Origin of the sequence: Oceanihabitans sp. 2_MG-2023, from assembly GCF_030547245.1 — a bacterium.
Lineage (GTDB): Bacteria > Bacteroidota > Bacteroidia > Flavobacteriales > Flavobacteriaceae > Oceanihabitans.
Window position 1 is genome coordinate 173,015 of the sequence record NZ_JAUOQT010000001.1, and the last position, 57,671, is coordinate 230,685.

50 protein-coding genes and 1 tRNA gene (2 of these 51 running past the window's edge) are annotated in these 57,671 nt (G+C 31.8%); 17 read left to right on the forward strand and 34 right to left on the reverse strand.

Translation table 11 applies throughout. The features are described 5' to 3' along the window. The 6 genes from speB to Q4512_RS00745 all read right to left on the reverse strand — a co-directional run. On the reverse strand, positions 1–592 hold the 5' portion of the coding sequence (gene speB, locus Q4512_RS00720) for an agmatinase (RefSeq protein WP_303420555.1). The gene continues 350 nt to the left of window position 1, outside the view; 592 of the gene's 942 nt are visible here — the first part of the coding sequence; the start codon lies at positions 590–592; its stop codon lies beyond the left edge, outside the window. Then, positions 582–1,979, reverse strand: coding sequence for an arginine decarboxylase (locus tag Q4512_RS00725; RefSeq protein ID WP_303420556.1), 1,398 nt, complete (start codon positions 1,977–1,979; stop codon positions 582–584). Before Q4512_RS00725 ends, speB begins: the two co-directional genes overlap by 11 nt. Before the next feature lie 422 nt (positions 1,980–2,401). Beyond that, positions 2,402–3,265 carry a pseudouridine synthase gene (locus Q4512_RS00730; protein ID WP_303420558.1) on the reverse strand — a complete coding sequence of 288 codons (864 nt, stop codon included), beginning with the start codon at positions 3,263–3,265 and terminating at the stop codon, positions 2,402–2,404. Between the two features lie 278 nt (positions 3,266–3,543). Then, on the reverse strand, positions 3,544–4,455 hold the full coding sequence (locus Q4512_RS00735) for a geranylgeranylglycerol-phosphate geranylgeranyltransferase (RefSeq protein ID WP_303420560.1): 912 nt from the start codon (positions 4,453–4,455) through the stop codon (positions 3,544–3,546). Between the two features lie 77 nt (positions 4,456–4,532). Beyond that, positions 4,533–5,462 carry a mevalonate kinase gene (locus Q4512_RS00740; RefSeq protein WP_303420562.1) on the reverse strand — a complete coding sequence of 310 codons (930 nt, stop codon included), beginning with the start codon at positions 5,460–5,462 and terminating at the stop codon, positions 4,533–4,535. Between the two features lie 59 nt (positions 5,463–5,521). Beyond that, positions 5,522–6,604, reverse strand: coding sequence for a diphosphomevalonate/mevalonate 3,5-bisphosphate decarboxylase family protein (locus Q4512_RS00745; RefSeq protein ID WP_303421814.1), 1,083 nt, complete (start codon positions 6,602–6,604; stop codon positions 5,522–5,524). Between the two features lie 197 nt (positions 6,605–6,801). On the opposite strand from Q4512_RS00745, the gene Q4512_RS00750 reads away from it, so the two are divergent. Together Q4512_RS00750 and Q4512_RS00755 are read left to right on the forward strand one after the other, a co-directional pair. Then, complete coding sequence (locus Q4512_RS00750; protein ID WP_303420564.1) at positions 6,802–7,335, forward strand: TetR/AcrR family transcriptional regulator; 534 nt, start codon at positions 6,802–6,804, stop codon at positions 7,333–7,335. Next, the gene (locus Q4512_RS00755; protein WP_303420566.1) at positions 7,325–7,555 is read left to right on the forward strand and encodes a hypothetical protein; all 231 of its coding nucleotides are present in this window, start codon (positions 7,325–7,327) and stop codon (positions 7,553–7,555) included. The genes Q4512_RS00750 and Q4512_RS00755 overlap by 11 nt, the downstream gene beginning before the upstream one ends. Here the strand turns inward: Q4512_RS00755 and Q4512_RS00760 are convergent. Together Q4512_RS00760 and Q4512_RS00765 are read right to left on the reverse strand one after the other, a co-directional pair. Next, positions 7,544–8,074, reverse strand: a complete 531-nt coding sequence (locus tag Q4512_RS00760; protein WP_303420568.1) for a DUF1697 domain-containing protein — start codon at positions 8,072–8,074, stop codon at positions 7,544–7,546. The two genes, Q4512_RS00755 and Q4512_RS00760, sit on opposite strands and share 12 nt — an antisense overlap. A gap of 1 nt (position 8,075) precedes the next feature. Further along, a complete protein-coding gene (locus tag Q4512_RS00765; RefSeq protein ID WP_303420571.1) occupies positions 8,076–9,287 on the reverse strand; it encodes an NAD(P)/FAD-dependent oxidoreductase in 1,212 nt (403 codons plus the stop codon). A 136-nt stretch (positions 9,288–9,423) separates the two neighbouring features. Here Q4512_RS00765 and Q4512_RS00770 point away from each other — a divergent pair, with 136 nt between their 5' ends. Next, positions 9,424–10,266 carry a hypothetical protein gene (locus tag Q4512_RS00770; RefSeq protein WP_303420572.1) on the forward strand — a complete coding sequence of 281 codons (843 nt, stop codon included), beginning with the start codon at positions 9,424–9,426 and terminating at the stop codon, positions 10,264–10,266. Between the two features lie 91 nt (positions 10,267–10,357). Beyond that, on the forward strand, positions 10,358–11,554 hold the full coding sequence (locus Q4512_RS00775; RefSeq protein ID WP_303420574.1) for a Pycsar system effector family protein: 1,197 nt from the start codon (positions 10,358–10,360) through the stop codon (positions 11,552–11,554). On the opposite strand, the gene Q4512_RS00780 is transcribed toward Q4512_RS00775, so the two are convergent. The 10 genes from Q4512_RS00780 to Q4512_RS00825 form a co-directional block, all read right to left on the reverse strand. Then, the gene (locus tag Q4512_RS00780; protein ID WP_303420576.1) at positions 11,551–13,923 is read right to left on the reverse strand and encodes a GAF domain-containing protein; all 2,373 of its coding nucleotides are present in this window, start codon (positions 13,921–13,923) and stop codon (positions 11,551–11,553) included. The genes Q4512_RS00775 and Q4512_RS00780 overlap by 4 nt on opposite strands. Before the next feature lie 196 nt (positions 13,924–14,119). Next, on the reverse strand, positions 14,120–14,542 hold the full coding sequence (locus Q4512_RS00785; protein ID WP_303420578.1) for a hypothetical protein: 423 nt from the start codon (positions 14,540–14,542) through the stop codon (positions 14,120–14,122). An 8-nt stretch (positions 14,543–14,550) separates the two neighbouring features. Continuing rightward, the gene (locus Q4512_RS00790) at positions 14,551–15,972 is read right to left on the reverse strand and encodes an alpha-amylase family glycosyl hydrolase (protein ID WP_303420580.1); all 1,422 of its coding nucleotides are present in this window, start codon (positions 15,970–15,972) and stop codon (positions 14,551–14,553) included. An 8-nt stretch (positions 15,973–15,980) separates the two neighbouring features. Then, the gene (locus Q4512_RS00795) at positions 15,981–17,654 is read right to left on the reverse strand and encodes an alpha-amylase family glycosyl hydrolase (RefSeq protein WP_303420582.1); all 1,674 of its coding nucleotides are present in this window, start codon (positions 17,652–17,654) and stop codon (positions 15,981–15,983) included. A gap of 7 nt (positions 17,655–17,661) precedes the next feature. Next, complete coding sequence (locus tag Q4512_RS00800) at positions 17,662–21,138, reverse strand: TIM-barrel domain-containing protein (protein WP_303420585.1); 3,477 nt, start codon at positions 21,136–21,138, stop codon at positions 17,662–17,664. A gap of 49 nt (positions 21,139–21,187) precedes the next feature. Then, complete coding sequence (locus tag Q4512_RS00805) at positions 21,188–23,107, reverse strand: glycoside hydrolase family 13 protein (protein WP_303420587.1); 1,920 nt, start codon at positions 23,105–23,107, stop codon at positions 21,188–21,190. Between the two features lie 19 nt (positions 23,108–23,126). After that, positions 23,127–25,433, reverse strand: coding sequence for a glycoside hydrolase family 65 protein (locus tag Q4512_RS00810; protein WP_303420589.1), 2,307 nt, complete (start codon positions 25,431–25,433; stop codon positions 23,127–23,129). A gap of 129 nt (positions 25,434–25,562) precedes the next feature. Further along, positions 25,563–26,219: a beta-phosphoglucomutase gene (gene pgmB / locus Q4512_RS00815; RefSeq protein WP_303420591.1), complete on the reverse strand. Its 657-nt coding sequence runs from the start codon at positions 26,217–26,219 to the stop codon at positions 25,563–25,565. Between the two features lie 2 nt (positions 26,220–26,221). Then, positions 26,222–27,595: an MFS transporter gene (locus Q4512_RS00820; RefSeq protein ID WP_303420594.1), complete on the reverse strand. Its 1,374-nt coding sequence runs from the start codon at positions 27,593–27,595 to the stop codon at positions 26,222–26,224. 134 nt (positions 27,596–27,729) lie between these two features. After that, positions 27,730–28,770 carry a LacI family DNA-binding transcriptional regulator gene (locus tag Q4512_RS00825; protein WP_303420596.1) on the reverse strand — a complete coding sequence of 347 codons (1,041 nt, stop codon included), beginning with the start codon at positions 28,768–28,770 and terminating at the stop codon, positions 27,730–27,732. A gap of 223 nt (positions 28,771–28,993) precedes the next feature. Here Q4512_RS00825 and Q4512_RS00830 point away from each other — a divergent pair, with 223 nt between their 5' ends. The 4 genes from Q4512_RS00830 (at position 28,994) to Q4512_RS00845 (ending at position 37,814) form a co-directional block, all read left to right on the forward strand. Beyond that, positions 28,994–31,903, forward strand: a complete 2,910-nt coding sequence (locus tag Q4512_RS00830) for a TonB-dependent receptor (RefSeq protein WP_303420598.1) — start codon at positions 28,994–28,996, stop codon at positions 31,901–31,903. A 12-nt stretch (positions 31,904–31,915) separates the two neighbouring features. Beyond that, positions 31,916–33,811 (forward strand): RagB/SusD family nutrient uptake outer membrane protein, encoded by a 1,896-nt coding sequence (locus tag Q4512_RS00835; RefSeq protein ID WP_303420600.1) that lies wholly within the window; start codon positions 31,916–31,918, stop codon positions 33,809–33,811. An 11-nt stretch (positions 33,812–33,822) separates the two neighbouring features. Beyond that, positions 33,823–34,848 (forward strand): SusE domain-containing protein, encoded by a 1,026-nt coding sequence (locus Q4512_RS00840; RefSeq protein ID WP_303420601.1) that lies wholly within the window; start codon positions 33,823–33,825, stop codon positions 34,846–34,848. Between the two features lie 131 nt (positions 34,849–34,979). Continuing rightward, positions 34,980–37,814 (forward strand): alpha-amylase family glycosyl hydrolase, encoded by a 2,835-nt coding sequence (locus Q4512_RS00845; protein ID WP_303420602.1) that lies wholly within the window; start codon positions 34,980–34,982, stop codon positions 37,812–37,814. A gap of 86 nt (positions 37,815–37,900) precedes the next feature. Here the strand turns inward: Q4512_RS00845 and Q4512_RS00850 are convergent, their stop codons facing one another. Both Q4512_RS00850 and Q4512_RS00855 read right to left on the reverse strand, forming a co-directional pair. After that, on the reverse strand, positions 37,901–38,893 hold the full coding sequence (locus Q4512_RS00850; protein WP_303420604.1) for a LacI family DNA-binding transcriptional regulator: 993 nt from the start codon (positions 38,891–38,893) through the stop codon (positions 37,901–37,903). Positions 38,894–39,067: 174 nt separating this feature from the next. Then, positions 39,068–39,149: transfer RNA gene (locus Q4512_RS00855), tRNA-Leu, on the reverse strand. A gap of 114 nt (positions 39,150–39,263) precedes the next feature. On the opposite strand from Q4512_RS00855, the gene Q4512_RS00860 reads away from it, so the two are divergent. Beyond that, entirely contained in the window at positions 39,264–40,652 is a 1,389-nt protein-coding gene (locus tag Q4512_RS00860) for a dipeptidase (protein WP_303420606.1), read from the forward strand. Positions 40,653–40,788: 136 nt separating this feature from the next. Then, positions 40,789–41,658, forward strand: coding sequence for a DMT family transporter (locus tag Q4512_RS00865; protein ID WP_303420609.1), 870 nt, complete (start codon positions 40,789–40,791; stop codon positions 41,656–41,658). Here the strand turns inward: Q4512_RS00865 and Q4512_RS00870 are convergent. After that, positions 41,655–43,028: a M28 family peptidase gene (locus tag Q4512_RS00870; protein WP_303420611.1), complete on the reverse strand. Its 1,374-nt coding sequence runs from the start codon at positions 43,026–43,028 to the stop codon at positions 41,655–41,657. The two genes, Q4512_RS00865 and Q4512_RS00870, sit on opposite strands and share 4 nt — an antisense overlap. Positions 43,029–43,147: 119 nt before the next feature. Between Q4512_RS00870 and Q4512_RS00875 the strand changes: the two genes are divergently transcribed. From Q4512_RS00875 to Q4512_RS00890, 4 genes are all read left to right on the forward strand, one after another. Continuing rightward, positions 43,148–43,513, forward strand: a complete 366-nt coding sequence (locus Q4512_RS00875) for a BlaI/MecI/CopY family transcriptional regulator (RefSeq protein ID WP_303420613.1) — start codon at positions 43,148–43,150, stop codon at positions 43,511–43,513. A gap of 2 nt (positions 43,514–43,515) precedes the next feature. Continuing rightward, positions 43,516–45,564 (forward strand): M56 family metallopeptidase, encoded by a 2,049-nt coding sequence (locus Q4512_RS00880; protein WP_303420615.1) that lies wholly within the window; start codon positions 43,516–43,518, stop codon positions 45,562–45,564. 70 nt (positions 45,565–45,634) lie between these two features. Then, the gene (locus Q4512_RS00885; protein WP_303420617.1) at positions 45,635–45,874 is read left to right on the forward strand and encodes a CopG family transcriptional regulator; all 240 of its coding nucleotides are present in this window, start codon (positions 45,635–45,637) and stop codon (positions 45,872–45,874) included. Positions 45,875–46,368: 494 nt separating this feature from the next. Next, entirely contained in the window at positions 46,369–47,469 is a 1,101-nt protein-coding gene (locus Q4512_RS00890) for a DUF4407 domain-containing protein (RefSeq protein ID WP_303420619.1), read from the forward strand. On the opposite strand, the gene Q4512_RS00895 is transcribed toward Q4512_RS00890, so the two are convergent. The 11 genes from Q4512_RS00895 to Q4512_RS00945 form a co-directional block, all read right to left on the reverse strand. Then, positions 47,464–47,601, reverse strand: a complete 138-nt coding sequence (locus Q4512_RS00895) for a hypothetical protein (protein ID WP_303421816.1) — start codon at positions 47,599–47,601, stop codon at positions 47,464–47,466. The genes Q4512_RS00890 and Q4512_RS00895 overlap by 6 nt on opposite strands. After that, a complete protein-coding gene (locus Q4512_RS00900; RefSeq protein ID WP_303420621.1) occupies positions 47,541–47,726 on the reverse strand; it encodes a DUF1272 domain-containing protein in 186 nt (61 codons plus the stop codon). The genes Q4512_RS00895 and Q4512_RS00900 overlap by 61 nt, the downstream gene beginning before the upstream one ends. A gap of 156 nt (positions 47,727–47,882) precedes the next feature. After that, positions 47,883–48,461 (reverse strand): alkylphosphonate utilization protein, encoded by a 579-nt coding sequence (locus Q4512_RS00905; protein WP_303420623.1) that lies wholly within the window; start codon positions 48,459–48,461, stop codon positions 47,883–47,885. An 87-nt stretch (positions 48,462–48,548) separates the two neighbouring features. Next, positions 48,549–48,827: an STAS domain-containing protein gene (locus Q4512_RS00910; RefSeq protein ID WP_303420624.1), complete on the reverse strand. Its 279-nt coding sequence runs from the start codon at positions 48,825–48,827 to the stop codon at positions 48,549–48,551. Positions 48,828–48,880: 53 nt separating this feature from the next. After that, a complete protein-coding gene (locus tag Q4512_RS00915) occupies positions 48,881–49,159 on the reverse strand; it encodes an STAS domain-containing protein (protein WP_303420626.1) in 279 nt (92 codons plus the stop codon). 138 nt (positions 49,160–49,297) lie between these two features. Then, complete coding sequence (locus tag Q4512_RS00920) at positions 49,298–49,660, reverse strand: MmcQ/YjbR family DNA-binding protein (RefSeq protein ID WP_303420628.1); 363 nt, start codon at positions 49,658–49,660, stop codon at positions 49,298–49,300. 2 nt (positions 49,661–49,662) lie between these two features. Beyond that, complete coding sequence (locus Q4512_RS00925; protein ID WP_303420630.1) at positions 49,663–50,274, reverse strand: DUF4230 domain-containing protein; 612 nt, start codon at positions 50,272–50,274, stop codon at positions 49,663–49,665. 47 nt (positions 50,275–50,321) lie between these two features. Then, positions 50,322–51,074, reverse strand: coding sequence for a cyclase family protein (locus Q4512_RS00930; protein WP_303420632.1), 753 nt, complete (start codon positions 51,072–51,074; stop codon positions 50,322–50,324). Positions 51,075–51,085: 11 nt separating this feature from the next. Further along, positions 51,086–52,234 (reverse strand): radical SAM family heme chaperone HemW, encoded by a 1,149-nt coding sequence (gene hemW, locus Q4512_RS00935; protein ID WP_303420634.1) that lies wholly within the window; start codon positions 52,232–52,234, stop codon positions 51,086–51,088. Between the two features lie 119 nt (positions 52,235–52,353). Next, positions 52,354–52,905, reverse strand: a complete 552-nt coding sequence (gene ruvC, locus Q4512_RS00940; protein WP_303420636.1) for a crossover junction endodeoxyribonuclease RuvC — start codon at positions 52,903–52,905, stop codon at positions 52,354–52,356. After that, a complete protein-coding gene (locus Q4512_RS00945) occupies positions 52,905–53,540 on the reverse strand; it encodes an outer membrane beta-barrel protein (RefSeq protein WP_303420638.1) in 636 nt (211 codons plus the stop codon). Before Q4512_RS00945 ends, ruvC begins: the two co-directional genes overlap by 1 nt. A 38-nt stretch (positions 53,541–53,578) precedes the next feature. Here Q4512_RS00945 and Q4512_RS00950 point away from each other — a divergent pair, with 38 nt between their 5' ends. From Q4512_RS00950 to Q4512_RS00960, 3 genes are read left to right on the forward strand one after another with little or no spacing between them, the layout of a single operon-like run. Further along, complete coding sequence (locus tag Q4512_RS00950; protein WP_303420640.1) at positions 53,579–54,550, forward strand: lysylphosphatidylglycerol synthase domain-containing protein; 972 nt, start codon at positions 53,579–53,581, stop codon at positions 54,548–54,550. Beyond that, on the forward strand, positions 54,547–55,695 hold the full coding sequence (locus tag Q4512_RS00955; RefSeq protein WP_303420642.1) for a glycosyltransferase: 1,149 nt from the start codon (positions 54,547–54,549) through the stop codon (positions 55,693–55,695). Before Q4512_RS00950 ends, Q4512_RS00955 begins: the two co-directional genes overlap by 4 nt. A gap of 49 nt (positions 55,696–55,744) precedes the next feature. Further along, positions 55,745–56,476, forward strand: coding sequence for a Bax inhibitor-1/YccA family protein (locus Q4512_RS00960; RefSeq protein WP_303420644.1), 732 nt, complete (start codon positions 55,745–55,747; stop codon positions 56,474–56,476). 41 nt (positions 56,477–56,517) lie between these two features. Here the strand turns inward: Q4512_RS00960 and Q4512_RS00965 are convergent, their stop codons facing one another. Next, a complete protein-coding gene (locus Q4512_RS00965; RefSeq protein ID WP_303420646.1) occupies positions 56,518–56,934 on the reverse strand; it encodes a hypothetical protein in 417 nt (138 codons plus the stop codon). 103 nt (positions 56,935–57,037) lie between these two features. Then, positions 57,038–57,671, reverse strand: partial view of a T9SS type A sorting domain-containing protein gene (locus Q4512_RS00970; RefSeq protein ID WP_303420648.1) — the 3' portion only. 50 nt of this gene lie beyond the right edge of the window; only the last 634 of its 684 coding nucleotides appear in the window; the start codon falls outside the window, past its right edge — the gene reads right to left on this strand; it ends in the stop codon at positions 57,038–57,040.

The following is a 57,671-nucleotide window of genomic DNA, read 5'->3' on the forward strand; positions in this document are numbered from 1 at the left end:
CTGCTGTATCCATCCAAGTATCATCTACAGCCATTTCATGTGCAAAATAGGTTTTATCCACATCCATAACAGATTTCTCCATGATATCCATTGAACGTATTCCAACTTGGATTAAGTTTGTATTTTGACTAGCTTCATACATAGCACAGGCGTGATTACATGTAGAGCCATCATATTCTTTACGCAAATCTGCATGCGCATCTAATTGTAAAACGGTTAAATTAGGATACATCTCATGAAAAGCACGAACCGTACCAATTGACACCGAATGTTCTCCTCCAAAAATGGTAACAAACTTGTTCTTTTTAATATACTTTTTTGTTGCTTGGTGCACAGCATCAACCATTGTTTCAGGCGAACTGTTTTCTGTAACAGCATCTGCTAAGTATACACCTTGTTGGTACACTTCGGTTTCTGTTTCAATGTCATAAAGCTCCATATTTTCTGAAGCATGTAAAAATGCTTCTGGACCTTTATCTGCTCCTTTTTGCCATGTACTTGTACCATCATAAGGCACAGGTATTAACACGATTTTTGATGTTTCAAGTTTCGAAAATTCTTCCGAAATACCTGCATAAGTTTTAGTTTGCATACCCTAAAATTTTAAGTAAGTCTTCACTTTTTTGTTGTTCACTAAATAGTTTTGTAGAGATATTTCCGTCTGCATCTCTATCTATTAATATATGTTTTGGTGACGGAATTAAACAGTGTTGTAAACCACCAAATCCACCAATGGTTTCTTGGTAAGCTCCTGTGTTAAAAAAGCCTATGTATAATGGTTTATCCTTATTATATCTTGGTAAATAAATAGCATTCATATGTTGTTCACTATTGTAATAATCATCGCTATCACATGTTAAACCACCAAGTAAAACGCGTTCATAACTAGATTCCCAACGGTTTAGTGGCAACATGATAAAACGTTTATTAATTGCCCAAGTGTCTGGTAAAGTTGTAATAAAAGAGGAATTAATCATGTTCCATTTTTCACGGTCATTTTGTTGTTTTTGATATAAAACTTCATAAACAGCACCGCCACTTTCACCAACAGTAAAGCTTCCAAATTCTGTAAAAATATTAGGCACAGCAACTCCTTCTTCTTCGCAAGTAGTTTTAATTTGATTAATTATTTCATCTACCATATAGGCATAATCAAAATCGAATGCTAGGGAGTTTTTTATAGGAAATCCGCCTCCAATATTTAAGCTATCAAGCGTTGGACAAATCTTTTTTAAGCTTGTATATACTTTTAAACATTTTTGTAATTCATTCCAATAGTATGCATTATCTCTAATCCCAGTATTGATAAAAAAGTGTAACATTTTAAGGTCTACTTTTTTGTTCTCTGCAATTTGATTTTTGTAAAATGGCACAATGTTTTTATATCCAATTCCTAATCGAGAAGTATAGAACTCGAATTTTGGTTCTTCTTCGGAAGCAATACGAATTCCAACATTAAAATTACCTTCTATTTCTTCAGAAAGCAAATCAATTTCTTCGTAATTATCTATTATAGGAATGGCATTTTTATGTCCGTCATTTATCAATCTTGCAATATTTGTAACATATTGAGCTCTTTTAAAACCGTTACTAATAACAAAAGTATCGTTCGTTATTTTCCCTTCTTTTTTAAGGCTTTCTACAATATCAATATCAAAAGCAGAAGAAGTTTCAATATGGATATCATTTTGTAAAGCTTCATTTAAAACATGTTTAAAGTGGGAGCTTTTAGTACAATAGCAATAGTTATAATTTCCTTTATAATCATGTTTTTCAATAGCTTCGGCAAACCATTTTTTTGCACGCTGAATATTATTAGAAATTTGTGGTAAATAGGTGAATTTTAAAGGCGCTCCGTATTGCTCAACCAATTGCATAAGGTTAATATCATGAAAGCGTAATGTATTATCCTCAAGTTTAAATTCTTCTTGTGGAAAATCGAAAGTTTGATCGATTAGATCAATATATTTTGTGTTCATTATTATTTTTAAAAATGTTAAAATTTAAATAGGAAACAGCGCAAAAATGCTGCTTAAAACAAATAATAATGCTTCAATCAAACTTGTATTTTTAGCTCTGTAGTAGGCACAAAAGCGTATTGATGCTGGCTAGCACCTATAGAAGAATACTCGGAAGTTAGCTTTAAAATTCGGTCGCTTAATCTGTAAGCTGCTTTTGAATATGACTTCCTAATTTCCAAAAGCCCGAACATAGAAACAGAGTTCAATTTGTTCAGCTAATTATAGTACAAATGAAATACAAAAAATTGAATTACAAACTTTTTTTTTATTTTTTTTTATTTTTTTTCTATACCGATTATTATTTGTTTTAAAACTAGTATTAAAAAAAAGTGCGTACTTGGTAAGTACGCACTTTTATGTAATATATAGTTAATGGAATATTATAACATTTTCAAGGTATTTAACTCCTGCTCGGTTAGGTGTTTCCAGTGACCACGAGGAATATCTTTTTTAGTAAGATGCCCAATTGCAACACAATCTACACTTATCACATCGTACTTTAAATAATCGAAAATGGTACGAATAATAGTATTTCCTGTGTTTTTAATTTTAAGGCCTATTTCTTTTTTAGACACACCATCGATATAACTTACTTCTTCTACCTCAATTAGTTTTCCTTCTACTTTAAAGCCATCTCTAATTTTTTTAAGATCTTCTGCTCTCAAGTTTTTGTCTAATTCTATTTGAAATAAACGAGGTACACCATTTTTAGAATTGGTAAACTTACTTGCGACTAAATCATCATTGGTAAATAACAATAATCCTTTACTGTTTCTACCTAATCTACCTATTGGCTTAATACGAGAATTAGTTGCATTTGCTACTAAATCCATAACTGTACGACCTTTTCCCTCACTTGTTGTTGTCGCAAAACCTTTTGGTTTATTTAGTAAAACATAGGCTTTCTTTTCTGGATTTATTCTTGCTCCATCGAAACGAACCTCATCTTCTAGTTTTACTTTGTAACCCATTTCTGTTACGACCTTTCCGTTTACAGAAACTAATCCTGTTGCGATGTGCATATCTGCATCTCTACGCGAACAAATACCAGAATTTGCTACGTATTTATTTAAACGTATTTGATCTGGATTAGCTGATTTTTGTGCTGGTGTTTGCTTTTTCTTTTGTGATGCTGCTTGATTTTTTATTGGAGCATTTCCTCTTGCATTGCTTTGGTTACGTGTGTTATTATTACCACGTCCTGAAGGTTTTCCTTTGCTTTTATTTTCTCTTGGCTTACTCATAATTTCCCCCCTTAGAAATGGGAATTTTTTAATTTATTATGCTGCAAAGATATAGTATATATTATGATTTACGATTGTTGAGTTACTATTTTTGATGGTAGTAATTTCTTGCGTTAACGATTGAGCAATTTGTTGGAGCTCTTTTTTTTTATTACTATTTTTTAAAACACGTATAAAACATTTATTTATTACTAATGTTTTTAAAGAAACTTATATAAAAAAGCGACTTGCGAAAGCGTGTTGCTACGTAGTTTTCACGAAGTAGCAAACGCCCAAATTTATAGTAAAACTAATTTGTTTAAAAGCAGGTTTACATCTATTAACAAAATGCTAAAAACCCCTGAAACTATAATGAATTTTAAGATATTATGTAGTATTAGATATTGTGTTTTTGTATTGGATTTAAATAGTAATACTAAAAATACCGCTAATAGAATCGTGCTTAAATAGAAGAAATAATTCATCTTACCTATTTGGTATCTATATATTAATAAATAGGAAGGAATTAGGGTGAATGCACTTAAAAATGTAAGCATTATTTTTGAAGATTTTTCGCCATAAACTATTGGTATGGTTTTATAATTGAGGGCTAAATCTCCTTTTATGTTTTCTAAATCTTTAACTAATTCGCGCATAGAAACGATTAAAAACAGGAATGTTGCATGTACAAAAATTACGTGTTCGAAATTTTTGTAATACATAAAAATGGCGAAAAATGGCGTAATAGTTAGAATTGCAGAAGTAATATTGCCAATAATTGGTGTTTTTTTTAGTTTATGGGAATAAAACCAAATAGCGAATATATATATAGAAAAAAACAAAACGGCTTTAAACGAAACTGCACTTGCCATGATAACTGCTAGAAAATTAAGCACAAAATAAAAAGAAAGCTTGGTGTTTTGACTCACCAATTTATCTAGCATGGATTTTTGTGGCCTATTGATTAAATCTTTTTCGGAATCGTAAAAATTATTAATAATATAACCCCCTGCTATTGTAGCGGCAGATGCTAAAACTAGCATAAGTAAATTTACGTCTAAAACAACTTCACGAACCGTTTTATCATGCGCTAAAATGTAAACAGATGTTAGATATTGTGCTATTACTACAATGAGGACATTGTACCCTCTCACTACAGAAAACATACTGAAAAATTTTAGTAAAATATGTTTTTGTTTTCTGGAGAGCATATAGTTTTATGGAATAAGATCTTTAATACGACACTACAAAAAATTGCGCGAAACAATTTGAAGTACTAGTACCGTTATTAGAAATTATAAACTACTTCTAGTTTATACTCTTTAAGTGACTGTTTTGCTTTTTCAAAGTTTTCTGTAAACCCTAAAATATAACCTCCTCCACCAGAACCACAAAGTTTTAAGTAGTATTCATTGGTTTCAATTCCTTTTTTCCAAAGTTCGTGAAACTGTTTTGGTATCATTGGTTTAAAATTATTTAAAACCACTTTAGATAGTTGCTTGGTATTTTTAAAAAGCGATTTGATATCTCCTTTTAAAAAGTCGTCTACACAAGCATCTGTGTGTTTTATAAATTGATCTTTTAGCATACTACGAAAACCTTCTTGCTTCATGTTTTCCATAAAAATGCTCACCATTGGTGCTGTTTCTCCAGTAATGCCACTATCTAATAAAAAAACAGCTCCTTTACCATTATTGGTTTGCGAAGGAATTCCGGTTGCTTCAATATTATCTTTAGAATGTATTAAAATTGGAATACTTAAATAACTATTTAAAGGATCTAATCCTGAAGATTTACCATGAAAAAACGATTCCATTTCCGAGAAAATGGTTTTTAATTTTAATAGCTTTTCTCGTGTTAGATTTTCTAAAACTGTAATCTTGTCTTGTGCATATTTATCGTAAATAGCTGCTACTAATGCGCCTGAGCTACCAACTCCATATCCTTGTGGTATGGAAGAATCGAAATACATTCCTGCATGAACGTCTGCTTCTAATGTGCTAAAATTAAAAACGACTACCTCTGAATTGATTTGCTTTAAATGGGAAACAAAATCTATTAAACTAGCATTAGATTTTACTGCTTCTGCTGAAGGGTTTTCATCCATTTTTAAAGCACCATTATAAAAACTATAAGGAATAGATAATCCTTTAGAATCTTTAATGATTCCGTATTCACCAAAGAGTAAAATTTTTGAGTAAAAAAGAGGTCCTTTCATAAATATTTTTTGTTAATATGCAGTATTTGGCAATAACTTCTATCCAATATACGCAAATTTTATGGTTTTAGTTTTGCACCAAAACCAATTGTATCACAAATATAGTGACCATTTTGGCAATACGCAACTAATTCATTTTTAATAAACTCGATACATTTTTCTGCTTCATTTTCGGGATAAAGCACATGTACATTAGCTCCTGCATCTAAAGTAAAACTAATATGTAATCCGGATTGTTTTCTAAATGCCCAAATAGCATTAATAATCTCAAGGGTATTTGGTTTCATTAAAATAAAATACGGCATACTTGTCAGCATCATTGCATGTAGCGTAAGTGCTTCGCTTTCTACTATATCTATAAATGCATTTAAGTTACCAGTCTTAAAAACATCCATAAGTTTAGTCATATTTTCACTGGCTTGTTTAAAACGCTGTTTTGCAAAAGGGTGGTTATGCATTAAGTTGTGACCAACAGTACTGCTAACTTGTTTTTCTCCTTTATCTACCAATAGGATAGTGTCCTGGTAATTTTTAAAATTATCGTGAACAGTATATGGATATTTTATAGCAAAAAGATTGGAGCTTCCTTCAATATTTTCATGTTTTCCCCAAACTATTAAATCCCCTTCTATACTTCGGCAAGCACTACCGGAACCTAAACGTGCTAAAAAGGATGCTTTTTGGTTAAAGTATTCTTGAGTAATTTTTGGGTTTATTTCTTTTTCAATACTCATAAGACATAATGCCAAAGCACTCATTCCGGAAGCAGAAGATGCAATACCAGAGCTATGCGGAAAAGTATTTTCTGTTTCAATAGTAAAGTGATAGTCTTTTAAAAAAGGTAAATATGTTTGAATACGTTTGAAAAAAGTTTCTATTTTTGGTTTAAAATCTTCATTCTTTTTTCCTTCAAATACCACATCAAAAGAAAAGGAATTATCTTTTTCTTTTTTAGCAAAACTTAAACTTGTAGTTGTTTTACAAGCATCTAACGTAAAACTTACAGATGGGTTTTTTGGTATTTGGTTTTCTTTTTTTCCCCAATATTTCACTAATGCAATATTACTAGGTGAAGACCAAGTAAACTTTCCATTATGAGGTGTTGTATTATTTCTTAAAAGTATAAACGAATTGGCTTCCATTATATGCAAATTATTATGCAAATATAGTTTTTTAGATAGCATGTATGTATAGAATATATTTTAAAAAGTGTAATACTAAGTGTATTTCATCGTAAACATTTTTAAAAAAACTAAAGAAATATTTATTTTTTGTAGATTGTAACCAAATGGTTATTCTATATTAATAAGTGGATAAAAAACAGCGTATACTTTTAACAATGCTAGAACTTGTAGTAAAACAAGGGGTACATGCAACACCTATGTCTCAAGTAGCTAGAGAATCTAATGTTGCTATTGGTACTATATATTATTATTTTAAAGATAAAGAAGATATACTTTGCCACATTTATAAAATGATAAGAAAAGACTTTGGTTCTATACTTATAATAAAGTCTGAAAACACAAATCCTGAACAGATTTTTAAAAAATACTGGAAAGACTTATACCATTACTACATTAGCAATCCTGTAGCTTTTCATTTTTACGAACATGTAGCCAAACCTCCAATCATACCATTAGATTTAGTTGAAGAAACTAAAACCTACTATAGAAAACATGCTGCTTTTTTTTGGAATGGTGTAAAAAGCGGTATTTTAAAAAATATACATGTAACTTTATTAGTGCAACTTGCTTACAGTAATGTGGTTGCAGCTGTTGATTTAAAGTTAAATGGTGTTTTACCAATGACTGATGCACAAATTAATGAAGCTGCAAATGCTTCATGGGATGCTGTTAGGCATATTGAAAAGTAACCAATGGATAATACAGCGTATACGATTACCTATGTTAGCGCTTGCTGTTAGAAAAGGTTTTTATGCAACACTTATATCTCAAGTTCCTTACAGCAATGTAGTTGCAGCTGTTAGTTTAAATTTAAATGGTGTTTTACCAATGACTGATGCACAAAATAATGAAGCTGCAAATGCTTCATGGTATGCTATAAAACATTCAAAAAACACATTATTTCACTAAAGACAATAGCTTAACCATGGTATTATAATTTCTTGCTGTAGCTGCAGTTTTAAGTATTCGCTCGAAATAATTCGCATTGAATTTAGATTTCCCATAACCTGCTTCACTATAAAAGTAAATACAGTTATTTATTATTTTAAATGTCTCTGCTTTGTATTCTTTTTTTAAAGCAAGCGTAACCAAATCTTTATTAGGTATTTCTTGAAGTAAAATAAAATAACTTTTTTGTTTTTCTATTTTCTTAAAAGGGCAATTATAAAAAATGTGTGCTAACTCTTCTTTTGTTTTTACTAAAACTGGAACCTCGAATTTAAAATGTGATCGTATTATTTCACTAATAATATTTTCAATAATTTTTGTGTTATTTTCTGAAGACTGCAAAACAATATTTCCACTTTGTATATATGTTTTTACATTTTCGAAACCGGAATTTGTTAGCAGTTCTCGTAAGGTTGCCATTGGCACTTTTTTATGACCTCCAACATTAATTCCTCTTAATAAAGCAATGTACGTTTCCATTTTATTTAGAAATATATTGTGAAGCTATAAACGCTCCTGTCCATGCATTCTGAAAATTAAAACCACCAGTTATAGCATCTACATTAATAACTTCTCCTGCAAAATAAAGATTTGCATGTAGCTTACTTTCAAAAGTCTTAAAATTAATTTCTTTTAAATCAATTCCTCCTGCGGTTACAAATTCATCTTTAAACGTACTTTTTCCATCTACCTTAAAATGCGCTTTTGTTAATTGTGCAGCAAGTGCTTCCAATTGGTTTTTATTTAAATCTGCCCATCGGTTGTCATCCTGTATTACGGAAGCTAAAACTAATTGTTTCCATAAACGTTTTGGCAAATCGAACTGAGGAGCCTTTAAAACAGTTTTTTTAGCCAAACTTAATTTCAAATCTTTTAAAGTAGCTAAACAATCTTGATAATCCATTTTGATAAAATTCACTGCAATAGTAAATTTATAATCTAATTTGGCCAGTTGTAAAGCTCCAAAAGCAGATAGTTTTAAAATAGAAGGAGCACTCATACCAACATGTGTTATTAACAAAGGCCCTTCGGAAAACAACTCGGTACCAACTACCTGAATTTCTACATTTTGAGCAACTACTCCCGGAATATCTTTTATGCGATCATCTTTTATATTAAAAGTAAACAACGAAGGTACAGGTGGAATCACGGAATGATTTAACGTTTCTAACACCTTCCACATTTTAGGACTACTTCCAGTGGCAACCAATATTTTAGGCGCTATAAATACTTCGTCTTGTGTTTTAATATTCCACAAACCTTCTTCTTTAAGAATAGATTTTACGGTTTGACTATATAACACTTCTATTTGATGCTTTTTCGTTTCGTTTAAAAAACAATCTATAATCGTTTGCGATGTATTCGACTCAGGAAACATTCTACCATCTTCTTCTATCTTTAAAGCGACTCCACGTTCTTCAAACCAAGCAATAGTATCTCCTGTCATAAATTGATGAAAAGGACCAAGTAATTCTTTCTCTCCTCTGGGATAATTTAACACCAAATCCTGTGGTATAAATTCTGCATGAGTAACATTACACCTTCCTCCTCCAGAAATTTTCACTTTCTGCAAACCTTCCTTAGCTTTTTCTAATATCGTTATTTTTAATTTTGGGTTTTGAACAGCGATATTGATAGCTGCAAAAAAGCCGGCTGCTCCACCTCCAATAATTAATACGTCTTTTTGTTTCATGTTTTTTATATATTGTTTTTTATAGGTAACATGTAGCATCCATTTAATTATTATCTTTGATTCTCTGGTTTTAGTTATGGATGTTTCCTTATTTTTAAAAACCACGTAAATTTAGCATTAATAAATAATAACTGCTTTGAATAAACTCCTTATCCTAATAATATTTTTATACACAGGCTGTAATACCTCCGAATTTAAATCGGCAGTCGATTTATCTTCCAATTTAAACGAAGTTTCTGGAACAGAAACCACTACAAATTCCAACTTGATTTGGATGGTAAACGACAGCGGAAACAAACCAAGGCTCTTTGGATTAAATGCAAATGGCAAAATAAAAGAAGAATTAAAAATAGATGCCAAAAACCACGATTGGGAGGATCTAACTAGTGATACTGAAGGAAACATTTATATTGGTGATTTTGGAAACAATATAAGTAAGCGTAAAAATTTGGCTATTTTAAAAGTTAGTGCTTCTAGCTTAAAAAGTAAAGAAAAAGTTTCGATTGAACGTATTTCCTTTACCTATCCGGATCAAAAAAAATTTCCACCAAAAAAGAAAAAACTTTACTTTGATTGCGAAGCATTTTTTTATCATAATAACAACTTATACTTATTTACCAAAAGTCGCGTAAAAGGAGATTTTGGAAAAACAAATCTGTATAAAATTCCTGCGAATTCTGGAACGCATGAAGCACAATTTCTAGGAACCTATTCTAACTGCGACGACCTACATTGTTGGATAACTTCTGCAGATATTAGTCCGGATGGCAAGCAGGTAGTTTTACTAAATCAAAAATCTGTTTTACTTTTCACAGACTTTAAAGAAGATGATTTTTTAAATGGTACAATAAGAGAGTTTCCTTTTAATTATGAATCGCAAAAAGAAGGCATTTGTTTTAAAGACAATCAAACGGTTTATATAACAGACGAAAAAGCACATGGAGCTGGAGGAAACTTGTATGAATTTCGTTTAAAATAAACAGAAAGTATTTCTATTCTTTCCGACTAAAAAAGTTGTTTGTTATACATTAATTAAAGTTTAGTATTTTTACTTAAAATCATATTCTTTTATGGATCATATTATTGCCGAAACCGAAAAACATGTTGTTCATCTTTTAAATACAAATTTAGATAATAGCTTTGTTTACCATAATTTGACGCACACACAAAATGTGGTGAAAAAAGCAACAGAACTTGCAGATATAGGCCGTTTAGATCCACAAAGTAAAAAGCTTTTAATTATTAGCGCATGGTTTCATGATGTTGGTTTTATAAAAAGCATTAACGATCACGAAACACATAGTGCAGCTCTTGCAAAAGCCTTTTTACAAAAACACAATTGTACTGTAGATGAAATTAAAACGGTAAATGACTTAATTCTAGCTACAAAAATGGGATATACACCAAAAAATGAGTTAGAAAAATTGATTCGTGATGCAGATTGTGCACATATTGGAAACAAGAATTTTAGTAATGTTACACAACTTTTAAAAAAAGAATTAGAATTAACCAACCAAAAGAAACTAACAAATACAGAATGGCTGGATGAAAACATTACGTTTCTCACCAAAGACCACAAATTTAATAGTGACTTAGCAGTTTCTCTATGGGAAAAAGGAAAAAGTAAAAATCTCGCGAAACTACTTAAAGATCAAAGCAAGCTACAATTAAACAAAGCCAAATTAAAGCAGAAAAAAGAAGAATTAAAATTCAAGAAAAATAAAATTGAAATTCCAGAACGCGGTATAGAAACCATGTTTAGAGTAACACTTAAAAACCATATTACACTAAGTGATATTGCAGATACCAAAGCGAATATTTTATTATCGGTGAATGCTATTATTGTATCTTTAGTAATGGCTAATCTTTTACCTAAATTAGACAACCCATCTAACACCTACCTTATTTACCCTACTGTAGTTTTTGTATTGTTCACTGTAACATCGATGATATTGTCTGTTATAGCTACAAGACCAAATGTAACACGAGGAGAATTTACTAAAGAAGATGTAGCGAACAAAAAAGTAAATCTTTTATTTTTTGGTAATTTTCATAAAATGAAATTAGACGAGTTTGAATGGGCAATGGGAGAAATGATGAAAGACAAAGACTATTTATATTCTGCAATGAAAAAAGATTTATACTTTTTAGGCTTAGTATTAAACAGGAAATACAAAATACTTCGTGTCACCTATACGGTCTTCATGGTTGGCATCATTTGTAGTGTTATTGCTTTTGCAATAGCTTTTCAATATTCTGGCATTTAAGCTTTAATTTCTTTCATTAAATCATCATAAGTATAAAAAGCCTTATCGGTTTTATTTTTATGATATAACACACGCACTCGTATAGCTTTTAAACCTGTTACAGCTTGTAAATCTTGCAACTCCAAAATCTCTACATCAGTATCTAAATAATGCTTGGCTTGTAAAAATTTAATATAACGCAAGTATTCTACTTCATCTTGTTTTTGCGAATACACAATCGTTATTTTTCCTTTTTGGGTAATACGTTCTTCTGTTCCTTTAATATAGGCTTTATCTACACGTTTTTTTACAATTTCATATCTGGCATTATAAGTACCATCTACGTCAAATTGCTTTTCGTCCATTCTAAAACTTATAGATAAAGGCTGGTTAAAAACAAGTATCATGGAAGCCACATCTAATTGTACAGGAAATTTATTTCGCATTTGGTAATATGCATTTTCCATTTCGCACATAACCTGTACTTGCCATAATCTTAAATTATATAAATAAATAGGATTAAAGCTATCCTCTTTAGTTATAGACTCGCCAATATACATGTTATGTTCTACACCATCTGTTTTAAAACGCTCAAAATAATGTGGGTACATTTTTTGTGCTTTCACCTGCTTTTTATCTAAAAGCGAGGCCATGCTTTTATTTATTTTAGACACGGTATCGTCATACTGTTTTCTGTGCTTATAAACTACTTTCACAGTACTATCAATCGTTTTATAATAGTTCTCGACTTTAGATTTTAATGCTTTTACAGAAACCAAATGCTCTAAAACAGGCTCTATATCTTGACTAAAAAAAGAAGCAATATGTTGTTCACTATCTACTTGAAAATGTTCTTTTAAATCGGTTAAATATTCTCTTATTTGAAATATAAACTGATCATAAATAGGAAGTTTCTCTATCTCGGAAGCACTTTTTAAAATAGCTTCTACATTTTTTAATTGTAATATTAAATCTTGTTGTGTTGCCCAATTTCTAGCTTCCGAAGATCCTTTAATATCAATTTGCCCATAAAGCGGATACACATTATCAAAAACTATTTTATTAAAGTTTGGTTCTTCCCCTTTTAATTGGGCATTAATAAAATTTCTAGCTTCTTTTATAAATCGCCAATTTACACTGGAATGAATAGAAGTACATTCTTGTTGTATAACAGCTTCAATTAAATTCTCTTCTTCATTTTTAGAACGTTCGACAGCAGAGACGATAAAAGGCATAATATCTGTAAGCTTATTTGCATTAATGCTGTTAAGTACTTTTGGTTTTTCTGAAACGATTTCAAGAATCCCCATAACCTCATCATCTGTAGCAATAGGTGCAAAAATAGCACTCTGTATTCCTTGTTTATGAAGAATATTTATATGTGGAATCTTCCCTTCTGTTTTTTCAAACATTAGGTTTACATCGGAAACGGAAAAAAACTTTTTTTCATTTAAAAGTCTATTATATGTCCAATTACACAAAGCATCAGAGCATATAGAAGTATCTAAATCATGTAATAAAAAACTACTCATTCCTGCTCCGTACACACGTTCAAAAGTTTGGTCCTCTTTATTATAAATTGAAAAACCTACCCGTATATCTTTTAAACCTAATAACGAGCGAAAAATTTCATGAAATCCTTCCATAAAAGTTTCATCTTTTCGCTTGTTCTCTCCTATTAATTTAGATTTAATATTGGAAATAGATTGATCATTGGTAACATCAAACATATTAGAAATCACAAAACCTTTAAAAGAATAACTATTTGGAGGAAACTTTGCTTTCCATAAATCTATATTTTCAAAATTATCTAATAACTCATTATAATCTTCCTGTGTTATTTTAGGTGTATTTTCATTAGGAATAATCTCTACAAAATCGGCATTATATAATATTTTATAATATCGGATAATTCCTTTTTCGTCTGGTATTTCGTAATAAAAAGGTCTTTTAAAGTCTAACGAATATCCATAATAAAAGTTTAAAATAATTGTACAATAAATAATATACCTATCATCTTCAGGCATATTTTGTATTTTCAAATCAAAATTTTCTCCTGCTGTTTTAATAATAGATTTAAAGCGTTCCGAGGAATTAAAAACTACATCTTCAAAAGGTATAGAAGCCGTTTTAATTTCATTTTTTGTTAAAACTGCACTAAAAGAATCTTGTAATATGATTTGAATTTCATTTTTGTATTTTTCCAGTAATTTAATATCGGTAAATCCTTCACGAAGTATAGGGTAAGGAGCCGCTGTTTTTAAAACACGTTGTGCTTTTCTAGAAATAAACGCATCAGAATTAGTAACTAACTCCTCATAATGCTCTAATAACTTATTAAAGCTAATCTGCAAACACATTGGTGATTCGGACTGGTTAAACACTTCCATGATTATTAAATTTATAGTATAAAAATACAAATATATATTTTAGTCGTTTTAAATCTAATATCCTTAACAGTTCAATTATTTTTTCTCTACATTTTAGTTGTATGTCCTAGCCCAACAAAATCAAGTTTTTAAACAAAAAAAAGTCTCTTCGAATTAGTATTCAAAAGAGACTTTTCTGGGGTTTATATTTAAATAATTAATCCATGTACGTCCAATTAAAACCATCACTAATTACTATTATAGTTCTTAAATTATTTTCGTACATATAAACTTGCGAACTTCCAATTGTGGACCCTTTAGGAAATAATAAACCTGAAGTAGTTGTTAACTGTGCAGTATTTACATTATTAATATTCCTAATAATATAAACTCTCCCTGGAAAACTAATGGGATTTGGAAGCCTAAATTCCTGATCTGTAGCTTGCGGATCTACAGACAAATAAACACCATCATTAATATCTGTAGCTGTCCCGCTACCCGTTAAAGTAAGGTGTTTTACAGAAAGGTTTCCATTAATATCTAAAGTACTTTTAGGATCTATAGTACCAACTCCTACTTGAGCAAAAACAGTAATATTTAAAAAGAAAAAACAGTATAAAAACAAAATATTCTTCATCATTTTACATTTTAATTTATTAATATTTTATACTCCCAAGCTCCTAATGGCATAACTTCTTCATCGATTTCAATGGCTGAATTTGTCATATAATCTAAATACTTTCCTTTTATAGGTAGACTTACTTTTAATTCTTGATTAGAAAGGTTTGCTAAATAAATAACGGTACTTCCATTTTTACTTCTTTTAAATGCTAAAATATTTTTATTCGGAACAGCTATTTTTTCATAAGAAGCAGCATTTTTACCTCCATTTAGTGCAGTACTTGTACTTTTAAGTTTCCCCAGTTTTTCTAACAACTTCCAAGTATTTCCTTTCGTATGCGGGAAACTATCTTTTTCAAAAAACAATAACCTGTGGTCTAAATCATATTCTTGACCAGAATAAATTAATGGCATTCCAGGCATTACATAACTTAAAGCAGTCATTGTTTCAGAAGCATTTCCCATACGTTCCTTAATGGTGCCATTCCAAGAGTTTTCATCGTGATTGGTTACAAAATTCATTAATATATCATCTGCTAGGTAGGTTTCATTTCTCTTCTTCATATAATCTGAAAAAGCGGTTGCATTTTCTTCCCCTTTAGCGATATGATTCATAACATGGTGTCCATCCCAACCATACGCCATATCAAACAAACCGTCTTTCAATAATTCTGGTTCCCAAGCTTCTGCTAGCATAAAAATATCTTTTTTAGCACGTAATTCTGGAATAGCTTGTTCCCAAAAATTAGTTGGTACCGATCCTGCTACGTCACATCTAAAACCATCAACACCTTCATCTGTTAACCAATAGCTCATATCTGCAATCATTTCTTTACGCATTTCTTGATTATCGTAATTTAAATCGGCAACATCTGTCCAATCGGTATCTTCAGGATGTACAACCGCTCCTTTCTCGTTTTGTGTATAATACTCCGGATTGGTTTTTAACCAAGTATGATCCCAACCTGTATGATTTGGCACCCAGTCTAAAATGACATAAATCCCATTGTCATGAGCAGTATTTACTAAATCTCTAAAATTTTCAATAGTCCCAAATTCTGGATTAATTTTAGTAAAATCGGAAACCGCATAGTAACTTCCTAAATATTTACCTTGTTCTGCTTCTGGAAAATCGGTTGCAAACTTGCTGTCCTCTCCTCCTGTTGCTTTTCTTTTGGTTTCTGAAATAGGAAACACTGGCATTAACCAAATCACTTTTACACCTAATTGTTTTAACTGCGGAATGTCTTTTGTAAATTGCTCAAAAGTTCCTTCTGGGGAATATTGTCTAATATTCGCTTCATAAATGACAGCCGTTTCTAAGTCGGAAGCCGAAATAGGTTCTATGCTTATTTTTTCTTCTGAAGCTGTTGCAACTTCTACTTGTTTCTTCTCTTCTTTACATGCTAAAATGCTAAGAAACACTAAGGATAAGATTATTTTTTTCATGCGTATATTTAGTTTAATTCTTCTAATAATAAAATATTTGACTCTACTTCTATTGTGATGTTTCCGTTTACTACTTCTACTGTTTTTCCGGAATAAAAATCTTTCACTGTATCTTCATCGTTAAAAACAGAAGACACGTTAATGGTGTGTTTTCCTTTAGGAATATCGATACCAACAATGACGTCATCTTTAAAATACCCTTTAGTATAGCTTCTACTAAAAAAGTAAAGTGCATTGCTAATCCTAGTATGCTTTCCTGCTCCAATAGAAGGATGATTGCGTCTAAACTGACCCAATTTTTGCCAATGGCTTAGTACATCTTGTTTTTGAGAAAGTTCTTCCCAATTCATGAAACTTCTTAAAGTAGCGTCTCCAACGGTTCCATCTATGGTTAAATCTCTTGCAGATTCATCTCCATAATATACTTGTGAAGCTCCGGGAGACAACAATAATCGTGTAGCTGTTTCGTAGGTTTTCTCTCTATTTTTATCGAAAGGTTGTCCGTCGTCATGAGACGTTAAATAGTTTAATACACCATAACCTTTAAGGTTGGTATGCAAAAGACTATCGTATTTTTTGAATTGTTCTTCATAGGTTTGCTGAGCAGCATTCCATTTAAATTCAAAATTAATTAGACTATTAAAAGCAGCATCAAAATAGTTCACTTTTTTATCTCCAAAATCAAAAGCTGTTCCTGCTGAAATTCCGTAATTATATACTTCTCCAACCAAGTAAAACGCATTATCGTCTAGAACTTTGTTTGGGTTTTGCTGCTTAAATTCCGCGAAAGCGTTATCACAAACAGCTTTAAACTCTTGCCATACAAAAGCTTCGGTATGTTTTACGGTATCTACTCGGTAACCATCAATACCAAAATCTGTAATGTAATCGCTTAACCATTTCATGATATAAAAACGAGGAGCACGCGGATAACCTGTAGCTTTAAAAAAGGCATCTAATTCTGCAACCTCTTCGTCATAACGACCTTCTGCTTTCCATTTTTCCACCAATTGTGGTGGTAATTCTACAGCTTCGTTACTTTCGGTTTTAATGTCTGGCAGATTTTTTACCAAAGTACACGTTATGGTGTTTTCGTAATTATCGTAACTACATTGTGGGTCTGTTCTTACCCAATCGCTTGGCCAAACAGGATCTTGCTCTGTAACTGGACCTGTATGATTGATAACTGCATCCAATAAAATTCTTATACCTTTTTCATGTGCTGCATCAACCAATTTTTTTAAATCCGCTTTGGTTCCTAAATTAGCATCAATGTTGGTCCAATCTTTTGTCCAATACCCATGAAAACCATAGGTTACACCAGTTCCTTCGTCTGTTCCACCATGAATTTGCTCCACGATTGGCGACATCCAAATGGCATTGATTCCTAAGTTTGTAAAATAACCTTCTTCAATTTTTTGGATAATCCCTTTTAAATCGCCACCTTCAAAACCTCGTAAAACAGCAGTTTCTTGGGTTCTTCCATAGTTTACATCATTGGTTTTGTCTCCATTATTAAAACGATCTGTCAATAAAAAATAGATGTTTGCAGCATCCCAAACAAAAGGGGTTGTAGCCGCTTCTTTTTTCTGATCTTGAGCGATATCTTGATTTACTTTTTTTTCGGTTTTACAACTAAAAGCGAGCAAAGTTAATGCAATTAAAAGTATGTTCTTTTTCATGTTATACTTAGTATGTTATTTGTGTTTTATGGCTACTTGAAGTGTTCCACTTTAGATTAAAACGCAACGTTTTTGAGTTTGCATCGTAATGGAAATCTAATTTCTTACCATTGCTTTTTATACGTTTTGGTGCTTTAGGAAAATGGTGAATTACTACATCTATATTTTTAGTAGTTGTAACGTATTTAGCACCTGTTTCTGCTTCAAACTGCAATTCTAAAAGCTTTGAAGTGGTTTCTGCTTCAAACTCTAAAATCTCATATTGACCGTTTTCAAAAGCGTTTTTTGTTTTACCATCGTCATTATACATTTTACGTTCACTTTTAGCTATAGAAGCATCGTAATAATAATGCAACTCGAAAGTGTTTCCATTATATTCTGCAGTGCTTTGCATGGCTTTTGCAGTTGGAATAAATGCGCCACCACGAACGTACGTTGGAATACTATTTTCTTGCGTTTTAACCGCAAATGCTTGTCCGCCTTCTACTTTTTTATTGGTATAAAAATCAAACCAATTACTGTTTTCAGGAAAGTACACCTCAGCTTCTGTTTGCTTAGCATTCACAATAGGCGTGACTAAAAAATCATTTCCCCAAAGGTATGTTGAAGCCATAGTTTGCAACTTCACATTGTCTTCTTCTTCAAAAAATAAAGCTCGCATTAAAGGCGCACCAGTTTGGTTATTTTCGAAAACTAAATTGTAATTATAAGGTAGTAATTGGTAACGTAATTCGATAGACTCTTTAGCTAAGGCTTTTGCTTTATCGCTTCTAAAAACAGGTTCTGCAGGCACTTCTTCTTGTGCATGTGGTCTGTAAATAGGTTGAAACACACCATACTGTAACCATCGAGCATACAACTCATCATCTAAATTATTACCAGCAAAACCACCTAAATCACTATGCATATAAGCTAATCCTTGCATTCCCATTTGTAATGCAATTTCTGGTTGAGATTGTAATCCTCCCCAAGTTCTGTTGACATCCCCAGACCAAGGTATCATACCAAATCGTTGCGATCCAGAACTTCCTGCACGCATTAAAATAAATGGTCTTGTATTTGGAAAATTTTGGATGTACATATCTTGTACTAATTCCGCCCAATGGTGACCATAAATATTATGTACCTCATCTGCTGTTCCTGTGGCGTGTATTAGATTTTTAGGATGTACTTCTGGTTCTCCTAAATCTCCCCAAACTCCTGAAACCCCTAAATCGGCTAAGTCTTTATAAATATTTTGAAACCATTGTTTTCCTTTTGGATTGAAAATATCTATCAATCCTGTGTTACCAAAATAGAAATCGTAAGTAAACGGATTCCCTAATGAATCTTTAGCCAAAACATCTGCTTTTACCGCTTCGTCCCAACGGTTTGATGTGGTTAATACAAACGGTTCTGTTACTAAAACGGTTTTGACATTATTGTCTTTTAATCCTTTTAGCATTTGTTTTGGGTTTGGAAAAGAATCACGATCAAAAGCAAGGTTTCCCATAGTACCTTGAATGGTTTTTCCGAACCAAAAAATATCGATAATAATAGCATCTAATGGAATATTCTCTTCTCTAAATTTTTCTACTGTAGCAGTTACTTCTTCTTGCGAATGATAACCAAATCGGCTAGAAAAATTACCTAAAGCCCAACGTGGTGGCATGGGTTGTGTACCAGTTAGTTTGGTGTAGTTCTTCGTTACATCTAACCAAGAATCACCAACTACAATTTGATAGGTTTTTCTTCCAGAAATGGTTTCGTATGTTAGTGTGTTATCTGCTTTACTATCTAAATCTAAAAAGCCAATTGGTGCATTGTCAAAATGAATTAAATACTTTTTGGAAGACACCACAATAGGCATGGTATAGTTCATTAACTCACTTCGGTCTTCATAACCATAATGTGCTTTATTGTACAACTCTAAACGATTGCCTCTTCGGTTCATACCTAAAGCTCTTGCTCCTGCACCATACAATACTTCCTCAGGTTTTAGATTAAAACTGATGGTTTCAAAATTGTCTGTTTTTTGAAAACTGTTTTTTACAGAAGTAACTTCTTTTCCGTCTTTCCAATACGAAATATGAAAAGGAGACTTGGTGATTTTCACTGTTAATTTTTCAGATTGAAAAGTAATTTCATTTTCTGTTTCATTAAATTTCACCTCAGAAAGTACTTTATCTATAACAACAGCGTGTGACTCTTTATCAAATGTTTCACCTGTAGGCAAAAATGTAGTTTCGATAATTTCAGGATGGTAAAAATGCATTTTATAATTTCCATCTGAAACCTGAATATGTAATTGATTGTTTTGAAAGGTTGCTGTCTTAAACTCTCTTTTTTTAATAGCATCTGCAAACAACCACGTTATAGCTTCAGCAAAATTGTTTTCCCATAAAGCTTCATTATGTTTGCCTTCAGGAACGACTTTAGACTGTATGTTTTTTTTTGGAAATCCGTTATCTTTTAAAATAGAAATGATACTATTCATATCTGTAACGGTTTGGCTAATCTCGTTATAACCTGCGTTTTCACCTTCTTTTCCTCCAGCTAAAAAGTACATTTTAGTATCCTTAATATTGGCATGAGATTTTGTAAAAGGATGCACTTCTGGAGCAAACCAAAATGCAGGAGAATACACACCAACTTTACCAAAAACTGTTGGATGTTTTAAAGCTGCATAATGCGAAATTAAACCTCCCATAGAACTACCAAAAATGGCTGTATTGTTTCTATCTTTTTTGGTGTTATAATTAGTGTCTATGTAGGGTTTTAAGGTATTGACAATAAAATCGATGTATGCGTCACCTTCTCCTCCACCATACTTGTTGTGTACCCAAGGAGAATATTCATCTAAGCGTTTAGATTCGCCATTATCGACACCAACAACGATAAGTTTTAAGTTCTCTTTAAATAGTTTGTCTAGGGTTTCGTCTACATTCCATTCGCCATAACCCGAAGTACTAGCATCAAAAATATTTTGACCATCATGCATATAAACCACAGGATAATCTTGCTTTGAAGTCTGATAATCTGGTGGTAAATACACCCAAACACGACGTTCTCTGTTGAGTTGTGGTATATGAAATGTTTCAGAAATAATGGAAACATTTTTTGAAGCAGTAGAGACATCTTTATTATCAAACAGGTGACTCCAACCTGCTATTTTTACTTGTATTGTATCGTTTGGTTTTTCAAATTTATGAATACGATTATCTATAGTTTCACCTGTATTGGTACTTTCTGAAGTCTCCCAATTCCCTAAGGTAAACTTGAATAAAATGCGTTGTTCTGTTTTAGGAAGTGTTATTTGGTGCTGACCATTTACAAATTGTAATTGGTAGTCTTTGTGTCCGCCAGACCAACCTTCAAAATCTCCTGAAACAAATATAGAAGCATCTTGTGGAGTGTCTTTTGGAAGTGCTTCAACAATGATGGTTACCTGAGAATAGGTGACTTGAAATAATAAAAAGAATAGTATGTATAATAAATTTCTCATGTTTAATCTTTAAAAGTATATTACGTATCCAGTGCGGAATGACAAATAATTATATTTTTGTGGTTAGCAACAAACTTCCTCTTTCGTTTAAGATAATTTCATCTTCCCAAACAAAAGTTTCATTCGTTACTATATTTTTTAATGTTTTACCTTGTAAACCAACTTCTTCAAAACGTTTTAAATCTAAACTAATTGGTTCATTATTTTTATTAATAATATGTACAACAGTTTCGCCTTCAATAACTCGAAATAAAAAGTACGTTCCCATAAAAGGTGCAAAATGAATGGTTTTTCCATTATGGATGGCAGCACTTGATTTTCTGTAATTCAATACTTTTTTAAGGAATAGCTGCATGTCTTTTTGTGCATCTGTTAAACCTTCACCAGAAAATGTATTGACAGTATCTCCTTGCCAACCTCCTGGGAAATCGGTACGAATTAAACCATGGTCGCCAGGTTTTTCAAAATCGTTCATTAAAATTTCTGTTCCGTAATATAGTTGCGGAATTCTAGGTAAGGTTAATAGATAACTTAAGGCCATTTTGGTATTAGGCACATCTCCTTTTAATTGTGTAAAAATGCGACTCATATCATGATTGTCTGGAAAAACCATAATGTCTTTTGGTGATGCATAGGCAAAATCGTTAGCTAAACCTTCGTATATTTTCACCAATCCTGTGTCCCATTGTTCGGCTTCATTTAAAGCATCCACCGTATTTTTTTGCATGGCAAAATCCATGGTCGATCTTAAATTAGAATCGTAACCATCTTTATTGTCATGACCTTCTTGCCAATAGGCAATTAACAACGGATTGGTACTCCATTCTTCACCAACAATACTAAAGTTAGGATACTCATTCATGATAGCTCCTGCCCAATTAGACATAAAAGTTTTATCAGGATACGGATAGGTATCTTGACGAATTCCGCTAAGGTTTAATGTTTCCACCCACCAAATACTATTTTGTATAATATAATTAGCCATAAACGGATTACGCTGATTTAAATCTGGCATTGCAGACACAAACCAACCTTCTGCCATTTCTTTTTTATCGCGTTTGGAAGCATATAAATCTTGGTTACTCGTACGTCTGTGGTTGGAGTTATTTAATGGTTTATTATTCTCAAAACTTTCTTGCTGATTGACCCAATCTTTAAACGGTAAATCTTCCATCCACCAATGTGCACTTCCGCAATGATTAGCCACTTGATCCATAATTAAACCGATACCTTTTTCTTTCGCTTTTGCAGCTAATTCTTGGTATTCTTCTAAGCTTCCGTAACGTGGATCTACTTGGTAAAAATCGGTCATGGCGTAACCATGATACGACGACCTTGACATGTCGTTAGTCAATAAAGGACACGACCAAATTTGAGTAAACCCCATATCTTCTATATAATCTAAATGCTGAATAATACCTTGTAAATCACCACCATGACGCGCATAATCATCTTCTCTGTTGATGGTTTTTTCCTTTAAACTTTCGTTTATATCATTAGAAGTATCACCATTTGCAAAACGATCTGGAGTGATTAAATAAATGGCATCTGTACTATCAAAACCTTGATAATCGGAAGCCTCTTTTACACGCGCTTTTACTTCGTAGGTTTGAACAAGGTCTTTTTCTTCATTAAATTTAAAATGAATATTGAATTGTCCTGCTTTAGCACTTTCTGAAATATGTAGATCTAAAAACAGATAATTAGGACTATCTGCTTTATGCACTTTTTCAATAGAAACTCCTGCATAATTTATACTAGGTGTTGCTTCCGAAATATTAACATGCTTCACCAATAATTGTACTTGTGTATTATTAAAACCTGTCCACCAATGTGGTGGTTCGATGCGCTCGATATCGTTTATAACTTCGGTTACAACTTCAGAAGGTATTGCTTTTTTGGTTTCCTTTTTACAAGAAAAACTAACACTAATTAAAACGATTAATGATATGTGTATTAATTTTTTCATTCTAATTAGTGTGCTTAATTTAAATTTTTACCAAATTATTTGGTGAAACAGTTATTGGATTATCATTTACAAGAATGTTTAAATCTGTATTTCCTTCTAACTCGAAAGTAGTTTCTGCTTGCGATACATTTACTTTTAAAATTTGATCTCTAAAATTCACTTTAAACGAGTATGCATCCCATTCTTTAGGAATACGAGGTTCAAAATGTAGCATATCCTTTTTAACACGCATACCACCAAAACCTTCCACAATACTCATCCAGGTTCCAGCCATACTTGTAATATGTAGACCTTCTTCAACTTCTTTATTATAGTCATCTAAATCCAAACGAGAAGTACGCAAATAAAATGTATACGCTTGGTCCATTTGATCTAATTTAGCTGCTTGAATACTATGCACACAAGGTGAAAGTGAACTTTCATGCACAGTAAATGGTTCGTAAAAATCGAAATGACGTTTTAATTCTTCGGTAGAAAATTGATCTTCAAAAAAGTACAATCCTTGTAAGGTATCTGCTTGTTTGATGTAAGGCGAACGCAAAATACGATCCCAACTCCACTTTTGGTTTATTGGTCTATCGGCTTTTGGTAAATCTGCTACAGTAATTAATTCTTTATCTAAAAAACCATCTTGTTGTAAGTACACTTGATGTTTTTCCGAATATGGAAAAAACATATTATCTGCTACTTTTTTCCAAGCATGAAGCTCCTGATCTGTAATTTTTGTTTTACCAGAAATACGTAAATAATCGTCGTGATGACCTTCTTTTACTTTCTCGATATTTTCTAATGCGTAATCAATGCACCATTTAGCTAAATAGTTGGTGTAAAAATTATTATTGATGTTGTTTTCATATTCGTTAGGACCAGTAACACCTAAAATAACATACTTGTTTTTATCTGTAGAAAAAGTGGCACGTTGTTGCCAAAATCTAGCAATTCCGATAAGGACTTCTAACCCCATTTCTGGAATATAACTGTAATCTCCTGTGTAGCGATAGTAGTTAAAAATAGCGAAAGCTATGGCTCCATTTCTATGAATTTCTTCGAAAGTAATTTCCCATTCGTTATGGCATTCTTCCCCATTCATGGTTACCATTGGATATAATGCCGCTCCATTTTTGAAGCCTAATTTTTGAGCATTTTCTATCGCTTTTTCTAAATGGTTATAACGGTATTCTAACAAACTTCTTGCAACTTTCTGGTCTTTAGTTGCCATATAAAAAGGGATGCAATATGCTTCGGTATCCCAATAGGTACTTCCTCCATATTTTTCTCCAGTAAATCCTTTTGGACCAATATTTAAAGTCGAGTCTTTTCCTAAATAGGTTTGGTTTAATTGAAAAATATTAAAACGAATACCTTGTTGTGCTTTTACATCACCATCGATGGTAATATCTGACATTTCCCAGATTTTAGACCAAGCTTCTTTTTGATTATTTAAAAGGGCACTGAATCCTAAATTGGAAGCAGTATCTAGAGCTTTTTTAGCAGCTATCACTAATTGATTTTTATTGTGATTTCTATCTACTGTATAACCACCAAATTTTTGAATGCTAGCAGTTTGGTCTGTATTTACAGAAACGACATATGTGAATGCTATAGAATTTTCTTGTTTATCTATTTCTGGAACCTGCTCTTGTTTTGTATTATTTACAAAAACCGAAGACTGCATAAATGTACAGGTATGGAAAGCCGTTTTCATGGTTTTTGCTTCAATAAACGCTTGCTCGTTTTCTGTACTTACGTTTAAAGTATCCCAAAATTGGTCGTCCCAATTGGTATCTTCATTAGTAATTCCGGCATCTAAATACGGTTGAAATCTAATGGTAGCTTCTCCGTTTAAAGGTGTTACTTGGTAATTAATCGCTCCAATTTCGTCTAAATCTAAACTTAAAAAACGAAGCACTTTTACTTCTACTTCTAATTTATTTTGAAGGATTGCAGTAAACGATCTAGATAACCAACCTTCTTTCATGTTAAGCTCTCTTTTAAAATTAGAAACTGAAACACAAGTATTTAAATCTAGTTGTTCGCCATTAATTTCGACATGAATACCAATCCAATTTGGTGCATTTAAAACTTTTGCAAAATACTCTGGATAGCCATTTTTCCACCAACCAACTCTGGTTTTGTCCGGATAATAAACACCTGCAATGTAGCTTCCTTGAAAGGTTGGACCTGAATAATGCTCTTCAAAATTAGCACGTTGTCCCATAGCTCCATTACCTATGCTGAATAAACTTTCAGATGATTTAACGCGATCTGCATCAAAACCTTCTTCAATTATAGACCAATTGTCTGGTTGTATATAATCTTGATTCATTTTATTTTGTTTGAGAATCAAGAATCAAGAATATAGACCACTTACTTTTTGACTACTTCTTTACTTCTTGATTATTTATTTTTTATGGAAAGGATGAAAACAGAAATTGCAATTCTCCTTTCTATTATTTTATCTATTTATTAATTCTTGGATGAAGCTATTTTCAATTTCGGTGAAATCTGAAAAAATATAATCTGCTTCATGCAATACTTCTTTTTTCCCAATACCAATGGATATCATATTTGCTGTATTTGCAGCTTGTACACCTGCTACAGAATCTTCGAATACGATACAGTTTTCTAGTTTTATATTTAAATGTTTTGCAGCAATTAAAAACACTTCAGGGTCTGGTTTTGCGTTGCTAACATCATTTCCATCTACAATAGCATTAAACTTTGAAAGTAAATTCACTTTTTCTAAAATTGGCCTTGCATTTTTACTGGCAGAGCCTAACGAAATTGGTTGTTCTTTTTGTATTAAATAATTTAAAATTTTTGGAACATCTGGTAGAATTTCTTTGTCGTCCATTTTAGCGATATAGCTTAAATATTCTTCATTTTTCTTCAACATTAAAGCTTTGAATTGGGTTTCAGAAATAGTTTTATTTCCCCATGCTAATATTTTTTCTAATGATTTTACACGACTAACTCCTTTAAGTTGTTCATTTTGTTCGTGTGTAAAATCTATATCTATACTTTTAGCTAGCTCTTTCCATGCTAAAAAGTGATATTTTGCGGTATCTACAATAACACCGTCTAAATCGAATATAAATCCTTTTTTATTCATTTTTAAATTTCTTCTGCTTGATATGTAATTGCATTTTTATTTGTGATTAACAAGTTGCAAAGCCCTGCAATTATTAGACTTATTCCTGCAACCGTCATGGCATTAATTGCCTCTTCTCCTAATAATCCGGAAACAAAATTAATTCCGCCTAAGGCTGCAATAATTTGTGGGATAACAATAAACATGTTAAAGATTCCCATAATAACACCCATTTTCTTTGGATCTACCGAACTAGATAACATAGCATAAGGCATAGAAAGAATACTTCCCCAAGCAAAGCCAATTAATACAAAACACCATTTTAAATTTTCTGGTGAAGTGTAGCTCATTAATAAGAAACCTAAACCTCCTAATATTAAAGAGCCTAAATGTACTAGCTTTCGGTTTATGCGTTTTTTGGAAGTATAAAAGGTTAATAAAAGTGCGAAGGCCATGGAAGACAATCCATAGACTCCCATAGCAGAACCTACAGCGTTTGAAGATTCTTGAAATGCTGTATTTGCGACTTTAAAAGCTTCAGCTTGAACAGCATTCGCCATGTTATATGCACTTTCAACTGGAGCTGGCGTATTAAATACATGCTCGGTAAGTGCTGGATTTGCCATACTCCACATCGTAAAAAATGCAAACCAAGAAAAGAATTGAATCACACCTAACTTTTTCATGGTTAGTGGCATGTTTCCAATATTATTTAAAATATCTGGAATGAATTGATTTTTCTTCGCTTTTTCTTTTTCGAATTCTTCCATGTCTTCTGGAGGATACTCGGTAGTAGTAAAAACGGTATATAAAATACTTACTAAAAACACAAAAGCTCCTATAGCAAAGGCTACTTTTACAGACATTGGGACCACACCTGAAGCAGCTTCATTACTAACTCCTAATTGAGAAACAAGCCAAGGTAAGTTACTAGCAACCCAAGTACCAATTCCTATAATAAGGGTTTGCATAACAAATCCGTAAGAACGTTGTGATTCTGGAAGTTTATCAGCAACTAAGGCTCGAAATGGCTCCATAGAAATATTTATGGATGCATCGAGAATCCATAAAAACCCTGCTGCCACCCATAGTGCTGGAGAATGTGGTACGAAAAACAATGCAATAGAACTTAAAATAGCTCCTATTAAAAAATAAGGTCTTCGTCTTCCCCATTTGGCACTCCAAGTTCTATCACTTAGATACCCAATAATTGGTTGTACTAATAAACCGGTTAGAGGTGCTGCAATCCATAATAATGGAATGGCATCTTTTTCTGCTCCTAATGTTTGAAAAATTCGAGACATAAAGCCTCCTTGTAGTGCAAATCCGAATTGAATTCCTAAAAAACCGAAACTCATGTTCCAGATTTCCCAAAAACCTAATGCGCGCTTTTTCATTAATAGTATATTTTAAAATGAATACTATTCTGATAAGCTATTTACTTATCAAAACTTATTGGTGAGAAATGAAAATATAAGTTTTGATTTGGGTGTAAAGATATAAAAGTTTTTAAATATTTTGTATTCTTTTTTTATTTGGTAGATTTTCTTTCTATTAATTCTGTTTCAATTACTACCGTTTCATAGACATCTTCTTCATCTTCTCTTTCTAAATTATTAATCAATAATTCGGCGGCTTTTTCGCCTATTTTTTTACCATGCTGACTTACGGTTGTTAAAGCTGGCACAGCGTGTTTAGACAATACTCCATCTGTAAAACCTACAATTTGTATATCCTCTGGTATTTTAAAACCTAACTTTCTTGCTACTTTCATTGCAGTAATGGCATACAACTCATTTACAGCAAAAACACCATCGATATTTTTATTGTTTTTAAATAAATTTTCTATTTCTATTTCTAAAGAATCTAGGTGGTCTTCGGATAATAATTGATCATGTACTTTTAATATTAAACTAGATTCTGGACTCATTTTATGGTCTTCTAGTGCTTCTAAATAGCCTTGTGTTCTTAATTTTCCTACACTTACATAATCCTTAGTAGTAACAATCGCTATGTTTTTACAACCACATTGAATTAGCTTATTTACTGCAAGCTTTGCACCTTCGGCATCATCTACTATCACTTTATCACATTTTATATCGTTAACCACACGATCAAACATTACAATTGGCATACCTTGATTAATGGTTTCTGTAAAATGATGATAATCTTGCTGTTGTTGCGTTTCTTTGGCTATAGATAATATAAAGCCATCAATACTACCATTGGCTAACATTTCCATATTAATAACCTCTTTAGCAAAAGACTCGTTAGACAAACCTACAATTACATTATAACCTCTTTTATTAGCTACTGCTTCAATACCACTAATCACCTTGGAGAAAAAATGATGCACAATTTCTGGAATAATTATACCAATAGTTTTAGTTTTTCTATTCTTTAAACTAAGTGCTATATTATTAGGTCTGTAATTATATAATTTTGCAAATGCTTGCACTTTTTGACGTGTATCTTCACTAATTTCAATGCTATTTCTTAATGCTTTAGATACTGTCGAAATAGATACATCTAATTCTCTTGCTATCTGTTTTAAGGTGACTTTTCGTTTCATAGAATTTATTAATTGCTCAAAAAAGGGAATATTTAATTACCAATGTAATAATTTTTACTTGTTTTTTATACAAAACCCTCATATTTTAAAAAGTTTTCAACACGAAAACGTTTGCGCTAGTCTTTTCTTTTTTCGATGTTAAATCTTTACATAAAATTTACATAGTTTTAACATCGAGAAGTGAAAATATAACAATTAAATTAATAACTAATTAAAATATTTTATGAAAACAAAACTAAATAGTTTATTGTTTTTTCTACTAATTTTCCCTTTGTGCATGGTAGCACAAAACACAGTAAAAGGAACAGTAACTGAACAATCTTCCTCTTTACCACTTCCTAGTGTGAATGTGATTATAAAAAACACATCTAAAGGAACTGCAACAGATTTTGATGGATTATATGAAGTTAATGTTAATAACGGAGACGTTTTAGTATTTTCTTACATTGGGTTTATTTCGCAAGAGATTGTTTATAACGGACAACAAACCATAAATATTAACTTAATTGAAGATACTTCAAGTTTAGATGAAGTTGTAGTTATTGGTTATGGTACTGTAAAAAAAGAAGACTTAACTGGTACTACAGATTTAGTAACAAGTGATGACTTTAACAAAGGCCCTATTGTATCTGCACAATCCCTTATTAGTGGTAAAGTAGCAGGTGTAAATGTAACTTCTGGAAGTGGAGCTCCTGGTGATGGACAAAACATTACTATTCGTGGAATAGGATCTTTATCTTTAACTTCAGAACCTTTATATGTTATAGATGGTGTGCCAATAGACAACTCTGGTGTTGGTGGATCTAGAAACCCATTAAACTTTATTAACCCAAATGATATTGAAACTTTTGTAGTTTTAAAGGATGCATCATCTGCAGCTATTTATGGTTCTAGAGCAGCTAATGGTGTGATACTTATTACCACAAAAAAAGGAAAAGACAGAGACTTTAAATATAATTTTAGTGCCCAAACAACGGTATATAATCCTGTTGATGACATTGATGTTCTTTCTGCTTCAGAATTTAACGGGTTAATTAATGAGATAGGAAGTCCAACTCAAATTGGGTTACTAGGAAACGCGAATACGGATTGGCAAGATGAAATTTACACAACCGCATTCGGTCAAGACTATAACTTTAATGCATTAGGAAGCGCTTTTGGAATTCCAATGAGAGCTTCAATTGGGCATTCGGATCATGATGGTATACTAAAAGGAGATAACATCCAACGTACAACTGGATCGATTAGTTTAACTCCTTCTTTATTAGATGACCATTTAAAAGTACAGTTAAATGCTAGGGCAGTTTATACCGAAAACACTTTTGCTAATAGAGATGCTATTGGAAGTGCTATTGGTTTCGACCCTACTCAATCTATTTATGATTCAAGTTCTCAATATGCAGGTTACTTTGCATGGTTAGATAATGGTACTGGTAATCAAAATAACTTAGCTCCAACAAATCCTGTTGCATTATTAAACTTAGTAGACGATACATCTGAAGTTAGACGTTTTGTTGGAAATGCAAAATTTGACTATAAGATTCATGGTTTCGAAGACTTAACAGCTACTGTTAATTTAGGATATGATACTTCTAATAGTCATGGTAGAAAAATAACTTCAGAGTTTATTCCAACTTCCGACGCAACTTTTAATGGAGCTAGAACAAGTTATATTCAAAATTCATTTAATAAACTTTTAGATGCTTACTTAACGTACAATAAATCTTTTAAAGAAATACATAATTTAACTGTTGCTGCAGGACATGTTTTCCAATCTTTTGAATATGACAATTACAGTTACGATAGCGAAAACGAAGAAGATGGTGTACAATTCGAATTTGAAGACCCATCTAAAAATGTATTATTATCGTACTTTGGAAGATTAAATTACGATTATGATGGAAAATACTATGTAACTGCTTCGTTAAGAGCAGATGCTTCTTCTAAATTAAACCCAGATGATCAGTGGGGGTACTTTCCTTCTGCAGCTGTAGCTTGGAGTATTCATAAAGAAGATTTCATGGAAAATTCATTTTTTAACGAATTAAAACTTCGTGTTGGTTATGGTGAGATTGGAAATATAAATGGTTTAGGAGATTACGGTTTCTTAACGAGATATTTAGGAAGTACAGATACTGCTAATTATCAATTTGGAAGTACTTTCTACCAAACCTACAGACCAGAACCTATCAATAAAGACTTACGTTGGGAAGTAGGTAAAACCTTTAACTTAGGTTTAGATTATGCTTTTGTTAATAGACGTATTTCTGGTTCTATTAATGCATATAGAAAAGAAACAGAAGATCTAATTGCTAGTTCTTTAGTAGATCCTTTTACCAATTTTGGTAACCGAATAGATGCCAACATTGGTAATATGGTAAATAAAGGTTTAGAATTTAATTTAAATGTAATACCTTTTAGAACAGATGATTTTGAGTGGTCTATTAACTACAACATATCTTTAAATGATAATGAAATCACGAAACTTTCTGTAGACCAACCAACTGGAGGCATTTCTACAGGAGTAGGAAATAATGTTCAGGTGCAAAGAGTAGGTGAAACTGCTAACAGTTTTTACGTATATGAACAAGTATATGACGAAAATGGAACGCCATTAGAAGGTGTATTTGTAGATAGAAATGGAGATGACGTGATTAATGATGAAGATAAGTATATTAAAGAAGATCCTTTTGGAGATATTTTAATGGGATTAAACACCAATGTAAGCTACAAAAACTGGGATTTGTCTATACAATCTAGAGCTAGTCTTGGAAACTACATGTACAATGATGTAGCTGCTAACAGAGGGGTTTTAGCGAATGCTACAAATAACAACATATTATCTAACATACACTCCGATTATTATAATACTGGTTTTACTATAATAGATGGAGACACTGCTTTAAGTGATCATTTTGTAGAAGAAGCGTCTTTCTTTAAATTAGATAATATAACACTTGGTTATACTTTAAACAAAATAAAAAACACCACTTTAAGATTATATGGATCTGTGCAAAACGTTTTTACAATAACAGATTACGACGGTTTAGATCCTGAAATAAATTTAGGTATAGATAATAATTTTTACCCAAGACCAAGATCTTTTGTAATGGGTGTAAACATTGATTTTTAATAAAAAAGAAAAATGAAAAATTTAATTAAACAAATATTCTTCGTAACCATACTATCTACATTATTTGTAGGGTGTCACGACGAATTAGATCAGTCACCGACGGATCCAGACAGTTTTACAGAAGAGGATGTATTTGCAAATGCTACTGAAGCTAAAGGAGCATTAGCTAAACTTTACGCTAGTTTAGCGCTTACAGGTCAAGATGGACCTGCCGGTCAAGCAGATATTTCAGATATTGATGAAGGATTTTCTCAATACTCAAGAATGCTTTTTAACCTTAATGAATTAACTACAGATCATGCTGTTGTTGGTTGGGGAGATGCAGGATTACCGGATCTACATGGTCAATATTGGTCTGGAAGTAACGACTTTACAGAAGCAATGTATTATAGACTAGCACAAGAAGTCTCTTTTTGTAATTCATTTATTGCCAATGCTAGTGTATTATCTGATGAAGAAGTAACTTCTTTTATTGCAGAAGCACGCTTTTTAAGAGCATTCGCTTACTACAACTTAATAGATTTATATGGAAATGTACCTTTAGTAACAGAAGTAACTACAGATTTACCTTTACAAGCATCAAGAGCAGAATTATTTGATTTTGTAGAAACCGAATTATTAGAAATACAAGACAACTTAAAAACTAGTGGTTCTAATGAATACGGTAGAGTAGACCAAGTTGCTGCTTGGGCATTATTATCTAAACTTTATTTAAATGCTGAAGTTTGGACAGGAACTGCACGTTACACAGATTGTGTTACCTATTCTAACAACGTGATTAATTCTTCGTATAGAATAAACACCAATGATGCTAATGGAAACGGAACAGCTTATGATGAATTATTCCTTGCAGATAATGATACTAACGGAGCACAAAACGAATTTATTTTTGCATTAAACTTTGATGGTTTAAGATCACAAACATATGGTGGATCTACTTTTTTAGTACATGCAGCAATAGGAGGGTCTATGGATGCAACAGAATTTGGTGTTAATGGAGGCTGGGGAGGTCTTAGAACTACTAAAAATTTAGTAGAAAAGTTTCCAGTATTAAGTCTTGCAGACTTAAATACCGCTTTAGGTACGCAATCCGACTGGGGAATTGTTGGAGACGGAACACCTAATGGTTGGGGTGGCCCAGATACAGAAATGTACCAAACTGGCACGAATCAATTTGCTTTATATGCAGAATTAACAGATGGTTTCTTAAAATTTAGATTTAACGAAGATTGGGGAAATAATTATGGGGATAATGGAGCAGATGGTTCTTTAGAATCTGGTGGCGAAAATATTGCAGTTACTGCAGGAACTTATTTAATCACTTTAGACTTAGATGCTTTAACATATTCTATTATTTCATTTACTCCTACTAGTGATCAACGCGCTATGTTTTATGCAGATGGTCAAAATTTAGAAATAACAGATATTTCTGAATTTACAGAAGGATATGCAGTAACAAAATTTAAAAACATAGATAGTAATGGAAATCAAGGTGCAGATTCTGCAGGCGATTTTGTAGACACCGATTTACCTTTAATTCGTCTAGCTGAAATTTATTTTAACTATGCCGAAGCTTCGCTTAGAGGTGGTGGTGGTGATTTAAACTTAGCCTCAAATAAAATAAATGAATTATTAGAAAGAGCTACAGGCGGAACAAACGCAAACATTTCGAGTAGCGATATTACATTAGATTATTTATTAGATGAAAGATCTAAAGAGTTATACTGGGAAGGACAAAGACGTACCGATTTAATTCGTTACGATTACTTTACAACAGACACTTATGTATGGCCATTTAAAGGAAACGACCCTTCAGGAACTTCTGTTTCTAGCTATAGAAACTTATTTCCTTTACCTACAAGTATTATAACAGTTAACCCAAACCTTTCTCAAAATGAAGGGTATTAATAACTATTAAAATGAAAAACATAATATATAAATCAATTCTTTCCTTATTTATTACTACACTATTTGTGAGTTGTGATGATAATGAATTAACAGAATTAAACAGTAACGGAATCCCTGAAATATCACTTTCTGATAATACTGTCATTTTAACCGAAGCTAATGCAGACCAAGATGCACTTACTATAACTTGGACAGAACCAGATTATGGTTTTGATGCTGCACCAGAAGCTTACAAAATATTAATCGACACAGTAGATGGTGATTTTACTTCTCCACAAAGTGCAACGGCAAGTATGTCTTTGAAAACATTTACTGCGCAACAATTAAATACCCTTTTAACAGATCTAGAATTACCTCCTAACGAAGAATCTCAAGTTCAGATAAAAGTGGAAGTTGTTCTAAGTTCTATAAATAGTATTTTCTCTGAAGCAGTTAATTTAACGGTAACTCCATATCCTGCTTTATCAGACATTAGTTCTCCTTGGGGAATTGTTGGAAGTGCAACTCCTAATTCTTGGGATGGTCCAGATGTGCCTTTTTACAAAACAGAAAATGATAATGTTTTTGCTGCATATGTATATTTATTAGACGGTGAAATCAAATTTAGAGAGAACAATGATTGGGCTGTTAATTATGGAGATACAGGAGTCGATGGTACCTTAGAAGGTGGAGGAGATAATATTGCAGTAACTGCTGGAACCTATTATATAACCATGAATTTAAACACACTTACTTATACCATGACTGATGCTTCAAGCGAAGACATTTGGGGGTTAGTAGGTAGCTCAACACCAAATGGCTGGGATGGTACAGATTGGCCACTTTATCCTGCTGGAAATGATATTTATATAACGTACGTAACATTACTAGATGGAGAACTAAAATTTAGACTTAATAATGATTGGGGTGTAAATTATGGAGATACTGGAGTCGATGGTACTCTAGATTCTGGAGGAGATAATATAGTGGTAACTGCAGGAAGCTATAAAATTACCATGGACTTGTTTAATCAAACCTACACAATAGAGTTAAATTAATACCATTAAATTCTTTTGTAGAATTAGTCAATATTAAGAAAACAAAAGCCTATTTAATGTAAAATATAAATAGGCTTTTTTCTTAATAAAAAACAACGTCATTTTATTGCAACTTTTAATTTTTTGAAAAAATGAAAAAAATAATTTATTTAATAATGCTGCTAGGTGTATTTAACACTTATGCACAAATATCCTGGCAAGGAGGGAACAATCCCGAAGAAACAGATGCCGCCACTATACTTTTTGATAAAACAGGAACAGGTTTAGAATCTTATTCTGGAACCATATATGCACACACAGGAGTAACTATAGACGATAGTTCAGATTGGCAAAACGTTATTGGTAGTTGGGGAAATAATACAACACAACCTGCTTTAACTCTAGTTTCTGGAAACATATATAAACTAGACTTAACTTCAACAATTAGAAATTTCTATAACTATACTGGTGCTGGAACAGTAACTGCTATTAATATTGTACTTAGAAGTGCGGATGGCACACAACAAACTACAGATTTACAAATAGCTGTCGGTTCTTTTCAAGTTACTATGATAAACCCTAGTGATAGCAATAGCACTATAGCTGTAAATTCAGGAGCTGGCACACAAATTCTAGCACAAAACACTAATGGGAATGCGACATACGAATTAAAAGCAAATGGAGCTACCATAAATACAACAACTACTTCATTTTACAGTTATTTTATATCTGGTATTACGGAGAACCTTAATTGTGAACTAATTGTAACACAAGGCAGTGCTTCCGTATCTAAATATTTTAACATATTAGTAAATAACACCCAAAGTCAAACACTACCAAGTGGTTTAGAAAATGGAATAAATTACACAAGTAATACTTCAGCAACACTTGTTTTAGAAGCTCCTAACAAAGATTTTGTATACGTAGCAGGAAGCTTTAATAACTGGAATCCTGATGCTAATTATGCCATGAAAAAAGATACTGCTTCCGATAAATTCTGGTTAGAAATTACAGGTTTAACAAGTAACCAGATTGAAACGTATCAATATTGGGTAGTAGACCAAACTCCTATTACTAATTCCCCAGCAATGGTAAAAACCGCAGACCCGTTTTCAACCTTAGTATTATCCCCTTTTGATGATCCTTGGATTTCTTCAACAACGTATCCAAATTTACCTGTTTATCCATCTGGACAAGAACGGGAAGTAACAGTTTTACAGACTGGGCAAGTAGATTATCCTTGGGTAGTTACAGATTTTGAAAAACCTAAAAAAGAAGATTTAGTAATCTACGAAGTATTAATTAGAGATTTTGATGAAGACATGAATTATCAAGACCTAATTGACAAAATAGATTATTTTAAAAACTTAAATGTAAACGCAATTGAGTTGATGCCTATCATGGAGTACGAAGGAAATGAAAGCTGGGGATACAACACTTCTTTTCACATGGCGTTAGATAAATTTTATGGTACAGAAAATAAACTTAAAGAGTTTATAGACTTATGTCACCAAAATGGTATCGCTGTAATTTTGGATGTAGCACTAAATCATGCATTTGGTAGAAACCCAATGAATAGAATGTGGATGGAGGATGCAGATGGCGATGGTTGGGGAGAACCAAGTAGCGAAAACCCATATTTTAATCAAGTAGCACAACATAGTTATAGTGTTGGTTCCGATTTTAATCACCAATCTACTCTAACACAATATTATGTAGAACGAGTGGTTAAACATTGGATCGAAGAATTTAAAATTGATGGTTTCCGTTGGGATTTAACTAAAGGATTTACTCAAAATGCCGAAGGAAGTGAAACGAATACCAATGCTTATCAAGCAGATCGTGTTGCTATTTTAAAAGAGTATGCAGATTACTCTTGGTCTTTAGATGAAACACATTATGTTATTTTTGAACATTTAGGTTTTGGAGGAAGCGCACAAGAAGAAACAGAGTGGGCGAACTACAGACTTAATGAAAGCGTATCAAAAGGTATTATGCTTTGGGGGAAATTAACAAATCCTTATAACCAATTAACAATGGGTTATAACTCTGATAATAACTTTGACGGAATGGGCCATGTTAGTAGAGGCTTTAATGCTCCTAGATTAGTTGGTTATGCAGAGAGTCATGACGAAGAACGCTTAATGTACAAAAACGTACAATATGGTAATGCTTCTAATACTTCGCACGATGTAACAGATTTAAATACTGCAATCTCAAGAATGTCTGCTTTAGGTGCTGTAAGTTTAACCATTCCTGGTCCTAAAATGATTTGGCATTTTGGGGAGTTAGCTATGGAAAACTCCATATTCACTTGTAATAATGGAACCGTGAATGATCCAGATTGTAAATTAGACACAAAACCACAACCACAATGGGTAGATAACTGGGATACAGACCCTACACGAAGTCAAGTGTACAACGATTGGTCTAGAATGAATTACTTAAAAATAAACGAACCTGTTTTTGAAGGAGATTACACCATCACTTCAGGAAGTTTAACACCTAGAATCGATATTTTTGATACTTCTATTCCAACTACACAATTAAGAAACGTTATTGTTTTAGCAAACTTTGATGTGGTTGCCCAAACTGTTAATACTAGCTTCCCTTCTAGTGGAACTTGGTACGATTTAATGGATGAAACTGGTAACACTACAATTGAATCAACTGTTGCAACCATTAATATACCAGCAGGACAATTTAGAATTTTTGGTAACCATGCTTCTACTTTAAGTATTGATGACTTGGAAAATGTTTCCGATTTAAAGCTACACCCAAACCCAACAAAAAATTCATTTAAATTAAATAAAGAGGTTACAGATGTTCAAATATTTGATATTTCAGGAAAACTAGTAAAAGAATACAAAGGCGATTTTTCTAAAAACGCATCTTTTAATATATCCGAATTATCAAAAGGCATGTATCTAGTTAAAGTTAAAAACATGTTAGAACAAATAAGCACCACTAAACTAATTAAATTTTAATCCCTAAATAAAATTTAATTTTATATTCTAACATAAAAGCGCAACCAGTTTTCTGGATTGCGCTTTTTTTATTAAATAACTAAAGTCTATAGGTTTACTGCAATTGTTTTTGTACGAAAACTTGTTTTATCTTTACTTTTAATTCTTTCCAATAATAACTTGGCAGCCTCTTTACCAATCTCTTTAGCGTTTTGATTTATTACAATAAGAGATGCATCATATTTTAATTGCATTTCATTACAAAACCCAGCTATAGATATATTACTGTCCTCTTTTTGCAACTTATTAGTTAACAGAATAGCATGTAAAACACTTTTTTCATTTAAACCAAAAACCCCATCAACACTAGTATCTTTTTTTAATAATTCTTTTAGCTTCTGCTTCAACCCTTTAGATCTTTCATCGGTAATAACCGTACATTTCACAATGGACTTATGTTTTTCTATTGCAGCTTCAAATCCTTTTTGTCTTAAATTTAAATGATGTAGATTATTCATTTTTGAAGTGATAACTATATGCTTACAACCTCTATTTTTTATAAGAAATTCTGTTGCATCAAAAGCAGCTTGAAAATCATCAGTTATTACTTTATCACATTCCAACTCATCACATATCCTATCAAACATAACTATAGATGTTCCATTATCTAACAATGTTTTAATATGTTGGTATTTCTTTTTTTGTTCCGCTTCTTTAGAAATACAAATAATTAATCCATCAACAAAACCACTGGACATAACCGATATATTTTTGGTTTCCTTTTCTATTAGATCATTAGAGATCGATGTAATTAGTTTATATCCATTATCATCTAAATACGTTTCTACTCCAACTAAAACCTTTGCATAAAACGGATTTAAAATATTTGGTATAATTAAACCTATCGTACTTGTCGTTCCTTTTCTAAAACTAGATGCAAAACTATTTGGAGTATAATTATTTGCTTTTGCGTATTCTAAAACTCTCTTTTTTGTTTGAACACCAATTTCTGGACTATCGGAAAGTGCTTTAGATACTGTAGAAACCGAAATCTCTAAAGCTTGAGCAATAGAAGCTAATGTTGTTCTGTTTGTTTGCATTTTACTTAGGTTTTAATACTTAAAAAATTTTTTTTAACTAATACTGTCCAATTTTAGTTAGTAAAAATACTTCTTTTATTTCTTTTTATAACAGTATAGCTTTTTCAAAAAGAAAAAACCAAACAGCAAATTATATAAAAAAAAGCCTCTCTGTTTAGAGAAGCTTTTTATTTGTACAGGCGGAGAGACTCGAACTCTCACACCTCGCGGCACTAGATCCTAAGTCTAGCGTGTCTACCAATTCCACCACGCCTGCAACTTTTCCGATAATTTCGGATTGCAAATATAAACAATACTTTGAATATTCATAACATCTAAATAAAGAAAATTATCTCCCTTTTTGTACTTTTACAAAAACCGTTAATTTATTATGCAAAATATTAAAAAATATATCGATCAAAATAAAGATAGATTTCTAAACGAATTAATAGAACTGCTTAAAATACCGTCTATTAGTGCTGATTCCGCTTATAAAAAAGACGTACTTAAAACAGCCGACGAAATTAAATCAAGTCTTGAAAAAGCAGGCTGTGAAAACGTAGAAATTTGTCAAACCAAAGGATATCCTATCGTATTTGGCGAAAAAATTATGGACAAAAACCTGCCTACAGTTCTAGTTTATGGCCATTATGATGTGCAACCACCAGACCCAATTAACCTATGGGATTCTCCTCCATTTGAACCTGTGATTAAAAAAACAGAACTACATCCTGAAGGTGCTATCTTTGCTCGTGGTGCTTGCGATGACAAAGGACAAATGTATATGCACGTTAAAGCCATGGAGCTTATGACGCAAACCAACCAATTACCTTGCAACGTAAAATTCATGATTGAAGGAGAAGAAGAAGTTGGTAGTGCAAGTTTAGCCGATTTTGTAAAAGAAAACCACGAAAAATTAAGTAACGACGTTATTTTAATTTCCGATACAGGAATGATTGCAAAAGAGGTTCCTTCTATAACTACCGGATTACGTGGGTTAAGCTATGTAGAAGTTGAAGTTACAGGACCTAATAGAGACTTACACTCTGGTTTATATGGTGGTGCAGTTGCAAACCCAATAAACATATTAACTAAAATGATTGCTTCCTTACACGATAAAAACAATCACATTACTATTCCTGGTTTTTACGATAAGGTTGAAGAACTCAGTAAAGAAGAAAGAGCAGAAATGGCAAAAGCACCATTCTCTTTAGAAAACTATCAAAAAGCTTTAGATATTGATGCTGTATATGGCGAAGATGGCTACACTACCAACGAAAGAAACTCCATAAGACCAACCCTAGACGTAAACGGAATTTGGGGAGGTTACACTGGCGAAGGCGCAAAAACAGTAATTGCAAGCCAGGCATTTGCTAAAATATCAATGCGTTTAGTACCTAATCAAGATTGGGAAGAAATCACCCAACTCTTTAAAAATCACTTTGAAAGCATTGCTCCTAAAGGCGTTAAAGTAAAAGTAACACCACATCATGGTGGTCAAGGCTACGTGACACCAATAGACAGCATTGGCTACAAAGCTGCAAGTAAAGCCTATGCAGATACTTTTGGAAAAACGCCTATACCACAACGTAGTGGAGGAAGTATTCCTATTGTTTCCCTTTTTGAAAAAGAATTAAAAAGCAAGACTATTTTAATGGGATTTGGTTTAGATAGCGACGCAATTCACTCGCCAAACGAACATTTTGGTGTTTGGAATTATTTTAAAGGCATTGAAACAATTCCTCTTTTTTACAAATATTTCACAGAATTATACAAGTAATATTTGGGTGTTACCACCTTTTACTTTTAAGTAAGTAAAAGGTGGTCGCGCTTTTCATTATATCTTTTTTTGCCATATATGGTAGCAAAAAAAGGATGTCATTACAATCGCTAACACGAGCCAATTAAACATTTATATGAAAAACAATCACATAAATCATTTATTAGAGCTCACCTTTGCAACTTTTCTTATAAGTACTTCTGGTGTTTTAGGCAAATACATCGATATGCCTAGCGAAATACTAGTTTGGTGGCGTAGTGCCTTAGCACTAGTTATCCTTTTTGCTTATTGTAAATACAAAAAGCTAAACCTTCATATAAACTCTAAAAAAGACACATTGCCTTTTTTTATAAGCGCTTTTTTTATGGGTGCACATTGGATCACCTATTTTTATGCCCTCAAATTATCTAATGTAGCTCTAGGAATGCTTTCCCTTTACACATTCCCTATACTTATTGCTCTATTAGAACCTTTATTTATTAAAGTAAAATTCGACCCAGTACATATCGCTTTAGGAATACTCGTGTTATTAGGGATTTATTTTCTAGCACCAAATTTTAATTTACAAAACACGCAGGTTAAAGGTATTTTATTTGGTCTACTATCTGCTTTTTGCTATGCAATTAGAATACTAATATTAAAGCAACATATTTCTAAATATAATGGCACCGTTTTAATGTTGTATCAATTACTCATATTAACAATTATTATGTCGCCAATCTTATTTTTTATGGACACTGATAATATAAAAACAGAATATCCTTATGTTATTTTACTAGCTCTAGTAACTACAGCAATAGGACACACCTTATTTATTAAAACTTTAAAATATTTTAGCGTAAGTACAGCAAGTATAATTAGTAGTATACAACCTGTTTTCGGAATACTTCTAGCCTTCTTGTTTTTAAACGAAACACCTACACTTAATACCTACATTGGTGGCTCTTTAATTATTACTACTGTTATTATAGAAAGTGCTCGTTCAAAACAAAAAAAAGATGTTTAATCTTTTATTATTTTAGAAAGCTGCAACTTATTATTTGTTTTTATTTTCAAGAAATAAACACCATTAGATAATGCACTTAGGTTTAGCGTTGTTTTAATTTTAATAGCACTTTCTTGCAGTATTAGTTTTCCATTAATATCATATAATTCAATTTCTAATTCTTCAAAAGAACCAATGTTTTCAATAACTAGATTCGTCTTAACGGGATTAGGATAAAATGCAATTTCCGTATTCTTAAATGTCTCTAAACTTAAAGAATTAAAATCAAAAGAATTACTTGTTTCTATACAAGAACCCAAAGTAATTTCTACGGCATAACTTCCATTCATTACTGGTGTAAAACTTTGGTTTGTTTCTCCTAAAATAGCAGTACCTGTGTCTATATTTATCCATTGATAAGAAGCGCCATTTTGTAAAGCAGTTAATACATTTCCACTTTGGCTTACCGAATTAGTTACATTTACTAATCCTGCTTTAGTTACCATGTACCCCATAATTAACTTAGACAACGCATGATAATACGGGAAATTTAAGGTATTATACGTGTCACCTGAACTATGATAATATGGTGTTTCATCATCGGTTTCCCATGATTCACCAACTAAAACAGCAGAATAACCTTGGTTCCAAAATCTAGAATGATCACTTGCTGAAGTTCCTGGATTTACAACATTAACCTGTAAAGAGAAACCATATTCTGGAGTATTTAAAATAGAAATAAGATCATCTTTCATTTCTAAAGAGTTAGCAACATCTCTAACATCTATATCAAAATTATTGTCATTATTTCCATCATATCCCATCATATCAATATTTAAAACGCCTAAAATATTGTCGTTGTTAGCGGCTGCTTGATTTGCGTAATATCCTGCTCCTACAAGACCTATTTCTTCTTCATCCCAAAGTGCATAAACAATCGTATTATCTAAACATTGTGTCGATAATATTCTTGCAATTTCTAATACTGTTGCAGTTCCAGATGCATTATCATCGGCACAATAAGCAGCAACCGAATCGTAATGTGCACAAATAATATAAATGTTATCTGGATTTGTTTTTCCTAGTTGTGTTGCTATAATATTTCTCCTTCCTGCTTCTCCATTTATAAACTGATTAACAACATTTAAATGATCTAACTTATCTAATTTTTGAAATAGATAATCTGCAGCAAGTTCATTGTTCGATTGTACTCTGCTAGATATAGTAACTTCGTTACCATTTACTATGGTGGTTTGTTCTCCAGAAAACTCCCTTAAAGTGAGTTGTAAAGAATCTAAATCCATTTGATTAATTACCTCTGTAATTGTTTGACCATATACAAAAGAGCTAAAACACAATGAACAAACAAGAATAAAGTATGCCTTTTTCATAGAATAAATTGCAATAATTTCACGTGTAAAGGTAATGCAATAATTATTATTTCGCCTCTACATTTGTAGAATCAAATTATATTCTCTACATTTGTAGAGAACATTCTAAACATGTAGAGATGCAATTATCAAAAACAGAAGAGGATTTAATGAATTACCTCTGGAAGCTTGAGAAAGCTTTTATGAAAGATTTGCTAGAAGCTTATCCAGATCCTAAACCAGCAAACACCACAGTTGCAACACTATTAAAGCGTATGACAGATAAAGGGTTTATTGATTATACTCTTTTTGGAAATTCACGAGAATATTTTCCGCTAGTAAAGAAAAAAGACTATTTCTCTAAACATGTAAACGGATTAATAAAGAACTTTTTTAACGATAGCAGTTCGCAATTCGCATCGTTTTTCACTAAAGAAACCAATCTATCTAAAAAAGAATTAGAAGATTTAAGAAGCATTATAGATCAAGAAATAAAAAACAAATAGTCATGGAAATCGTACTATTAAAATCCAGTATATGTTTGCTTGCTTTTATTGCTTTCTATAAAGTATTTTTAGAAAGAACAAGTAACCATCAATTTAAGCGTATTTACCTATTAGGTGTTGTATTGGTTTCAATTACCATTCCTTTTATAACTTTTGTAGAATATATAGAACCTCAAAATGCATTAACCAATATTTCAGAAGTAACAGGTTTTTCTGAAAGCCAAAACCCAATCCTAAAAGAGCCAACAAACTATTTACCAATAGTGTTATGGAGTATTTACGGATTAGGAGTTTTATTATTTTTAATACGATTTGTGTACAACTTATCGCAAATAGCCTTAAAAATAAGGAGAAATCCGAAGCAAAAAACAAACAATTTTACACGTGTTTTATTGAAAGATTTAATAATACCACATACCTTTTTTAGTTACATTTTTTTTAATAAAACCAAATTTGAAAATAACGAAATACCAAAAGAAGTTTTACTTCATGAGCAAACACATGCCAAACAAAAACACAGTTTAGACATACTGTTTATAGAGGTCTTACAAATACTATTTTGGTTTCATCCTTTGGTCTATTTAATAAAGAAAGACATCAAACTAAACCATGAATTTTTAGCAGACCAAGCAGTTATTAACAAAGGCATAGAAAGCACTAATTATCAAAAAATATTGCTATCGTTCTCATCAAACCAGCAAACATTAACCTTAGAACACGCTATCAATTATTCATCCATCAAAAAACGATTTACAGTTATGAAAACACAAACATCCAAACAAACCTTTTGGCTTCGTAGTTTATTACTACTGCCATTATTAGCAATCTTAATTTTCAGCTTTAGCACAAAAAAACAGATAGAGAAAGAAGCGGAAACAAAATCACAAATATCCAACGAGGCAATTAATAATTCAGAAAACTTAGAAATACGAATTACTAAAGACTTAAAAATTTCTGTAAATGACAGAGTGACATCTATTGAGAATTTACAAAACATGCTTAATGAGTTCCATAATCATTTAACTTTTAATGAAAAGCAAAATTTAGTTCTCGTTGAAATTAAATTAGAAGATAATATTGAAATGGGATTTTTTACCGATGTAAAAGAACAGTTAAGAGCTTCTGGGTATTTAAAACTAAATATCACACCTAGACATCCTACAACCCAAAAGCAAGATAAAGCAACACCTAAACAACTTGCAGAATACAACAAACTTGCAAAAAAATACAACAATCAACCAGAAGGCAAAAGATTTATCGAACGTAAAGACGTTGAAAAATTAGAATATATATATAGTTTAATGACTGAAAAGCAAAAGACAGAAGCTGAACCTTTTCCAAACTTTCCTTCTCCACCTCCAGTGCGTAAAGTAAAAAAAGGAGAAGTAAGTAACATTCCACCTCCACCACCTCCAATTCCAGGTGATGCAACGGAAGAAGAAAGAGCGGAATACGAGAAAATTTATGAAGAGTACAATCGGAAATACGAGATTAAAAATGGTCACGTTTCTGAAAGAATGGTTTCTCCTCCACCTCCACCTCCACCTCCAATTCCTGGTAATGCAACAGAAGAAGAAAGAGCAGAATACGAGAGAATTCATGAAGAGTACAATCAGAAATACGAGGTTAAAAATGGTCACGTTTCTGAAAGCATGATTCCACCACCTCCACCTCCAAAATCCCCTCTAGATCATGCTATAGAAATGGCAAAAAAAGATGCCAATTTTTATTTTGAAGGAAAAAAAATTACTTCCGACGAAGCTATTGCGATATTGAAAAAGGACACCGACTTAAGCATCTCTACACAAACAAAAGGTTTACAAAAACCAATGGTAAACATTACAACACAACCTGTTATTACAGATGCTAACGGAAAAGTAATTACTAAAATAGAAACATTACAAGACGTAAAATCAAATCCTAAAAAGGACAGAAATGGCTATGTCGATATACATGGTACCACTTATTTCTATACTGTTAAAAACGAGAAAACAACATACTTTAATAGATATGGAAAAAAAGTAAACGAAAAAGGAGAACTTATCAATTAGTTGCCAACAATATTCATTAAAATCTGTGTGCGATTCGTGTTTGGTGTAATTTTCATCAAAATAAAATATTATGGCTAGACAAAGTATCTCATTTACAAAACCAAATGATGAATGGCTTAAAAATCAAGTTGACAATAAAGAATACTCTAGTAAAAGTGAATTAGTCAACGATTTAAATAGACAAGCTAAAAGCCAACAAGTTCAAATTGACTGGATTAAGGCTAAACTCGAAAGAGCTGAAAATAGCGGATTTACTTCGGATAGTAAAGCCCAAATTCTTAAACAATCCAAGGACTTACTCAATGGCTGAGTTTAGAATAAGTAATACTGCAAAAGAGGACTTAATCAGAATTCATCATTACGGAGTTAAAAAAATTGGAATTACTCAAGCGGATAAATACTTCGACTCTTTTTTTGAGTATTTTGGGATAATTGCTCAAAGACCTTTTTCATTTGAATCGGTTGATTTTCTAAAGAAAGGATATAGACGTTGTGTGTATGTGTGGATCTGATAGTATCTTCTATAAAATAAATGAAGATACCGTAGATATAATGACAATTGTTGGAAAACAAAATTTAGATAATACCCTATAAAAAATACAGTTGCTAACACTGTGTTTTTTTATTGCTTGGTTCTAGCTTACTTAGATACTTAAACACGTAAGAGCGCTCTTAACGTATTTCTTATAACTAGGCCTTATATGTTTTAAAAACATGTAGGGTCTTTTTTTTAAACTCAAACTGTAACAAAAAGCACCTTTTAGCGTTCTAATAACCTAGTCATCAATCAAAATCAATCACATCATGTTAAAACATTTCTTTATTATCTGCTCTGGAGCAGATACCAATATTATAAAAGATTGCTCGAATGGAGAGCAAAACAAATATGCAGGAATTGGAGCAACCGTTTTTTTTACTGCAGTTATGGCTTTTATAGCTTCTAGTTATGCGCTATTTACAGTTTTCGACTCTATATATTCTGCGCTATTTTTTGGTTTAATTTGGGGTTTACTTATTTTTAATTTAGATCGTTTTATTGTTTCTACCATAAAAAAAAGAGACCGTTTTATGGATGAATTTATTCAAGCTTCCCCAAGAATTCTACTAGCAATTATTATAGCAATAGTAATTTCTAAACCTTTAGAATTAAAGATTTTTGAAAAGGAAATCAACCAAGTACTTTTAGAACAAAAAAACGAATTAACACTAGCTAACCAAGATCAAATTGCTTTACAATTTACTCCAGAAATAGCAACTTTAGAAAATAACATTACAGCTTTACAAAGCGAAATAGACACCAAAGAAATCGAAGTAAATGCATTATATGCTGTTTTTATTAACGAAGCCGAAGGAACTGCAGGAACCAAACTTTTGGGGAAAGGTCCTGTGTATAAAGAAAAACGTGACAAACACGATGCTGCTTTGGCAGAATTACAAGAATTAAAAACCACAAACAAAGAGAAAATTGCAACTTCTGAAGCACAAATAACGCAGCTAAAAACAGATTACGAAACACAAGTCGCGACTACACAACCAATTATTGATGGTTTTGATGGTTTAATGGCTAGAGTAAATGCCTTAAACACATTGCCTTGGCTACCAAGTTTATTTATATTTCTACTATTTTTAGCTATTGAAACTTCTCCAATTATCGCTAAACTACTTTCTCCAAAAGGAGAATACGATTTTAAATTTGAAAATCAAGAACATAAGATTAGAACCTGGACAACACAACAAGTAAGTCAAGAAAAAATGATGCTTCAAGCAGATAATGCTATAAACGATAAAGTATATAAGGACATTACAGAAGAGGAAGAATTATACACGTACAAAAAGAAAATGGCTCGCGAACTAATGAAAAAACAACAAGAAGCTTTTTATACAAAGCAAACAAAGATTTTATAGCTTGTGTTTTTTATAATGCGCTTTCACATCTTTGGGTTTATAAACTATAGTTGTAGAAATCGGGTGTTTGTCTAATAGACTTTCTGGTCTAATTGGTCTTGGTGAAAAATTGCCACCACAATTAGGACATATTTTTTTAAAACCTCTTCTGCACATGCTTTACAATACGTACACTCAAAAGTACAAATCATTGCATCTTCGGCATTATGAGGTAATGCTTTGTTACAATGTTCGCAAGTTGGTCTTATTTCTAGCATGTGTATTTTTTAGAATAAAGTTGCGTTAAGGATAGAAACGACATCCTTTTTTTCGTTAGTTATCGAGTTTTGTGAAGCATGAACAAAATATATCGAGAACAAGTAAAAAAGATAAAGTGGATAGCCTGACCTTTAGGTAACGCCATTATATATATACTAAATTTTCTTTACATATTCTGTAATAATAACGATTTGAGTTGGGCCAACTTTACCTTCAATATAAGTTTCGTTTTCGCGATCTAAACGAATATTCCTAACTGCTGTACCCTGTTTTGCAACCATACTAGATCCTTTTACTTTAAGATCTTTTATTAAAACAACAGAATCTCCTGTTTCAAGAATTACACCGTTTACATCTCTGTGTATTAGTTTTCCTTCTTCGTCTTCACCTTCTCCTGTTGCTTTTGCAAACTCTAAAACATCTTCCTCAAGATACATCATATCTAACAAATCTTGTGGCCAACCTTCTTTTCGTAAACGCGATAACATTCGCCATGCTGCAACTTGTACTGCTTGGTGTTCGCTCCACATACTATCGTTTAAACAACGCCAATGATTTGGATCTGTTGTGTCTGGGTTTTCTATTTGACCTTCGCAAATTTTACAAATAGTTAATGTGTCTTTTATGCTTTGGTCTTTTTTTGGCGCTAAAGTATATAATTGTAAATGTTCTTCGTTTTTACATAATTCACACTTACCATCTGCTCTTTTACTCAATTCTCTTTCTAAACTCATAAGTATATTTTAAAAAACAAATGTACATTTATTATAACAGTACAACAAGAAGATGTATACTATCTCTTGTTGAATAATAGAAGAGGCTTATGCGACTTTATTAGAGATTAAAGTATTAGATAATTTATCCTTACCAAAACCAATAATAGATAGTTTTTTGTTTTTTGAAAGTGCTTCGTTGTGTAATTGCGCAATGGCAACTACGCCTTGATTATCAATATTAGTTACCCCTTGCAAGTTTAATATAACATCGTCTTTATGGTTAAAAACGTCTTTTAATTCACTTTTAAAAATTGGGATATTCATTTTTATAAGGTTTCCTTTTACCTTATATATATTGTTGGTATTTGTAATAATAAGTTTCATGGCTTTTTTATTTAATAATAGAATTGGTGCTATAATCGACTATGCATTATTAATTAGGCTGCATCTATAGTTGTAACATGATCGAATATTTCTTTGCTTCCTACACCTGTAATAAAAAAAGGCTTATGAGCTTTTAAAGATTGTTTGTAGATATCCTCGAAGGCAGAAACACCTTCTCGATCAATACTCTTAAGTTCGTTAATATTAATAACTAACTCATTAGTAGTATTAAAAATATTTTTGAAATAAATTTGAAATTTTTTTACGCTTTTTTTATCAAGTACTCCTGTAACTTTAAACGTATTTAGTGAATTTGTGATTTCTAGTGCCATCTTTTTTTAATTAAATTATAAAATGTTAAGCGCTATTAATCGATGTAAATATGTAATTTATTATTAGTTACACCTAAAATGTTCGATGAAATGCGGTATAAATTGTTGAACACAAAAAATCGTAATCTTATTCATGCATTATATTAAAGAATCGCGAAGTTTTTTAGATAACCCTTTAACTACCATATCATAGGAGTGATCCACGAGTTGGATTACAAATGGAGTTTGCAGGTCGTTTTGGTGTAATTGTATGGTATTCCAGTGTTTTTTGCTCATGTGGTAACCTGGTTCTATACTTTGGTATTCTGCACGAAGTTCTTGCGCATAATCGGGATCACACTTTAAATTTACAGATGGAGTTCCTGCTTCCCAACCTTTTAATGAAGTTAAAACAAACATTTTATCTAGTACTTTAAACACTAATGTTGTTTCATCGAAAGGAAAATGTTCTGTAACTCCTTTTTTACGCAAACAATATTCACGAAGCTGTTCTATATGCATGCTTATTCTTCAATTTTCTTTACTGGACTTTCTTCTAATTTTAAAGCAGAATAGTCTAGTTTCCAACCAATGGTCTCAACAATACTTTCCATTAAAGAAATGGTTTGTAATGCTTCTTTTTTTGCCGCTAGCATTAAACCACTTTCTGGGACTTTATCTAAAATATGTTGTTTGGCTTCTTGGTTTAATTCGGTTAAATCGGAAGCTTCAAATTTATTAAAGTAACCATCTTTTTTATCGTAATAATTTAAATTGGTTTCTACAGACAGGACTTCTGGTTGCGGAAAATGCGCTAAAATAATTTTCTTATTTTCGTTATCTGCTTCTAGTTGTATTTTACTTAAATCGTAACCAACATATGCTTTGGCATTAATAACCACTAATGCTTTTTTTCTACTATTGACCATCTTTAAGAAACGTTCTTTTACATCTTCATAGTGGTAAATTTCTGCAAAATCACCTTCAACAGTAATAAATTTACATACGGTTTTTACTTTATCTAACAACAGTAGAGATTGTGAGTTTACCAGTTGTTTATTTTTAAATGATTTAAAATAAGTAACAACTCCTAAACTTGCTAATATTCCTATAATAATTCCTAAAAAGGCTTCCATTAATTTAATTGGTTTTATTCTTTAACAAGCAATTTATGTACCAAAAATCACTCGTTTAAAAGTGCATACAAAATTGGTTTACTTGGTGAAGCATCATTTTCAAAAGGTGCTATTTGTAAATTTAAAAAATAGGTGCCATCGGTTACATTATTTGGCACAAAAATAAGCTCTGTTATGGTTGCTTTTAATCTTAATTTTCCTTTTGTATTCCAAAAAGCATTATGTGCTAAAAGCTTACCATCATCTTTTTCCTTATCTATACTTGGTAAATCTATAAGTAAATGTTCTACTCCTTTTTCTCTTAAATATATTGCAGCATCTTCTAACAAATAAGGTGGATTAGTATGCGAATATTGTGCAGACAACTTCTCTTTAGTATTAGATAAAGTTCGTATTACTACAGCTTTTCTTTTTTTGTTTCCCAAGGCAAATTGGATTTGTTTTTTTGAAATTACAAAATCCTCTCCAAGTTTTTCAGGAGCAACGGTTATTACTTCGGCTAAAAAGAAAAACTTTTTTAAATTCGTATTTACAGAGTGTACTTTTTCTACAATATGACCAACACATTCGGTATGTGTACCATGTGCATGTGGATTAAAACATATATTATTAAAATTAATACTTGCACCTTCTTTTACACTTGCTATCCAACCATTATCTTGAACTGGCTCTATAGTTGGTTCATCTAAATACCAAGCATTTACATTGTTTTTAGATGCTATTAGTGGAATAGAAATGTCTAATGGTTTCGAAAAATCTATCTTATATTTTTTTGAATTGGTTTCTATAGTTGCTATCATACCCAAATATACTAAATCATAAAGAGTTCGGAAGCAATTCCATCGACTAAAAATTTACCTTTTTGAGTTGTTTTTAGGAAAAATTCTTCGACAAGCTCGGAAGGATCGCTTGTAATATTTACTAATCCTTCGGCAATATATTTTTGTGAAGTTTGCAACAAATGCTTTTTATATTCTGTTCCAAAATCGTTTTCTACCTTTTGTAAAGCAACGCCCCAAATGGTTCGTAATCTGGTCATAACGTATTCGTTGTATCGGTCTGAAACACTTAATTCCTCTATGGTATTTGGAAGCATATTATTTTGAATTGCTTCTATGTATTTGCTATTATTTGAAACATTCCAACTACGTTGTGTTTGGTGAAATGAATGTGCCGAAGGACCAATACCTAAGTATTTTTTTCCTTCCCAATAACTTGTATTGTGTTTTGAAAAATAGTTAGGTTTCCCAAAATTAGAAATTTCATAATGTATAAAACCTTGCTTTTGAGTTTCTGCCACCAAACAATTAAAATGCTGTAATGCTAAGTCTTCATCCATTGGTGGATAATTCCCTTTTTTAATAAAAGTAGCTAATGCGGTTTTAGGTTCTACCGTTAAAGCGTAGCTTGAAATGTGATTTATTCCAAACTGAAATGCTTTATTTAAGTTTTTTTGCCACTTATCTATTGACATATTTGGAATTCCATAAATCAAGTCAATTGTAATATTATCGTAATATTGCGTTGCATATTTTAAACACTTTTCTGCTTCTTCTGCATTATGTGCTCTATTCATACTTATTAAGTCATCTTGAAAAAAAGATTGTACACCAATACTCAATCTATTGATTGGTGTTTTAGAGAGTTGGATAATTCTTTCTTTGGTTAAATCGTCTGGATTTGCTTCTAATGTTATTTCTGGATCTTTGGAAACCTTAAAATTTTTATAAATAGATGTTATTAATAAAAGAAGTTCCTCATTGGTAAGTAATGACGGTGTTCCTCCTCCAAAATAAATAGTTTCTACTACTTGATTTTCTAGTTCGTTTTTACGAAGCTGTAACTCTGTAATTAGTGTTTGAATGAGTTCGTCTTTCTTCTTCATAGAAGTAGAAAAATGAAAGTCGCAATAATGACATGCTTGCTTGCAAAATGGTATGTGAATGTAGATGCCGCTCATTTTAGTATTTAGTAGCAGTTATTATATTTAATTAGCATTCTAGAAATAAAAACAAATTAATCTTACGCTTGTAACAGTTTATGGTTAATTTACAATACTATACTTGTAACGATTACTGGCTACTTAATTCGATCTTCATTCTGTTTTACAAAACTGTCCCAGCCAGAATAACTTTTACCGACAGTAATTTTCCCTGAATTATAAAAATGGCAAACCGCTGCTGCCAATCCATCTGTTGCATCTAAGTTTTTAGGTAAAGTTTTTAATCCCAACATACTTTGCAACATTTTAGCTACTTGTTCTTTACTCGCATTACCATTTCCTGTTACTGCCATTTTTATCTTTTTTGGCAAGTACTCTGTAATAGGTATTTCTCGCGAAAGTCCAGCTGCCATTGCAACCCCTTGTGCTCTACCAAGCTTAAGCATACTTTGTACATTCTTACCAAAAAAAGGTGCTTCGATAGCTATTTCGTCTGGATGGTGAGTATCTATTAGCTCGATGGTACGTTCAAAAATAAGTTTCAGTTTTAGATAATGGTCTTTGTATTTTTTTAAATCTAATTCATTTAACTGCAAGAATTCCATTTTTTTATTTCTGACTCTTATAAGGCCGAAACCCATAATTGTAGTTCCTGGATCAATTCCTAAAATAATTCTATCTTCACTCATTATTCACAATAATAACAACCACTTAATGAAATAGAAATACCAACTGTTGCAGTTAAGAGGTTTCCGTTAAAAGTTCCAAATCCGTCAACGACATTATCATAATCGCCACTAAATGCATAAATGTATGATGTGTCTAAGAAAACAGACAATCCTTGTGAAATTCCATAATGAAACTCTAAACCAGCCATGGCATTAAGAAAAGATTCTTTGTTATTGGTATACTCTCCTAAAGGTTTTACAAAAGTAAACCCTGGTCCTGCATGCGCCATTATAGCATAATTTTGAGGCAAACGAATTAAACTTCCTAGGTCGTAAACCACTTGTGCATTTATTCTAGAATAATTAACTTTAAAATCGGGAGAGTTACTAGCATTAGATAATCGATTATAACCAAAATCTAATTTAGTCCCCAAATTTCTACTAAACATACGTTGCAAACCAATGTGTACTGTTGGAAAATTTATAGGTTTTGCTTCGAAAGTCGAAACAAATGCGGTTTGGCTAGGGCTATTAATTCCTACTGCAAATTGTGCTTTCCAAGTGCTGGTTTCACTTTGTGAAAAACCCGAAAAGCAAAAGAAACTTAAAAGCAATACGAATATGAAGGTCTTAAATGTTTTATTTGGTATTATCATAAAGCAATATTGTGTTAATTTGTGCATTTTAGCACAAAATGTATAAGGCACTACCATACAAAACTAAACAATTCTTTTTTGTACTTATTAAATTAAGTATTGTAATTGGTGCTTTTTATTTTATTTACAACAAACTAACGACAAACAACAATTTAGATTTTAGTGAATTTGTTTCTTTTTTAAACAAAAACAACATTTTTTCATTAAAAACCATCTTAATTTTACTGTTTTTAAGCATTTTAAATTGGATTTTAGAAAGTGTAAAATGGCAAATCTTAGTGAACTCTATAAAAAAAACATCTTTTTATGAAGCCTTAAAACAAAGCTTAGGTGCTTTAACAGCATCCATCTTTACACCAAATAGAATTGGTGATTATGGAGCAAAAGCTTTATATTTTACTTCTCTATATAGAAAACGAATTGTGCTTTTAAATCTTATTGGCAACTTAACACAAATGACCATCACTGTGCTTTTTGGTGCTTTTGGCTTGTACTTTTTTGTAACAGAATACCAAATAGAGCTTAACCTTTTAAGAATATCTAGATTTCTCATTATTATTGTTATAGCTTTTGGCTTTACTATTATTGGAGTAAAACAAAAACGCTTTAAAATAAAAGGGTTCGCTATTGAAAAAGTTATAAATTTCATTAAAAACCTAGCATTAAAAACAATAGTCTATAGTTTTATATTGTCACTTTTAAGATACTTAGTTTTTTCGTTTCAATTTTACTTTTTACTTCGTGTTTTTGGTGTTGAAACATCCTATTTTCATGCTATGGTTGCTATAACAAGTATGTATTTAATCGCTTCTGTAATTCCGTCAATATTTATTTTTGACATCCTCATTAAAGGAAGTGTCGCTGTTTATATTTTCACAACTGTTGGCGTAAACGAATTTACCATATTAAGTATTGTACTGCTTATGTGGATTTTAAATTTCGTATTACCAAGCATACTTGGGAGCTTTTATGTGCTTACCTTTAAACTTCCAAAAAACAAAACCACATGATCCTTTTACTTTTTATTGGCATCACACTCGTTTACATATTTTTAATAGGAATTTTGGCCTTTGGTTTTGACAAAGTAAAGCGCTTTGCCATGGAAGACTTGGAAGCTAAGACTAGCTTTTCTGTGGTTATTCCGTTTAGGAATGAAGCTGAAAATTTACCTTCACTTTTAAAATCGTTGGAAGCTTTACAATACCCAAAACATTTGTATGAAATTATTTTAGTTAATGATGCATCGGAAGATAATTCGGTAACTATTATTGAAAAGGTACTCCACACCAATTTACGTAAAGATAAATTCACTAGAAATCCTATAAAAATTATTAATAATTTACGGGAAAGTGATTCGCCAAAAAAAGACGCCATAACATCTGCAATACAAATTGCAAAATACGATTGGATAATTACTACAGATGCCGATTGTATTTTACCAAAGTTTTGGCTAGATACCTTTGATGCTTTTATTCAAAAAAGGGACGCCGATTTTATAGTAGCTCCAGTTACGTATAGCAAGGCAAAAACTTTTCTAGACCGCTTTCAATTACTAGATTTTTTAAGCCTTCAAGGTGCAACTATTGGTGGTTTTGGAATACAGAAACCTTTTTTATGTAACGGCGCAAATTTAGGATATAGAAAAGATTTTTTTAAAACGGTTCAAGGATTTCATGGCAATACCAATATTGCAAGTGGCGACGATATTTTCCTTCTTGAAAAAGCATTAAAACAGGATGCAAAAAAAGTGCATTATTTAAAATCGGAACATGTAATTGTAACCACAGAAGCTGTTAAAAACTTTAAAGATTTGATATCTCAACGTGTACGTTGGGCTTCTAAATCTGCTAGCTATAAAAACAACTTTGCAAAAGCTGTTGGTCTCTTGGTTTTACTTATGAATGCCTCCCTTATTTGTCTATTAACTTTATGCATAACAGGCATATTTAATGTTAAAGTATTATTGTATTTATTTTTAATAAAATGCAGTATCGACTTTTTATTACTCTTTAAAACACTTCGTTTTTATAAACAAGAAACCTTTTTACCTTCTTTTATTTTTAGTTGTTTTCTGTATCCTTTTTTTAGTGTTTACGTCGTTTTTGTTTCGGTTTTTTCTAATTACAAATGGAAAGGTAGAGCCTTTAAAAAATAAGATTTGTACCGTATATATTTTGTAGATTTACCATGATAAATGAAACCATATGCGTTTAGATAAAACATCGAATCCTGCTTTTACAAATTTCTTTTGGAACGACAGAAAATCCTCCTCAGCAAAAATGACAGTTTCTGGTATATTTATGAAATCGCTTTTTTGTATTGCAATTATTGCTGCAATAACGGTATTTATTTGGAAACTATATAGTTCGGGCTGGGATATCGAATGGTTTCTTTATGGCGGAATTATTGCATCTATAATTATAAGTATCACTATCTCTTACAAACACGGTTGGGCACCTTTTCTTGTGCCTTTATACGCTATAGCTAAAGGTTGTTTTCTAGGTGGAATAAGTAGTTTTGCACATGCTAAATTTCCTAATATGCCTTACCAAGCAATTGGTGTTACTATTATAACTTTTTTCACGATACTTTTTCTATATCAAACTAGAATTATTGCAGTTACTCAAAAACTAAAAAGTATTATTATTACTGCTGCATCAAGTATCTTTTTAGTGTATATTATTTCGTGGGTTTTAAGCTTTTTTGGAATTCAATCTTTTATTTGGGGAACTTCATTAATTGCAATTGCATTTAATGTGATTGCTGCTTTTGTTGCATCATTAACGCTGCTTTTAGATTTTCAATATATTGAAAGACAAAAAAACAAAGCGCCTAAAAGTAAAGAATGGCTTGCTACTTGGGGTCTTTTAGTATCTTTAGTCTGGTTGTATGTCGAGATTTTGAGACTAATGAAAAAATTAGCTATTCGGTATTAGTACTCGGCAACTACAGACAAGAAGGTAGAATTAAAAAAAAACTAATCTACCTGAATTTGAATTGGCAAAGTAAACTGTGTTTTTACTTGTTGACCACGTTTAATTGCTGGATATATTTCTGGTAAAAAATCTAAGCTCTCATATAATAAATCTTCAATATTTGGTATTTCAACTAAAGTTATAGAATCGATTTTTGCATCCATAAGATGCAGTTCTCCAGTTTCAGAAATTTGAAAATGCACTAAAATGGTATCTTGAATGTCTTGAGTAACGACTATTTTTTGTGAAGTTAAATTCTTGTAAATAGCTTCTGTTAGCGTATTTTGAAAACAGACTTTCTTACTTTCTTGATTGGAAGAAGTAGAACAAGTTTTAAAAGTTGGGTAAACATCAACATCCCTCCAATTAAACGTTTGTAATTCTTCTTCAAGAATAGCTTCGGAAGATGTTTTCTTCACATTAAAATAGTTACAGGAAGTAACTACTAAGAATAATAAAAAAAGCAGGATTCTTTGCATATATTAAAGAAAACCGAAAAATACAATTTATTATTGAATGTTGTTATTTCTTAACCACAAACATACTAGAATGCGTTTTAGAGCCTTGTTTTATTTTTAAAACATAAACACCATCTTCTAGCTTTTCTACATTAATAGTTTTAATAAGCTGATTTTTTATATGGTAGTTTTTATCATCATAAAAACGTACGCCATTTAAGTTAAAGATTTCAAAATCATAATTTCCTTCGATTGCTGTTTTAAACTCTATGTTTAAATTAACAGATGCCGGATTGGGGTAAACAACAATATTCTCTTCTAAATTAAAAGAATCACAACAAACTTCTTCTTGTACTTTTTTAGAATTTCGATACCCTAATTTAATGTTTTTTGTAAGTGTTCTACCTTCGCTTAAAACTTTAAACTCTAGAGTATCAAAAGGTTTGTGGGAAGCAATTATTTTTTTTGCTTCTACCATTTTATTTACTTCTATGTTATTAATAGATAAGACAACATCTTCAATTAATAATTTGTTTACATCTGCAGCAGTATTTTCTAATACATTTAAAATAATAACACCTTTTTCTGTTTCTCTACCACAAGGGCCTCCAAACTGCACACCTAAATAAGCCTTTTCGTAAACAACTTTATCTATAGTACATGTTTTTTTACAATCTTTTTCTGACTGTGAAAATATT

Excerpts from the sequence above, each read along its gene's own strand:
- Q4512_RS00860 (WP_303420606.1), top strand. The coding sequence starts at position 39,264 with ATGCAAAATATTAAAAAATATATCGATCAAAATAAAGATAGATTTCTA.
- Q4512_RS00835 (WP_303420600.1), top strand. The coding sequence starts at position 31,916 with ATGAAAAATTTAATTAAACAAATATTCTTCGTAACCATACTATCTACA.
- Q4512_RS00810 (WP_303420589.1), bottom strand. The coding sequence starts at position 25,433 with ATGAATCAAGATTATATACAACCAGACAATTGGTCTATAATTGAAGAA.
- Q4512_RS00790 (WP_303420580.1), bottom strand. The coding sequence starts at position 15,972 with ATGAAAAAAATAATCTTATCCTTAGTGTTTCTTAGCATTTTAGCATGT.
- Q4512_RS00730 (WP_303420558.1), bottom strand. The coding sequence starts at position 3,265 with ATGAGTAAGCCAAGAGAAAATAAAAGCAAAGGAAAACCTTCAGGACGT.
- Q4512_RS00880 (WP_303420615.1), top strand. The coding sequence starts at position 43,516 with ATGGAAATCGTACTATTAAAATCCAGTATATGTTTGCTTGCTTTTATT.
- Q4512_RS00785 (WP_303420578.1), bottom strand. The coding sequence starts at position 14,542 with ATGATGAAGAATATTTTGTTTTTATACTGTTTTTTCTTTTTAAATATT.
- Q4512_RS00830 (WP_303420598.1), top strand. The coding sequence starts at position 28,994 with ATGAAAACAAAACTAAATAGTTTATTGTTTTTTCTACTAATTTTCCCT.
- Q4512_RS00745 (WP_303421814.1), bottom strand. The coding sequence starts at position 6,604 with ATGGAAGCCAATTCGTTTATACTTTTAAGAAATAATACAACACCTCAT.
- Q4512_RS00725 (WP_303420556.1), bottom strand. The coding sequence starts at position 1,979 with ATGAACACAAAATATATTGATCTAATCGATCAAACTTTCGATTTTCCA.
- Q4512_RS00750 (WP_303420564.1), top strand. The coding sequence starts at position 6,802 with ATGCTAGAACTTGTAGTAAAACAAGGGGTACATGCAACACCTATGTCT.
- Q4512_RS00865 (WP_303420609.1), top strand. The coding sequence starts at position 40,789 with ATGAAAAACAATCACATAAATCATTTATTAGAGCTCACCTTTGCAACT.
- Q4512_RS00825 (WP_303420596.1), bottom strand. The coding sequence starts at position 28,770 with ATGAAACGAAAAGTCACCTTAAAACAGATAGCAAGAGAATTAGATGTA.
- Q4512_RS00920 (WP_303420628.1), bottom strand. The coding sequence starts at position 49,660 with ATGCATATAGAACAGCTTCGTGAATATTGTTTGCGTAAAAAAGGAGTT.
- Q4512_RS00930 (WP_303420632.1), bottom strand. The coding sequence starts at position 51,074 with ATGATAGCAACTATAGAAACCAATTCAAAAAAATATAAGATAGATTTT.
- Q4512_RS00925 (WP_303420630.1), bottom strand. The coding sequence starts at position 50,274 with ATGGAAGCCTTTTTAGGAATTATTATAGGAATATTAGCAAGTTTAGGA.
- Q4512_RS00780 (WP_303420576.1), bottom strand. The coding sequence starts at position 13,923 with ATGGAAGTGTTTAACCAGTCCGAATCACCAATGTGTTTGCAGATTAGC.
- Q4512_RS00945 (WP_303420638.1), bottom strand. The coding sequence starts at position 53,540 with ATGATAATACCAAATAAAACATTTAAGACCTTCATATTCGTATTGCTT.
- pgmB (WP_303420591.1), bottom strand. The coding sequence starts at position 26,219 with ATGAATAAAAAAGGATTTATATTCGATTTAGACGGTGTTATTGTAGAT.
- Q4512_RS00890 (WP_303420619.1), top strand. The coding sequence starts at position 46,369 with ATGTTAAAACATTTCTTTATTATCTGCTCTGGAGCAGATACCAATATT.
- Q4512_RS00960 (WP_303420644.1), top strand. The coding sequence starts at position 55,745 with ATGCGTTTAGATAAAACATCGAATCCTGCTTTTACAAATTTCTTTTGG.
- Q4512_RS00735 (WP_303420560.1), bottom strand. The coding sequence starts at position 4,455 with ATGCTCTCCAGAAAACAAAAACATATTTTACTAAAATTTTTCAGTATG.
- Q4512_RS00800 (WP_303420585.1), bottom strand. The coding sequence starts at position 21,138 with ATGAGAAATTTATTATACATACTATTCTTTTTATTATTTCAAGTCACC.
- Q4512_RS00795 (WP_303420582.1), bottom strand. The coding sequence starts at position 17,654 with ATGAAAAAGAACATACTTTTAATTGCATTAACTTTGCTCGCTTTTAGT.
- Q4512_RS00875 (WP_303420613.1), top strand. The coding sequence starts at position 43,148 with ATGCAATTATCAAAAACAGAAGAGGATTTAATGAATTACCTCTGGAAG.
- ruvC (WP_303420636.1), bottom strand. The coding sequence starts at position 52,905 with ATGAGTGAAGATAGAATTATTTTAGGAATTGATCCAGGAACTACAATT.
- Q4512_RS00870 (WP_303420611.1), bottom strand. The coding sequence starts at position 43,028 with ATGAAAAAGGCATACTTTATTCTTGTTTGTTCATTGTGTTTTAGCTCT.
- Q4512_RS00885 (WP_303420617.1), top strand. The coding sequence starts at position 45,635 with ATGGCTAGACAAAGTATCTCATTTACAAAACCAAATGATGAATGGCTT.
- Q4512_RS00805 (WP_303420587.1), bottom strand. The coding sequence starts at position 23,107 with ATGAAAAAATTAATACACATATCATTAATCGTTTTAATTAGTGTTAGT.
- Q4512_RS00905 (WP_303420623.1), bottom strand. The coding sequence starts at position 48,461 with ATGAGTTTAGAAAGAGAATTGAGTAAAAGAGCAGATGGTAAGTGTGAA.
- Q4512_RS00840 (WP_303420601.1), top strand. The coding sequence starts at position 33,823 with ATGAAAAACATAATATATAAATCAATTCTTTCCTTATTTATTACTACA.
- Q4512_RS00900 (WP_303420621.1), bottom strand. The coding sequence starts at position 47,726 with ATGCTAGAAATAAGACCAACTTGCGAACATTGTAACAAAGCATTACCT.
- Q4512_RS00765 (WP_303420571.1), bottom strand. The coding sequence starts at position 9,287 with ATGAAACAAAAAGACGTATTAATTATTGGAGGTGGAGCAGCCGGCTTT.
- Q4512_RS00955 (WP_303420642.1), top strand. The coding sequence starts at position 54,547 with ATGATCCTTTTACTTTTTATTGGCATCACACTCGTTTACATATTTTTA.
- Q4512_RS00820 (WP_303420594.1), bottom strand. The coding sequence starts at position 27,595 with ATGAAAAAGCGCGCATTAGGTTTTTGGGAAATCTGGAACATGAGTTTC.
- Q4512_RS00910 (WP_303420624.1), bottom strand. The coding sequence starts at position 48,827 with ATGAAACTTATTATTACAAATACCAACAATATATATAAGGTAAAAGGA.
- Q4512_RS00740 (WP_303420562.1), bottom strand. The coding sequence starts at position 5,462 with ATGAAAGGACCTCTTTTTTACTCAAAAATTTTACTCTTTGGTGAATAC.
- Q4512_RS00775 (WP_303420574.1), top strand. The coding sequence starts at position 10,358 with ATGGATCATATTATTGCCGAAACCGAAAAACATGTTGTTCATCTTTTA.
- Q4512_RS00915 (WP_303420626.1), bottom strand. The coding sequence starts at position 49,159 with ATGGCACTAGAAATCACAAATTCACTAAATACGTTTAAAGTTACAGGA.
- Q4512_RS00760 (WP_303420568.1), bottom strand. The coding sequence starts at position 8,074 with ATGGAAACGTACATTGCTTTATTAAGAGGAATTAATGTTGGAGGTCAT.
- hemW (WP_303420634.1), bottom strand. The coding sequence starts at position 52,234 with ATGAGCGGCATCTACATTCACATACCATTTTGCAAGCAAGCATGTCAT.
- Q4512_RS00850 (WP_303420604.1), bottom strand. The coding sequence starts at position 38,893 with ATGCAAACAAACAGAACAACATTAGCTTCTATTGCTCAAGCTTTAGAG.
- Q4512_RS00950 (WP_303420640.1), top strand. The coding sequence starts at position 53,579 with ATGTATAAGGCACTACCATACAAAACTAAACAATTCTTTTTTGTACTT.
- Q4512_RS00845 (WP_303420602.1), top strand. The coding sequence starts at position 34,980 with ATGAAAAAAATAATTTATTTAATAATGCTGCTAGGTGTATTTAACACT.